A 57,671-nucleotide genomic window follows, 5' to 3' on the forward strand; every position below is an offset into this window, starting at 1 on the left:
TGATCCAGCCGGGCACCGGCAGATAATCGATCACCTCGGCGCCGCTGCTACCGACCGCGCCCATGGCACAGATGAAATTGCGGATCTCCATCGCGCCATTGCCGCCTTCGGCCAGGATCTGCGCGTCATCCAGCGCGATCAGCGCCTCGGCATCGCCACGTGCCACGCAATCCAGCACCATCTGGTCGAAATCAGGGTTGATCCGCCCCATCTCGGCGGTGCCGACCCAATGCGAGATGCCGCCCGATCCGATCACCACCACCCGTTCATCGCCGGGGAAGCACGCCACGGCCCGGCCGATCTGGCGGCCCAGATCGAAGGCGCGGCGCTTGTGGATGAACGGATCGACGCCGCAGGCCAGCATCATGGCGACCGTCTTCACACCCGGATTGGGATCGACCAGCAGCCGGTGCGGGATCGCCACCGAATGATCGACCTGCATCACGCGGCCAACCGTCCAGTCGAAGCCCTCGGCGAAGCCGGCCTCGGCAATGTGGCGGGCAAGCGCCGCGTTGGTGTCGATGGGCTGGCGCTTCAGCCCGGGAAGCTGATCGATCGGGCCATCGACCTCGCCGGTCGCGATCACGTATTGCGGCAGGCAATCGGTGCCGAACAGGATGTAATGATCGCAGCCGATAATGATGGCGGTGGTGGCCTGCATCTCGCCGATCCGCCGCGCGATCGTGGCATAGGCGCCATAGACCGCGGCCGCCTCGGCCGCACTCGCCCCCTTGGGGTTTGCATACATCACAGGGTCGTGGGGGACGACGAAACCGCCGACGATCCGGCTCATGACGAGGTTCCTTCCTGTGCGGGTTCCTGTGCCGGCGTGTTGGCGGGGGTGTTCATCGCCGCCAGATAGTCGCGGTTGCCCCGGCCGGCCTGAAGCCAGAAGCCCCAGGTCAGCATGGTATTGACCCCCAGATCGGCCAGCGCGCGGACGTCATATTCCCGCACCAGCGCGCGTTCGGCGTCGCTCAACCGATAGCGGGCCAGCAGCTTGCAGGCATCGGCCGCAAAGGCGTCGCGGCTCTGGCGGTTGGTCGACAGGTCGTAGAGCAGTTTTTCAAGCACATCGCGGCTCATCGGATCGCCCCTCCCCCGGCCGCTCAATCGCGGGCCATGAATTCGGTCACCAGATCGAGGAACCGGGCCTCGCGCTCGATCTGCACCCAATGGCCGCACTGGCCGAATGAATGCAGTTCCGAATTCGCCACCGCCTGATGCATGTCCAGCGCCCGATCGAAGGGCACCACCCGATCTTCGCGGCCATGCAGGATCAACGCCCGGTGCGGCAGGGTCTTCAGCACCTTCAGCGGAATGCCGCGCACGGTCGGCCGCGCGTCGCCCTGAGGCGCCGGCATCAACTTGCGGAAGGCTTCCAGCGCGCCGGGCTGGGTTGCGGCGGCAAAGCGGCGCTGGATCAGATCGTCGGTGATGATGCTGTCATCATGGGGAAAGAAGCTGACCGCGTGGCGCATGCCTTCCAGCGTGCCGTCGAAATCGAGCTGGGCGCGCAGGCCATCGGTCATCGGAAATTCGCCGCAGGGCGTGCCCAGCAGCACCAGGCGGTCGATCCGGGCCGGATGCGACAGGGCCGTCGCCAGCCCCAGCGCGCCGCCGAAGGAATTGCCGACCACGCCAACCTTGTCCAGCCCCAGCGCATCCAGGATGCCGATGAAATGCGCCACCCACAGCTTGATGTCATAGCGGGCATCGGGCTTCAGCTCGGTCTGGCCGAAGCCGGCGATATCGGGGGCGACGACATGAAAGCGGCGGGCCAGCGCCGGGATCACCGCCTGCCAGTTGGCCGCCGCCGACACCCCGGCGCCCGATCCGTGCAGCAGCACCACCGGCCGGCCCTCGCCGGCTTCCAGCAGATTGGTGCGATGGTCGAAGGCCTGAACGGTGCGGGTGGTGACGGCCGGCAGAGCATGCGCGTTCATGATGGGGAACCTTTCAGATCAAAACAGTACTTAAGGGTATGGCAAAGACAGACGGCGCCGGCGGGGCGCTGCCGCTATCGCATCAATTGCGGCAGGGCCAGCGACAGCCAGGGCACGAACAGGATCAGCAGCAGGCGGACGACATCGGCGGCGATGAACGGCATCACCCCCCGGAACACCGATGCGATCCGCACCTGCGGCAGCACCGCCTGCAACACGAAGACATTCAGGCCGATCGGCGGCGTGATCAGGCTGATTTCGGTGACGACCACGACCACGATGCCGAACCAGATCAGGTCATAGCCCAGGCTTTCGACCAGCGGATAGAACACCGGCACGGTCAGCAGCATCATCGACATCGATTCCAGCACGCAGCCCAGCACCAGATAGACGCCGATGATCGCCGCGATCACCACCAGCGGCGCCAGATCCAGGCTCTCGATCCAGGCCACCAGCGCCTGCGGGACGTTGGCGACGTTGATCAGATTGGCGAACAGGAAGGCGCCGATCAGAATGGCGATCAGGGCGACCGTGGTGGTGGTGGCATCGGCCAGCGCGTCGCGGATCATCGACCAGGTGGCCCGGCCGCGCGCCGCCGTGATCAGCAGCGCGCCGACCGCCCCGATACCGGCACTTTCGGTGGGCGAGAACAGCCCGCCATAAATGCCGCCCATCACGATCAGGAACAGCAGGCCGGTGGCCCAGATGTCGCGCAGCGCCCGCAAGCGCGCGGCCAGCGGCAGCCGGTCGGCCGCGGGCCCCGCCTTGCTGTCCGCCAGCGTGACAGCCACCACGGCACCGGCATAGAGCAGGATGCCGACGACGCCGGGCAGCAGGCCGGCGATGAACAACTGGCCGATATCGGTTTCGGTCAGGATGCCATAGAACACCAGCGCGATGGATGGCGGGATCAGAATCCCCAGCGTACCGCCGGCGGCAATCGACCCCGATGCGAGGGCGTCGCTATAGCCATAGCGCTTCATCGGCGGATAGGCCACCCGCGACATGGTGGCGGCCGTGGCGAGGCTTGATCCGCAGACCGCGCCGAAGCCGCCGCAGGCAACGACCGTGGCGATGGCGAGGCCGCCGCGCCGGTGCCCGATCAGGGCATGGCAGGCGCGATAGAGTTCCTCGGCGATCCCCGACCGGCTGATGAAGGCGCCCATCAGGATGAACAGCGGAATGACCGCGAATTCATAGGTCAGCACGGTTTCGGTGGCGATGATGCCCACCTGCGACAGAGCCGGCCCCAGGCCCTGATAGACCGCCAGCCCGCCGATGCCGACCATGCCGGTCGCCACCGCGATCGGCGTGCGCAGCAGCAGCAGCGCGAACAGGATGAAGAAGGCGATGGCGACGATCATGCGGCATGCTCCACCACAGCCGGCTGTTCACCATGTTCAACCGTCCGGCCCCGGATCTTGAGCGCGCCGGCGGCCAGATGGCCGATCACCGCCACCCAGGCCAGCCCCGCCACCGCGAACAGCGGCACATGGCGGGCGACCGGCAGGAACAGGAAGGTCTCGCCATAGCCCATCGAGGTCGCGGCCTGACGGGTGACACAGGCGGCGATCAGCAGCCAGAACGTCAACTCCACCATCCAGACCAGCGCGAAGCGCCACCGGTCGACGGTCGGCCAGCGACGGAACCGGCCGTCCAGCAGATCGATCGCGATATGGCCACGGTGCACCTGTGCCTGGAACAGCCCGGCATAGGCGGCGATGCCCAGCAGCACACCGACCAGTTCATAAGCAAAGCCCAGCGGTTCGCTGAACAGCACCCGTCCCGCCACGTCGATGAAGGTGACCACGGCCATCAGCATCAACGCCGACATCGCGATCAGGCTGGTCAGGCGGCGGGCCGATGTGATGATGCCCGTCATGATCCCTGCCCTCTCATGGCGCCGCACCCCCGCGATGCCATCACTGGCCGGCGGCGCGGGTGAGTTCCGCGCGATAGAAGCTGATCGCGCCACCACCATCGATCCCAAGCTCGGCGGCCTTTTCCAGCCAGGCGATCTCGGCCGGCTCGAAAGCCGCCTTCAACTCGGTCATGAAGGCGGGTGAGGCATCCTGGTAGGCATCGCCCAGCCGGGCCTTGATCGCCGTGCGGGCGGCCAGATCGTTCTGATGCCACAGGGCACCCATCCGCGCCGACAACGCCTCACCCGAAATCTTCAGAATCGCCGCCTGATCTTCGGCGGAAATCCGGTCCCATTTCGCCTTGTTCATGATCACGAAGGCGCTGTTGGAATACAGGCCACCGGGGATGCGGGTGACATGGGAAATGTACTGCTCGACCTTGAAGCCGGTCACCAGTTCGTCGGAGATCGCCGTGCCATCGATGATGCCGCGCGACAGCATTTCGCGCAGTTCGCTCAACGCACCCGATACCGGCACAGCGCCCAGATCCTTCAACACCCGGCCAACGGTTGGGGTCGGCACCCGGATCTTGGCGCCCTTCAGATCGGCGAGGCTGTCGACGGCGCTGCCACGCATATGGATATTGCCGCCCGAGGTGACATGCATCGCCAGGGTCACGACATCGTCCTGCATGCCGGTCGGCTGAAGCACGGTCTCCCACAACCGCCAATAGGCGACCGAGCTTCGGCCGGCATCCTCGGTGATGAACGGCAACTCGACCATCTCGGTCAGCGGGAACACGCCGGGGGTATAGCCATGCGGCCCCCAGGCCAGATCGGCGACACCATCGACCACCGCCTGATAATTGCGGTTCGGCGGCGCGATCGGCTTGGCCGAGGGTTCGATCTTCACCCGGCCGCCGGTGACGGCTTCGATTTCGGCGAACCAGGGATACAAGCCGTCGGCCTGCGACCAGTGACCGCTGGGAAACCACTGATTATACCGCAGCACCACCGGCTCGGCAGCGGCCGGGGCGGCGACCGCCGCCATGGCGCCCGCTGCCATCACGCCCGCCGCCAGGGCCAGCGTCACCCGCCTGATGATTGTCATCTCCCGTCTCCCCCGTCAGATGATGCCCACAATACTCTAAGGTATGTTCAGGGCCGAAAGGCACAGCCCGAAGCCGGCCTTTGCGTTGATGCCGTGTCAGGCCGCGTCGGCGGCGTCGGCCGCCTGCCGGCGCAAGGCGATACGGTCCAGCTTGCGCGCCGGTGTCAGTGGCAGATCGTCGACCAGCCGGATCTCGGCCGGCACCTTGTAGCCGACCAGCCGCGCCTTGCAATGCGCCAGGATATCGGCCGCGGTCACCCGCGGGCCGTCGCCGGCCTGCTGGTCGACCATCACGAAGGCGATGATCCGCTCGCCGCTGCGCGGGTCGGGCTGGCTGATCACGCCCACGCCGCGCACATCCGCGTGTTCATGGATCACCTCCTCCACCTCGCGCGGAAAAACATTGAACCCTTTGACCAGGATCACGTCTTTCTTGCGGTCGGTGATGGTCAGGAAGCCCTCGGCATCCATGAAGCCGATATCGCCGGTCAGCACCCAGCCATCGCGGATCGCCGATGCGGTCTCATCGGGCCGGTTGCGGTATTCGGTCAGGGCATGGGGGCCGCGGACGCAGACCTCGCCCACCCCGCCCGCCGGCAGGGTCACCGACGCATCGGCCAGATCGGCGATGCGGATCTCGACATCCGGCACCGGCTTGCCCACCGATCCGGCTTTGCGGCCGAAACTGTCGGTGTTGACCGCGATCGGCGCGATCTCGGTCATGCCATAGCCTTCGCAGATCTCGACCCCGGTGCGGTCCTTCCAGCGCTTCAGCACCTCGACCGGGAACGGCGCGCCGCCGCCGCCGCACACCGCCAGCGACGACAGATCGGCGGTGTTGAAGCCGGCGGCCGCCATCAGCCCCTGATAGATCGCGGGCGGGCCGCCGCCGAACACGGTCACCCGGTGATCGGCGATCAGTTGAACGACGTGATCGGGCTGGAAACGGTCGGGGATCACCAGCGTGGCGCAGGCATGAACCGGATTGCCGACCCCGAAAAACCAGCCATAGATATGGAACATCGGCGCCACCGGCAGCCAGACCTCGCCGCTGGCCCGGGTCGGCCAGCCCCAGTCGATGCGCAGAATGCCGTCGACCATCGCCCGGTGGCTGTGAACGATGGCCTTCGAAATCCCGGTGGTGCCGCCGGTGAACATCAGCACCGCCGGCGCATCCGGGGCGACCGAGCGCGGCTGAAAGCGGCCAGGGCCTGCGGCGACCAGTGCCACGACCGTATGACCACCCTCGCCCATCACCACCACGTCATGGCCGAAACGCGGCTGCAAGGCGCGCGCCGCATCGGCGGTCTCCGGCGCCGCCAGCACCAGAACCGGCATCGCATCGGCAAACAGCGGCTCCAGCGCCGGCGCCGGATAGAGCGGGTTCAGCAGCACCGGCACGCCTCCGGCACACAGAACCGCAAAGTATGCGATGTGGTATTCCAGACTGTTCGGAACCAGCACCACCACCGGCCGCCCGGCCGCACCACGGCGCGCCAGATCATCGGCCAGCGCCGCGACCGCGCGGCCCTCATCGGCATAGCTGAGCGCGCGGCCCATATGGATCAAGGCAATGGTATCAGGGTGTTTTTCAATCGCATGATCGAGCATGGCCAGCACCGTCGCAAAGACGGGCCGCGCTTCGCCACGACCATGAATGACCGGAGCCTGCGACGCCATTTCGTCCTCCCTACGTCGCGTTTTCTTGCTCCAGGAAGTACCGCGCCGTGGGAAACGAGTCAATACCTTGTGGTATGGAACAGGTAGAGTTTCGGAACGTGGCGGACAGCGCCTTGATCCAGATCAAGATTTAGACTCATGCGATAGCATGATGTCACAGCCAAGCGCCGGGCAGCCCTCCGCCCTGGCGTCGGGGCCCGGTCAGACCTCACCAGCACCGCCCGCCAGACGGAGACATTTTCTCGGAAAATGACAATAACTGATCACATATATATTCTTTTGATAGGCTGTGAGTGAAATATCCCTACTCATAATTGCATCCGAAGAAAAAGGTGCGCATTATGGGACCTAATATAGGCATGGATGTGTCATGCATGCCCATCTTGATCAGGGATAGGGAGGAAACCACCCATGTCGTCATCAACCGATAGCGCCACGTCGACCACCAGCAGTTCATCGGGCGACATGTCGGGTGGAGCCTCATCAGGCACCGCCTCAGCATCCAGCATGCCCGATGTAACAATACTGCAATCCAACATCGCTCAGCCTTCGGTCTATGCCTACCCGGGTGAAACCTTGGGTCGGGATGAGATGCGCGTGACCATCGCCGGCTCGGGCATGGGAAACCTTGTACGGAGATCACAAGCCGCCTGTTCCATTTTTGTGGAACTTGGGAATGGCGACAGTTTTGTTTTTGATCTCGGGATCGGCTCTTTCGTTAATTACCAATCCATGATGATTCCGATGAGTCGGACATCGAAATTGTTCTTCAGTCACCTGCATATGGATCATATGAATGACCTGCCGGCCATGTACGCCTTCGGCCCCAGTGGAGGACGCTACGCGCCGCTACGCGTATGGGGACCGTCGGGCCAAACGCCTGAACTCGGCATAAAGGCGTCGATCGCGGGGATGAAACAGTTCTGCCATTGGCATACCACCAGCTTCGAAGCGAGCCAGCCGATCGATGGATCTTATGATATCGAGGTCACAGAACTTGATTATCGCTTAAATCCCGGCATCGCCTATGAGGAGAATGGTGTCAAGATCACGCACTGGCCGGCACTCCACGTCATCGACGGCGCGATCAGTTATCGGCTCGACTGGAATGGCCTGTCCTTTGTCTGGTCCGGCGACACCGAGCCCAACCAGTTTTTCGTGGAGAATGCGCAGAACGTGGACCTGATCATGCACGAGACTTTTCCGTCACTCATGCGATTTGAAGAGGTTTATCCCGGCACGGAACAATCCTATGAAGGCAACGTGTCGACATCTCATACCACGGCACTCTGCTATGGCAAGGTCCTGTCGCTGACCAGGCCACGCTATGCGGTGACCAATCATTGTGTCGTCGATGACCAGGAAGTCGCCGCGATCATTTCCGATATCCGCGTCAACTGGAAAGGCCCATACCAGATCGGATCGGACTTTATGGTGTTCACCGTCAGCAAAGATGCCATCACCGCTCGCAGGGCGGCAATCAATGAACAGAGCTGGGGCGCCAATATCGGGACGCCCCGCACAAGCACGGCGCCACTCGATAGCGATGATTTCCGCTCGCCGGAAATTTTCGATCGGGCGATCACCGATTGCGGTCCAGGCTGTTCCACCACATCGTCGGACAGCTCAGACAATGTCTCCACAACATCAACCGTAACGGACTGATCGCCCCAGATGTCACAGTCCCACATGCCCCTGTCGTCGTGCCTGCCTGGGAGCCTGCCATGCTTGACATCTCCTCCTCCCGGATCCCGCTGACCATCATCGGCGGGTTCCTTGGATCAGGTAAGACCACCTTGCTGAACCGCATCATCAGCAGTGCTGATGGCCGGCGGTTTGCGGTCATTGTCAATGATTTCGGCGACATCAACATTGATGCGCGTCTGGTCGTGTCGGTAGAGGGCGAAACGATCGCCTTGTCCAACGGCTGCATCTGTTGCGTTATTCGTGATGATTTGGTAACTGAAGTTCAGAAACTCTGCCGGCTGCCCGATCCACCGGAGCATATCATCATCGAAAGCAGTGGCGTATCGCGACCACTGTCGATCGTGGACTCATTCTTCCGCCCTGAAATCCGCCAACTTGTCGACGTCCAGACCATCATCACCCTGCTTGATGCCGATCTTGTGGTGGATGAGGCGGCGACATATGCGGATATCGCCTATGCTCAGATTGCTGTCGCCGATCTGGTGGTGGTGAACAAGATCGATCTCGTGTCATCCGCCCAGAGAGCAGCGGTGCGGGCGCAGGTGGAACGCATCGTGCCGCGGGCCCGAATCGTGGAAACCACTTTCGGGCGCATTCCTCTCGCTTGGCTGTTCGATCACGATGTCAGCGCCGCCATACCACGGCTGCCCCTGGAGATGGACCCCACGCATCTTCATGTTCACAGCGCCAACGATGACCACGGCCATGATCACAGCGGGGATTTCTCTTCCTGGGGCTACAGAAGCACCGAAAAAGCGTTCTCTTTCAATGCAATACAGCGCATCGTGGAGACACTTCCACGCGGCATCTATCGTGCCAAAGGCCTGATCCGGTTGACCCTTGGCAATGGCGAGCACGGTATTTTCCAGTTGGCAGGACGGCGTAGCTCACTAAAGCTCACGCCCTCGACACCTGGCGTGGCCGTCACGACCGAGATCGTGTTCATCGGCCAACCGGGCACGATCACTGACAATGATCTTCGTGATCTTATCGATGATGCCTGGCGCACAGCCAATGATCCGCTGTCCGGCCCCCACATCGTGACCGACCTGCGCGCATTTCAGGTTGAATTCGTCTAGGCGGAATTCAGATCAAGTATCTAGAATCACTTGGTCTTCACCTGACCGGGATCGGCATCGGGGCCGGCTGCGGCATCGACGCGCCGGCCGCTATCGGGTCGTCTGTCGGGGGATCAGTTCGAAGCCCAGATCGACGCATGGCTCCGCCACCGCGTCATCGGCCAGCCGGGCCAGCAGCATGCCGATTGCGCGCACGCCCATCTGATAGCGATCGACCCGGATGCCGGTGATCGCCGGCACGGCCGACGCCGTCATGTCGAGATCGTTGAAGCCGACGATCCCCATCCGCTCAGGGATCGGGATGGCACGGGCCGTGCACTCGAACATCACGCCCAGCGCGATGTCGTCATTGGCACAGAACGCGGCGTCGACATCGGGTGCGGCCGCCAGCAACTGGCTGCACAACGCCCGCCCGCGCGCGACGCCCGATGGCGCGGGCGTCGATATTTCCAGGGCCGGATCGTACAGCCCCGCCTTTCGAAGCGCGGCGCGATAGCCATCCCGGCGGCGCAGCATGCGCGGGTCCATGCGCGCACCCAGAAAGCCGATCCGCCGATAGCCGCGCGACAGCAGATAATCGACGGCGGCATGGCCCGCATCGGCATGCGAGACGCCGACCAGCATGTCGATGGGCCGCGGCGTGTATTCCATGATCTGCACGACCGGAACCCCGGCTTCGGCCAGCCGGTTGCAGGTGGCCGCCGACTGATCGATGCCGGTCAGCAGCATCGCCGCCGCGCGCTGGCCGGCAAACAGCGCCACCAGCCGGTCTTCCTCGTCCACCGAATAGCGCGTGTTGCCGATCTGGATATGAAAGCCCGAGCCTTCGATCCGATCATAGATGCCCTGAAGCACGTCGCCGAAAACGATGTTGGTCAGGCTGGGCAGAATGACGCCGATGACGTTGCTCCGGCCCGATGCCAGCACCTGGGCCTGGGGATCGGGCACATAATTCAGCCGACGGATCGCCGCCTCGATGCGCTCGCGCAGTTCTGCCGACACCTGGCCGGGGTTCCGGATCGCCCGCGATACGGTGATCGCGCCGACATCGGCTTCCCGCGCGACGTCGGCAATGGTCGGCCGGCCGGACCCTTTGCGTTGCCTCATATGCGCCTTGCGCCTCCAATCACCGGATGGGCTTGTTGACGGGATGATAGCGCTACGGTATAGGTTTTGGTAGCGCTACCATACAAATGAATAGTGCTGCCGATCACCATCGTCAGCGCGTCTCGCAGAATGGCGCAACAAGGGGGGATCATCATGAATTGGCTGAGATCTGGTCTGGCCGCGGGCGTTGTGACGCTGGCCATGTCGTCGCAGGCGTTCGCCGCCGACTACGCGTTCAAATTCCAGTCGAGCGATCCGGCTGGCAATCCGAATTTCGAATTGCAGACCGGCTGGACCAAGGCGCTTGAAGAGAAGACCGGCGGCCGGGTGTCGGTGACATTGCTGCCGGTCGGCGCCATCGTCGAGCATCAGGAGACCCAGGATGCGATCGCGGCAGGGATCCTCGACGGCCATATCACCGACACATCCTATTTCGCCGGCAAGGATCCGGCATTCGGCCTGATCGCCAATCCGGTCGGCGCCTGGTCGGACCCGCAGCAGATGTTCGATTTCATGACCGACGGCGGCGGCAACGCGCTCATGAACGGGCTGCTGGAACCTTATGGCCTGCATTTCATCGGCGCCACCACGCCGGGGCTGGAGGCGCTGGTCTCGAAGGTTCCGATGGATGGCGTCGCCGATCTCAAAGGCGTGAAATTGCGCGCGCCCGAAGGGCTGGTGCAGCAGGTCTTCGCCGCGGCTGGCGCGTCGCCTGTCAATCTGCCGGGGTCGGAAGTGTTCACCGGGCTCGACAAGGGCGTCATCGATGCGGCCGATTACACGGTCTTTTCCACCAATCAGGCGCAGGGACTGAACGATATCGCACCGCATCCGATCTATCCGGGCTTCCATTCGATGCCGCTGGTCGAGGTGTCGATGAACAAGCAGAAGTGGGACGCCCTGCCCGACGATATCAAGCAGGCTTTCGAGACCACGGTGGCCGAATTCGCGCAGCATCAGGTTGCGGAACTGGCCAGGCGCGATCAGGAAGCGGTCGCGGCCGCCAAGGCCGGCGGCAAGATCACGATCCACGACTGGCCCGCGGAAGAGCGCGCCAAATTCCGCAAGATCGCCATCGGCGAATGGGAAAAGGTCGCCGCGAAATCCCCGAATGCCCGGAAGGTCTATGACGTCCTGACGGCCTATCTCACCGAACATGGGCTGGTCGACTAGCGCGTCGGCCTTATTCGACGGGCGGCACCCTTGTCGCCGCCCGCCCGCCCGGACAGGGAGCCCAGCCAGGGAGACCATCATGGCCGACGACAAGGGCGAACGGATAGAGGCGGCACTCGACGCCAGGGGGTCAGGGGCCATTCCCGCCGCCGGGATGCTGGGCCGGCTGATCGATCGTGGGGGGATCGTCTTTGCCGTCGGCATCGTTCTGGCGATGCTGATCCTCATCCAGGAAGTGATCCTGCGCTATGTCTTCAACGCGCCCACGATCTGGGCACACGAGACCACCATCTTTCTGTGTGCGGTGGCCTTCGTCTATGGCGGGCTCTATTGCACGGCCCGCGATTCCCACATCCGGGTGGTGCTGTTCTATGACATCGCCCATGGTCGGATACGCCAGACACTCGACGTCGCGATCTCGCTTGTCTGCATGGCGGCCTCGGGCTTCTTCGCATGGGCCGCGTGGCAGCTCGTCGCCCGCGCGATCTTCAGGCCCGATGGCAGTTTTCGCCTGGAAACCTCCGGCAGTGCCTGGGATCCGGCCTTTCCGGCCTATCTGAAACTGTTCCTGCTGGCGGTGCTGGGTCTGATGACGCTGCAATTCCTGATTCTGGCGATCAACTATGCCCGGTCGTCCGTCATGCGCCGGGGAGACTCCGCGTAATGGATGCATTCGGCGGATTGCTCGACCTCAGCGCGCTCGGCATCGAATATGGCACGCTGCTCATGTTCGGCCTGCTCTTCGCCCTGTTGCTCGCCGGTATTCCTCTCGCCTATGTCACCCTGCTGGTGGCGCTGATCTTCGCCGTGTTCTGGTTCGGCCCGATGTCGGTGCCGCTGATCACCAGCCGGGTCTATTCTTTCGTCTCGTCCTTCGTCTTCGTCTCGGTGCCGATGTTCGTGCTGATGGCGGCGCTGCTCGACCGCTCGGGCATCGCGCGCGATCTGTTCGACACCATGAAGATGGTCGGCGGCCGGCTGCGCGGCGCGGCGGCCGTCCAGACGATTTTCGTGGCGGTCGTGCTGGCGGCGATGAGCGGCATCATCGGCGGCGAAATCGTGCTGCTCGGCCTGCTCGCCCTGCCGCAGATGCTGCGTCTCGGCTATGACCGCAGCCTCGCCATCGGGGTCATCTGCGCCGGCGGCTCTCTGGGAACGATGATCCCGCCCTCGATCGTTCTGATCATCTATGGGCTGACGGCGAACGTCTCCATCGGCGCCCTCTTCACCTCGGCCTTCCTGCCGGGCCTGATGCTGGCGGGCTTCTATGTCATCTACGTGCTGGTCCGCTGCCACTTTCAACCGGAACTGGCGCCATTGCCCGAGCCGGACACCCGGCCGCTTGCCGAGCGGCTGCGGCTTCTGAAGGGGATCGTGCTTCCGGTCTGCGTCGTGGCCTTCGTGCTGGGCTCGATCTATGGCGGCATCGCATCGGTCACCGAAGCCTCGGCGGTCGGGGTGGCCGGGGTGCTGCTGTCGGTGGTGGTGCGCGGCGAATTCAGCTTCGGCATGCTCAAGGCCGCGGCCCTGCAGACGCTGTCGACCTGCGGCATGATCGTCTGGATCGGCATCGGCGCCAGCGCCCTGGTCGGCGTGTTCAATCTGATGGGCGGCATCGATTTCGTGTCCGGCATGCTGACCGGCGTCTCCGACGACCCGCTGGTCGTCATCCTGGTGATGATGGCCATTCTGTTCCTGCTCGGCATGTTCCTGGACTGGGTCGGCATCGCGCTGCTGACCATGCCGATCTTCGTGCCGGTGGTCGTCGATCTGGGCTATGACCCGGTCTGGTTCGGCGTGCTGTTTGCCATGAACATGCAGGTCTCGTTCCTGACGCCCCCGTTCGGCCCGGCGGCCTTCTATCTGAAGAGCGTGGCCCCGCCGGAAATCAGCCTCGCCGACATCTTCCGGGCACTCGTCCCGTTCATATGCCTGCAGGTTCTGGCGGTCGGTCTGTTGATCGCGTTCCCCGTCATTGCCGGCGGCTGAAGCAAGGACAAGCAGAATGACGAGACGTCCCACCCAGCTTCGATCGCGTGCCTGGTTCGACAATCCGGCCAATCCGGATATGACGGCCTTATACCTGGAGCGGTATCTGAATTACGGCCTGACGCGAGAGGAACTGCAATCCGGCAAGCCGATCATCGGCATAGCCCAAACCGGCAGCGATCTGTCGCCCTGCAACCGCCCGCTGGTCGAACTGGCGAAACGGGTGCGCGAGGGTATCCGCGAAGCCGGCGGTGTGGCGATCGAATTTCCGGTTCATCCGATCCAGGAAACCGGCAAGCGGCCGACGGCAGCGCTCGACCGCAACCTCGCCTATCTCGGCCTGGTCGAAATCCTCTATGGCTATCCGTTCGACGGCGTGGTGCTGACCACCGGATGCGACAAGACCGTGCCCGCCTGCCTGATGGCGGCGGCGACCGTCGACATACCGGCCATCGTGCTGACCGGCGGGCCGATGCTGAATGGCTGGCACGACGGCGAACGCGCCGGCAGCGGCGTGATCATCTGGAAGGCCCGCCGGCTGCTGGCCGAAGGCCGGATCGACTATGAAACCTTCATCGCCATGGCGGCGGCGTCGGCGCCCAGTGCCGGCTTCTGCAATACCATGGGCACGGCGGCCACGATGAACGCGCTGGCGGAAACGCTGGGCATGTCGCTGCCCGGCTGCGCGGCGATACCCGCACCCTATCGCGAGCGCGCGCAGATGGCCTATGAGACCGGGCGCCGCGCGGTGGCGCTGGTTCACGAGAATGTGAAGCCGTCCGACATCATGACCCGACAGGCGTTCGAGAACGCCATCGTGGTCACCTCGGCGATCGGCGGCTCGACCAACGCGCCGGTCCACTTGAGCGCGATCGCACGCCATACCGGCGTCGATCTCGACATCCGCGACTGGGAGCGGATCGGCCGCGACATTCCGATGCTGGTCAACCTGCAACCGGCGGGCGCGTATCTGGCCGAGGACTTCCATCGCGCCGGCGGCGTGCCGGCCGTGCTCGGCGAGTTGATCGCCGGCGATCTGATCCATGCCACCGCGATGACCGTGTCGGGGCGAAGCATCGGCGACAATTGCGCGGGGCAGCGGTCCCGGAATGCCGACGTGATCCGCGACCTTGGCAACCCCATGCTGCCGGCCGCCGGATTCAGGATACTCCATGGCAATCTTTTCGACTCGGCGGTGATGAAGACCTCGGTCATCGACGATGATTTCCGCCGGCGCTATCTGTCGCGATCCGACGACCCCGAGGCCTTCGAAGGGCGCGCCATCGTCTTCGACGGGCCCGAGGACTATCATGCCCGGATCGACGATCCGGCCCTCGGCATCGACGAAGACTGCATCCTGTTCATCCGCGGGGTCGGCCCGATCGGCTATCCGGGTGCCGCCGAGGTCGTCAACATGCGCGCCCCCGCCGATCTGATCCGGCGTGGCGTGGAAACCCTGCCCTGCATCGGCGACGGCCGGCAATCGGGAACCTCCGGATCGCCATCGATCCTCAATGCCTCGCCCGAGGCGGCGGCGGGCGGCGGGCTGGCCTTGCTCGAAACCGGCGACCGGGTGCGCGTGGACCTCAGGGCCGGGCGCGTCGACGCCCTGGTGCCGATCGAGACCTGGCAGGAACGGCGGGTCGCGTTGGAGGCGGCCGGCGGCTATCCTGTGCCACCATCCCAGACCCCGTGGCAGGAATTGCAGCGCGGCTGTCTTGAACAATTGTCGGACGGTATGGTTCTGGGTCTGGCGGTCAAATATCAGCGGATCGCCGCAAAAGGGCTGCCGCGCGATAATCACTGAAAAAAACTGGGCATTAGCGGATTGGCAGTGATCCGGCCGCGGCCGGCAAGGGATGTGAGAGAGGCCGATATGAGAGACGTCATCGAAGCACTTGCCGATATGCCGTTGCTGGCCATCCTGCGCGGGATCACGCCCGAAGAGGCGTTGCCGGTGGGTGAGGCGCTGGTGCGGCAGGGCATCCTTATCCTGGAAGTGCCGCTCAATTCCCCGCAGCCGTTTCAGAGCATCCGCATCCTCGCGGATCGCTTCGGCGGTGAAGCGATCATGGGCGGTGGGGCGATCATGGGCGGTGGGGCGATCGTCGGCGCGGGGACGGTGCTGCGGCCCGACGATGTCGCGCGCGTCGCCGATGCCGGCGGGCAGATCGTCGTCTCGCCGAATTTCGAACCGGCTGTGGTCGCGGCGACGCGCCGGGCCGGGCTGATCTCGGTTCCCGGTGTCTTCACCCCGACCGAGGCCTTCGCCGCACTCGATGCCGGCGCGCATGCGCTCAAGATCTTTCCTGGCGACGCGATCACGCCGAAAGTGGTCGGCGCGCTGCGGGCAGTGCTTCCCGGCGGCACCGGTGTCGTCGTCACCGGCGGGGTCACCGTCGACAATCTCGCCGGCTTCATGGATGCCGGCGCCAATGGCGTGGGGATCGGTTCGGCCCTGTACCGGCCCGGCAACACCGTCCAGGACGTCGAGGCGCAGGCCGGGCGCTTCGTCGCCTCGATGCAGCGCTGGAAGGAGATGCGGCGTTGACCACGCTCGATATCCTCTGTCTCGGCGAACCGCTGGTCGAGTTCAGCGACCTGGGCGGCGGCCGATGGCTTGAGGGCATCGGCGGCGATGTCTCGAACGTCGCCATCGCCGCCCGCCGCCAGGGCGCGCGCGCCGGCATCGCCACCCGGATCGGGCGGGACTGTCTGGGCGAGGTGCTGATGCGGCGCTGGGCGGACGAGCAGATCGATACCCAGGCCGTCGCCCATGATGACGACGCGCCGACCGGCCTCTATTTCGTGCGCCACGACGCCGACGGACATCACTTCGAGTACTGCCGGGCCGGATCGGCCGCCAGCCGTCTCGCGCCCGACAGCCTGCCGCGCGACGCCATCCGGTCGGCGGCCCTTCTGCATCTCTCAGGCATCACGCAGGCGATCAGCAGCGGCGCGAAGGATGCCGGGCTTGCCGCCATGGCCGAGGCGCGGGCGGCGGGCGTGAAGATATCCTATGACCCGAACCTGCGGCTGAAGCTCTGGCCGCTGGAGCGGGCGCGGGTGGTGATCCACGAGGCGATGCGCGATATCGACGTGGCCTTGCCGGGGCTCGATGATGCCCGGTTGCTGACCGGATTGACCGACCCGGCCGAGATCGTGGCCTTCTATCGGGATCTCGGGGCGAAGGTGGTGGCGTTGACGCTGGGCGCCGACGGGGCGCTGGTCGCCTATGACGGTGGCATCGAGCGTGTGGCGGCCTTCCCGGCGAGAGCGGTCGACGCGACCGGAGCCGGCGATTGCTTCGACGGGGCGTTCCTGGCGCGCTGGCTGGAAACCGGCGATCCGGTCTCATCCGCCCGCTATGCGGTGGTGGCGGCCGGGTTGTCGGTCGAAAGCTTCGGTGCCGTGGCGCCGATCCCGACCCGGCAGCAGGTCGAGGCGGCGATGGCCGCCCCGGCCGGGATTGATGCCGGGGTGATCGGCGACACCCGCAGCGATCGCGATCCACGGCCGGTCATCGCCCTGGTCGCCCACGACGCCTGCAAAGACCGGATGATCGCCTGGGCCCGCCGCCACCACGACCGGCTTGCGCGATATCAGATCGTCGCGACCGGAACCACCGGCGCCCGCCTGGCCGCCGCCCTGCCGGATCTCGATATCAGGCGGCTGAAAAGCGGCCCGCTCGGCGGCGACCAGCAGATCGGCGCGCTGATCGCCGAAGAGGTGCTCGACGCCCTGGTGTTTTTCGTCGATCCGCTGTCGCCGATGCCGCACGATGTCGACGTGAAGGCGTTGACGCGGCTTGCCACGGTCTATGACCTGCCAATGGCCTGCAGCGAAGCGACCGCCGATCTCGTCATCCGCTATCTGCACCACGCCACGCGTTGAGCCCATGCGGGCGCGGTGCGGCCGGGTGCGAGGGGAAGGGCGCAGGGCGCAGACGCTACAACCCCAGCATCTGCTTGGCGATGATGTTGCGCTGGATTTCGTTGCTGCCGCCATAGATCGACATGCAGCGCCGCCACAGATAGGCGTTGGCGGCCGGGCCTGCATGTTCGGGGCCGACGGGTTCCTCGTTCGAGGTGCCGTCGAGCCGGCCGGGCTGCCAGGGCAGGGCGTAATAGCCGGTGGCTTCCGAGCCGAGCTCGCTGATCTTCTGAGCGATTTCGGTGCCGCGGATCTTCAGCAGCGACGAGGCCGGCCCCGGCGAACCGCCGGCGGCGACCGCCGACAATGTGCGCAGCGCCGCCAGTTCCAGCGACATCAACTGCGCCTCGACCGCCGTCACCCGCGCCGCGAACAGCGGGTCTTCGATCAGCGGCCGGTCGTCGGGGCCCGGTTCGGCGGCGGCGATCTGCTTCAGGCGGCGCAGCGCGGCCTTGGTGACGCCGATCGCGGCATTGTCGACCCGTTCATGTTCCAGCAGGAATTTGGCATAGGTCCAGCCCTTGCCTTCTTCGCCGATCCGGTTGGCCTTGGGCACCTTCACGTCTTCGAAGAACACGGTGTTGAAGGAATGGGTGCCTTCCAGCATCGGGATCGGCTGCACGGTGATGCCGGGGGTCTTCATGTCGATCAGCAGAAAGGAAATCCCCTTCTGCGGCTTGTCTTCCTTCGATGTCCGGACCAGACAGAACATCCAGTCGGCATGATGGGCATAGCTGGTCCAGATCTTCTGGCCGTTGACGATATAGTGATCGCCGGCATCCTCGGCACGGGTGGCGAGCGATGCCAGATCCGACCCGGATTGCGGCTCGGAATAGCCCTGACACCACCAGATGGTGCTGTCGCGAATGCCGGGCAGAAAGCGCTCGCGCTGCTCCGGGGTGCCGAAGCTATAGATCACCGGCCCGGCCATACGCGGCCCGAAGGGCTGGATCAGCGGGCAATCCATCTCGGCGGAAATCACCTCGAACAGATAGCGCTGGGTGATGGTCCAGCCGGGACCGCCATGCTCGGCGGGCCAGGTGAAGGCATGCCAGCCGCGCGCGCCCAGAATCTGTTGCCAGCGCATATGGTCGTCCTTGCCCAGATGCTGATCGCGCCGGACCTTGTCGGCGATATCGGCGGGCAGGTTGTCGCGGATGAACTGGCGAACCTCGTCGGCGAAGGCCTGTTCGTCGGCAGACAGCATGATGTCCATGGCGGAATTCTCCTCGGATCAGGCGACGGCGGGGGTGCCGGCCGCACGGATGCCGGCATCGATGCGGGCAACCCGGCGGGTGTGCCAGTCGATATCGCCGAAGCTGGCGGCGATGGCGGTCAACCGCTTGAAATAATGGCCGATCGCCAGTTCCTCGGTCACGCCCATGGCGCCATGCAACTGCACGGCCTCCTGCCCGACACGGGTGGCGGTGCGGCCGATCTCGATCTTGGTCAGCGACAGCGCGCGGGCGCGGGCGCGGGGATCGTCCACCGCCATCATCAGCGCGCCATGCAGCGCCGCCGACCGGGCCTCTTCGGTCGCAATCACCATATCGACCATGCGGTGCTGCAAGACCTGATTGTCGCCCAGCGGCCGGCCGAACTGGCGGCGGGTTTTCAGGTATTCCAGCGTCTGTTCGCACAGCGCCGCCATCACGCCGACGGCTTCCGAGGCGACCGCGGCAATCGCGAAATCGACCGCCCGTTCCAGATCGCCGGCGCCCTGCCCGGCCCGGCCCAGCAGCGCCGATGCCGGCACCGCCACCTGGCGCAGGCTGATATCTGCCGCCCCGGTGCCGTCATTGGTGCGATAGGCCCGGACCGACAGGCCCGCCGCATCGGCATCGACCAGGAACAGGCTGATACCGTCCGCATCCCGCCGCGCGCCGGCGCTGCGCGCCACCACCACGAAGCCGTCGGCGGCATGGCCACCCAAGACCACCGCCTTGGCGCCATCCAGCACCCAGCCATCGTCCGATGCGGTGGCGCCCGATGCGGTGGCAGTCGTGGCGCAATCGGTCAGGTCATAGCGCGACTGCCGTTCGGCGAAGGCCAGGGCCAGCCGCTTGCGGCCTTCCAGCGCCGGGGTCAGCCAGGATGCCTTCTGGTCGGCGGTGCCCAGCTCGGCCACCAGCCGCGCGGCCAGAACCGTGGGCAGCACCGGCTCGATCGCCAGCCCCCGGCCGATGCCCTCCATCACGATGCCGAAATCGACCGGCCCACCGCCAATGCCGCCATCATCCTCGGTAAACGGCACCGCCAGCCAGCCCAGTTCGGCGAACCGCCGCCAATGGGGGCCGGCATGGGCGGCGCGGGCCTCGGCGGCGCCGGCGCCATCGTTCCAGGCCTGTTTCAACAGCTTCTGACGGGTGGTGAAGGCATAGACGTCGCGCATGAAGCGCTCCACGCTTTCGCGCAGCATGTCCTGCTCGGCGCTGTAATTGAGGTCCATATCCAGGGGTTCTTCCGGTTGCAGCGGATTGATCAGGCGGCGGGGCGCAGATAGAAGCGGACACCGCCGACCACGACATGGTCATCGGCCACGCCAAGGCCACGGGCTGTGGCGCGCCGACGGATGGCGGCGGCGTCGGTGACGGCAAGATCGATCCCGCCCAGCCCCTCGCCCCGGCCATCGCTGTCGGCCACGAAGCGCAGGCTGGCATTGTCGAGATCGAAGGCGAAACCCTCGCCCTCGCCCGCCCCCACGGCGCGAACCTCGCGGCGCAGAATTTCCGCCCAGCGCCGCGCCAGCCGTTCAGGATCGGCGGCCTGAAGCTCGGCCCCCGTCACCGCCGTGACCAGCCCGGTGCGGACATGCCCCCGCCAGTCGGGCCCGGCCGGATGATAGGGGCCGTCGATCGCGCAATTGCCCTCGGTCCAGTTGATTTCGAGCAGGGCACCGCCAGTGTCGCGCGGATGCAGTTGCAGGCCCTGATAGCTGCCGATCGCCAGCGGCGCCGCCACCCGCACGCCGACCGCGTCGATATGCGTGCGCCAGCGGCCAAGATCGTCGGTATCGGTGATCACCATATAGCCGCCATCGCCCTGGCGGCGATCCAGATAGCGTTCGGCCGCGGTGCCGGGCTGTGTGGGGGCCACCACCTCGATGAACGAGGTGCCGATCGGCAGCAAGGCGTTGTGCAGCCCGAACATGCCGACATCGGGGTCGTGATGACAGACCTCGATATCGAAGACGGCGATCAGATCCGCGACCACGGGGTCAAGCTCGCGGGCGACCAGACAGAGTTGCCTGAGCCGATGAAACATTGTTTTAATCCTCCCTGGGGTCCGCTTTTTTATCGCGTGCCGGTTCTTTGACTGACATCGGTTCTTTGATTGGCAACCGTGTCAGATGATGCCCCTGATTTTCAGATCATTCACGCTTTGAGGCGAATAGCCAAGCCACGCGGTGAGAATCTCGTCGCTGTGTTCGCCCACATAGGGCAGCGCGCGGCGGATGGTCAGCGGCGTGTCGGACAGATGCATGGTCACGCCCTGGGCGGTGACGCGGGCGCCGCTCTGATGCGCGATCTCGGTGATCTGGCCGCGATGGCGGAGCTGCTGGTTGGCGATCACCTCATCCATGGTCGCGACCTTGGCCGACGGCACATTGGCCCGATCCATCGCCGCCACCACCTCATCGGCATCGAGGGTCCGGGTCCAGTCGGCAATCAGGGCTTCCAGCGCCTCGACATGGGCCAGCCGCGCCTGAACATCGGCGAAGCGCGGATCTTGCGCCAGCGCCGGCTGGCCCATGGCCGCGGTCATCCGGCCGAACATGGCATCCTCGGCGCAGTTGATCAGCACCCAGCGGTCATCGGCGGTGGGAAAGGTGTTGGTCGGCGCCGAGAACCGGTCGCGATTGCCGCGCAGCGGAATCCGCACACCCCCCATCACCTGATCGGGAATGGCGCTGAGCAGCAGAGAGGTGGCGCTGTCGAGCAGCGACACATCCACAAGCTGGCCACGGCCGGTGGTGTGGCGGGCATTCAGCGCCGCCAGCGCGCCCATGGCGCCATACATGCCGGTGGTATAATCGATGATCGTGGTGCCGGCCAGCGTCGGCGGCCCGCCCGGCTGGCCGGTGATCGCCATGATGCCGCTCATCGCCTGGGCGACGGCATCGAAACATTGCCGGCCGGCCAGCGGCCCATCCTGGCCGAAGCCCGAAATGCGCACCATCACCAGCCGCGGGTTGATCGCCTGCACGGTCGGCCAGTCCAGCCCCATGGCCTCCATCACCCCGGGGCGGAAATTCTCGACCAGCACATCGGCGCGGGCGACCAGATCGCGCAGGATGGCGCGGCCCTGATCGCTGCGGAAATCGATGCTCAACCCCTTCTTGTTGCGGTTGACCACGAAACAGTAATAGCTCTGGCCATCGACGCCCGGTTCAACCCCGCGCGCCACCTCGCCCGCTCCCGGCCGCTCGATCTTCACCACCTCGGCGCCCATGTCGCCCAGCAGCATGGCGCAATAGGGTCCGGCCACGAAGCGCGAAAAATCGAGCACGCGCATGCCGTCGAGCGCACCGCGCGGGGCCTCGTCCGGCGTCTTGTCTTGCATGGTCACAGGCATGGTCACACCGCCAGATAGCGTTTGGCCACATCGGCATTGGCATCGAAACTGGCCCAGTCACCCTTGAACACCACCCGGCCGGTATCGATGATGGTGACGCTGTCGGTGCAGGCGCGGGCGAACCAGATATTCTGTTCGCATAACAGCAGCCCCGATCCGGTCTCGGCACAGACCGCGGCGATCTGATGGGCCATCTGTTCCACGATGATCGGCGCCAGCCCCTCGGTCGGCTCGTCGAGCAGCAGCAGGCGCGGGCTGCCGGCAAGCGCCCGGGCCACCGCCAGCAATTGCTGCTGGCCGCCGCTCAACTGGCCGCCATGGCGGGCGACCAGCGGCTTCAGCATGTCGAAGCGCTCGATGATCGCCTCGGGCGCGATGACCGGCCGGCCGGCGGCGGCATGGCGGGCGATGGCGATGTTCTCAAGCACCGTCAGATGGGTGAAGATCCGCCGGTCCTCGGGCACCAGCGCCAGCCCCAGCCGGGTGCGGCGATGCGATGCCAGCCGGTCGAGCGACCGGCCACCGAAGCTGATCCGGCCCTCGGCGCGCGGCCCGGCATTCATGATGCTTTTCAACAGGGTGGATTTGCCGGCGCCGTTGCGGCCCAGCACCGCCACCCGCTCGCCCTCGCCCACCGCCAGGTCGATGGCGTGCAGGATATGGCTATCGCCATAGAAGGCATTCAGCCCCGCCACATCAAGCATGGGTCATCTCCTTGCCCAGATAGACATCCTGCACGGCCGGATTATGGCGGATCTCATCCACGGTGCCGGTGGCCACGGTCTCGCCGTAATTCAGCACCATGATCTGGTCGGCCAGGGTGAAGACGATGTCCATGTCGTGCTCGGTCATCACCACGGTGATGCCGCGCTGGTCGCGGATGCGGGCGATCAGCCGGGCGATGCCCTGGCGATCGGTCGGCGACATGCCGGCGGTGGGCTCGTCCAGCATCAGCATGCGCGGCTTCAGGGCCAGCGCGATCATGAACTCCAGCCGCTTCTTGTCGCCATGCGACAGGAACCGCGCCTCCACCCCGGCCAGCCGCTCCAGCCCGCCTTCCGCCAGCAGGGCCGCCGCCTCGTCGAGAATGAAGTCCGGCGGGTCGATGGCAAGCACCGGCCCGGTGGCCTCGCCATGGGCGCGGCGGCGGGCTTCCACCGCCGCCACCAGATTGTCGCGCACGGTGAAATCGCTGAACACCCGCGCCACCTGGAAGGTTCGGCCCATGCCCATCCGCACCCGCTGATGCGCCGGCTGGCGGGTGACGTCGGCGCCGTCGAACAGGATGCGGCCGCCATTGCACGGGCTCTCGCCGGTCATCACCTTGAACAGCGTGGTCTTGCCGGCGCCGTTGGGGCCGATGATCGCGAAGATCCGCCCCGGGCCGACGCTGAGGGTGACACCCTTCAGCACCGGCAGGCTGCCATAGCTTTTGGTCACGTCGTGGATGCTGAGAATATCGGTGCCGCTGATTCCGGGTGCCATCAGACCGGCCCTCCGCTGCGGGTGATGTCGACCTTGGCGGCACCTGCCGCCACGCCGCGCCGGCGCCCGACCAGATGGCCGCGGATCTGGCGCCAGAAGCCGATCACGCCATTTGGCGCCACCAGAATGATGAACAGCAGAATCGAGCCCACCATCAGTTCCGACAGGCCCACGAAGGTGCGGGTGGCATAGCTGATCGCCGAGAAGATCGCCGAGCCCAGCAGGGGGCCCCAGAAGGAATGCACCCCGCCCAGCATGGCGTTCAGCACCGGCTGGGTCGATGCCAGGAAGCTGACCTCTTCCAGCGTCACGATCCTGGACCATGGCGCATAGAGCCCGCCGGCAATGGCGGCGACGGCGCCTGAGAGCATGAAGGCGCCAACCCGGGTGCGCACCACATTGATGCCGATGAAGGCGGCGCGCTCCGGATCCTGCTTCACCGACAGCAGCATGCGGCCATAGCGGCCGTGCAGCACCCACCACAGCACGCCCAGCAGCAGCGCCATCATCACCAGCAGGAACCAGTAATAGGCGCCGCTGTCGGTGAGATCGATGGTGGTGACGATCAGGTCGAGCCGCGGGCGCGGAATGCCGACCAGCCCGTCCTCACGGCCCAGAAACGAGCTGTAGCTGATCAACAGCCGGGTCACCTCGCCCAGCGCCACGGTCAGCACCGCCAGGAAGATGCCGGCCAGCCGCCGCAGCGCCAGCGAGCCCACCACCCAGGCCACCACCGCGCCGAAGACGCCGCAACCGGCCAGCGTGACCAGGAACGGCACCCCCGGCAGATCGCGCAGCATGACGCCCGCAAAATAGGCGCCGATGGCGAAGAACGCGGCATGACCGAAGGATGCGAGCCCGGCATAGCCGAACAGGATGTTCCACGACAGCGCGAACAGGCCATAGACCAGCACCGATCCGGCCACGAACAGCAGCCCGCCATTGGCCCAGAATGGCAGGGTGGCGGCGGCGGCGAAGGCCAGAACGCCCACGATCTGCCACAGGCGCCGGTCGGCGCGCGGCCCCGACATCGCCGAGCTTTTCTGATCCGTCGCCGGCGCCGGCGCCGATGCCAGGCTGGGAAACAGGCCTTCGGGGCGCAGGAACAGAAACAGCGCCAGCGCCACATAGATCGCCAGCCCCGGCAGATCGGGCAGCAGCACCGTGTTCAGGCTGTTGACCAGCCCCAGCAGGATCGCGCCCAGAAAGGCGCCGCGGATATTGCCCAGCCCGCCGATGATGACCGCGAAGAAGGCATAGAGCAGATAGCTGTCGCCAAGCCCGGGCGACAGGCTCTGATTGGGCAGCAGCAACCCGCCGGCCAGCCCCGCCAGAAAGAAGCTGAACATCACGCTGAGCGCCAGCCCGAGCGGCACGTTGATGCCGAGCAATCCTGCCATCCAGCTATCGGTGGCCAGCGCCTGCATCAGCTTGCCCAGCCACATCCGGTGAATGGCGAGATCGAGCAGCAGATAGACCACGACGCCGGCGCCGATCACGAACAGGCTGTATTTCGACATGTACAGCCCGGCCAGTTCCAGCGGTTCGTCGATCGCCGGCGGCGGGGTGACCGTGAAGAAATTCACCCCCCAGATCAGCTTGACCATGCCGTTGCAGAACAGCAGCAAGGCGAAGGTGGCGATCAGCACATAGTGATAATCGACATTGCGCAGCCGGTTGAGGATGATCCGGTCGGTCAGCAGCCCAAGCACCGCCACCACGGCGCCGGCGGCGATGCTGACCGCGATGAACATGCCCACCGAGGCGCTGTCCTGGCCCAGCATGGAATAGGCGACATAGGCGCCGATCATGAAGAACGCCCCCTGTGCCATGTTCAGGATCTTCAGAATCCCGAAGATCAGCGTCAGGCCGGCGGCGACCAGAAACACCGCCATCCCGAAGGCGACGGCGTTGAAGGTCGCGAAGGCAAGTTGCGTCAGCACCATGAACCCCACTGTCGCGAAGAGGCGTGCCGCCGGCGCCCGATGACCGGGCCGACCGTCGGCAGCGGCAACAAAAAGGCGCATCCGGCCCCGTTGATCGGGAGGAGGTGACCGGCGGGGCCGGATGCGCGCCGTTCAAAGCGGCCGGATCAGGAGGTGGGCAGCTTGAACGGAGTTCCGGGGGTGGCGGGTTCCATCACCGAGGCGTCTTCCAGGAAGGCCAGTTCATTGGTGCCCCAGAACGGTTCCGCGTCGCGCGGGCCGACCTTGGCATAGACCGAATGGCCATGGCCCTGATGGTCTTCCTTACGGATGGTATAGGGGCCGGCGATGGTGTCGAAGGTCATCCCCTCCATGGCGGCGATCACCGCCTGGGTATCGGTGTCGCCGGCCTTCTCGATGCCATTGAACAGTGCCAGAGACGACCGGTGACTGGAGGTGAGCAGGCCGACCGGATATTTGTCGCCGGTCTTCTCGACATAATCCTTATAGAGCTGCTGGCTCATCGCGTTGCTGGCAAAGGGTTCGTGCTGCGGGTGCCAATAGCTGACCGACCACAGATTGTCTGGCGTCGATTTCTGCATCGCCTTGGCGATCAGAAGATCGGTGCCGGCCTCGCCCATCACCTTCAGCTTGCGGTTCAGGCCAACCGAGCGCGCCTGTTGCAGAAAGCTGATCGCCGGCGCCGCAATGACGCCCAGATACAGCCCCTCGGCCTTCGAGTTCATCAACTGGTTGATCTCGACCCGGAAATCGGTCTTGTTGACCGGCACGTAGATCGGATCCTCGAAGGTGATTTCGCGAGTGCCGGCCGCCTGACGGATGCCATGTTCGAAATAGCGCACGGCATCATGGCCATATTCGCTGTCGAACACGATCGTCGCCCAGTTCGACACCTCCGGGTTCTTCTCGACCAGAATCTGCGCCAGACCGCCATAGAGCATCGAGGCATTGGGGCACAGCCGGAAGAAATTGCGGGTGAAGTTCTCGTGGGTCAGCGACATCGCCGACGGAGTCGGCGCCACGCAGACCGCGTTCATATCGGCCAGAAGCGGCGCCAGCCCCAGAGCCATCGGCGATTGCGAGGCGCCGACCATCAGGTTGATGCCCATGCCGGCCAGTTCACGGCCGGCGGTGACGGCGCCGGCGCTGCTGTATTTGTCGTCGCGCACCACCAGTTCGATCTGACGGCCGAGCACGCCGCCCTTGCGGTTCCACTGGTCGACCGCAAGCTGGGTGCCGAGCAGCCAGGCGGCGCCGGCCTCGGCGCCGATGCCCGACATCGGGAACATGGCGCCGACCCGCAGCGGCGCCTTCTGGGCACGGGCCGGGCGGATGCCCATGGCGGCGGCGGTGCCGAATGCCGCGGCGGCGGCGGTGCCGGCCAGAAAGCCGCGGCGCGTGATGGGATTCCTGGGCGTGGTCATGGGTGTCTTCCTCCCTGGAAGGCCGTGCGCCCCGTCTTCTGGCGGTGGCTGCCGGCCGTCTCGATTTTGAGTCCTCAGCAGGCGTCTTGTGGTCTGCGACGCCATGGCAATCTGGGGGGATCGCATGCCATCGCATTCTGTTCAGAACAGAGAAGGCCGGATCGGGCCGGGTGCGGGCCCGCGTGATGTCAGGCGCTGAGGCGGCCGGAGGCGGCAGCCTCGATCTCGGCAAGAAGCTGTTGGCGCAGCTTGTATTTCTCGATCTTGCCGGTGGGGGTCAGTGGCAGGGCGTCGATGATCCGCAGGTGATGCGGCACCATGTAGCGCGGCATCACCGCCGCACAGTGCGCGCGCAGCGCATCGAGGCTGAGGGTGGCGCCCTCGACCAGTTCGACGAAGACGCCGATATCCTCTTCGCCACCCTCGCGCGCCGGCACCGGCAGAGCGGCGGCAACCCGGATCGACGGGTGGCTGTTGATCAGATCCTCGACCTCAAAGGACGAGACGTTCTCGCCGCGCACGCGGAAGAAGCCGCCCATGCGGTCGACGAAGTAATGGATGCCATCGGCATCGCGGCTGATGGCGTCGCCGGTGTGGAACCACTGATTCCGGAAGGCCTCCAGCGTCTTCTCGGGCTTGTTCAGATAGCCGGTCAGGATGGTGGACGGGAACCGCGAGCGAAACGCCAACTGACCCACCACACCCGGCGGGCAGATGTTGTCCTCAGGGTCGAGCACCGCCGTCTCCAGCAAGGGCGACGGCCGGCCCATCAGACCCTTGGGTGTCGGCGCCGCGCCATCGACCATGTACAGGTTCATGTCCCGCACAGCCGTGCGCAGTGCATCTTTCGACAGGCCGCGATACAGGTCAGGGGGCGTGCCGGCCTCGGCGCCGAACTGATCGATCACCACCAGGAAGCCGGCGCCGCTTTCGGTCTGGCCGAAGCCGGCGGTGGTGAAATCGAAGCCGAAGCGCCGGGCCACCTGATGATGCGCCGTCGGCAGCGGCTGCATATGCACCTTGTTCAGCGTGTTCTCGCGATCGCGGGTGTCGGGCTCGGCGCTCATCAGCCAGGGCACCATCACGTCCAGCAGCACGCAGACCGTGGCGCCGCAGCGGTCGATGCGCCGCCAGAAGCGGTTGGGGCTGAACCGGTCCCACAAACCCACCGTGCAGCCATGCCAGACCGCGCGGACGAATTGCGAGAACGCGCCGCCGACATGATAGAGCGGCAGATCGCAATACAGCACGTCATCGGCATTGTTCAGCGACCGCAGCAGGAAATTATACTGGTTCATCCAGCGGAAGCTCTGCATCACCCCCTTGGATGGCCCGGTGGTCCCCGAGGTATAGACGATGTTGGCAATGTCGCCATAGCGGCGGATCACCACCGGCGGGGCCGCGTCGGTGGCCAGCAGATCGGCCAGATCATGCAGCGGCGCGCCGCCAAGGCCAGCCGTCGGCATGGTGGCGCCCGCGTCATCGTGATCTCCGGGCCTCGGGTGGTGCATCACCACCGGCGGCAGCGCCAGATCATCGGCCAGTTCGGCCAGCACCCCGGCCATATTGATATCGGTGATCAACAACTTCGGGGCCGTGTCCTTGAGCTGATAGCCCAGAAGCTGCCCTTTGAAGTTGAAATTAATCGGCGCATACACGCCGCCGGCCCGCCAGATCGCGAACATCGCCAGCGCCGCCACCAGCGAATTGCGGGTGAACACCGACACCCGGTCGTCGGCGCCGACGCCCAGCCGCGCAAGCCCCGCCGCCAGCCGGTCGGTCGCCTGCCGGAAGGCCGCGAACGACAAGGTGATGTCGTCCTCGCCATAGATGATGAAGGTTTTGTCGGGATGGACCCGGCAGCAGGCATCGAGCCTGTCCAGGACCATATCGCCCTGATCAACCATCAGGGCGAAGGCGTCTTCTGGCCGCACTGGTCTTCTCCGCGTTTTTCTTGTCGGTCGTTTCAGTGACCAGCCTCACTGCAATAATGATGTTACGTGGCAAAGGGGGAGCGCGGTCAAGTGCAATTTTTTATAAAAAATATTCCGTAAAGATTTTCCGCAGTGCACACAGGCGCCAGATCCCCGAACACCGCCGGATGCGCAAATGCCCGCGCCCGGCATCCGGCATCAATCGCCGGATCCGGTTGGGTGCGCTGCAAATAATCGGACGGCCGCGGTGCAATATGACTTGCGGCTGATCAGGTCTCGGTGGCGCCCTGGCGTCCGCGTCACTTCACGGGCCGTGCCGCCGGTCTGGATGGCGGCGCATGGCGCCCGTCAGCCGGCGGCGCGGCCGGCTGAACGGTCAATCCCGCTCTCGGCCTCGTCGATCTCGCCGAAACGCACCAGCAGATAGCGCAGGATCGGCTCGGAACTGGTCGAGATGTCATCCTGGATGCTGGCTTTGGCCAGGGCCGGATCGCGGTTGCGCAAGCCCCGCAGCACGTCCAGATGCGGGTGGCGCCTGCGCGGCGCCGGCGGCGGGAAGTCGACGAAGGCATTCATCATCGGCCCGCATTTCAGCCACAGATTCTCCACCACCCGCGACAGGATCGGCATATCGCTCAACCGGCACAGGGTCTGGTGAAAGCGGACATTCTCCATGATCATCCGCAGGGTGTCGTCGGCATCCCTGGCGTCGCACAGCCGGTCGTGGATCGCGCTCAACCCCTCGATCTGGTCGGGGGTGGCGATGACGGCGGCACGCGCCGCCGCCTCGCCCTCCAGCATGAAGCGCAGGTCGCGGATTTCCTTATAGGCGCCGGCGCGCAGGATCGGCACCCGCACCGATCGCCGGTCGATCTGCGACAGCACCTGTTCCGACACCAGCCGCCCCAGCGCCTCGCGCACCGGGGTGGGGCTGATGCCCAGCTCGTCGGCCACATCCTTGAGCTTGATCTTCTGTCCGGGCGTGTACTGGCCACTCATCAGGGCGCGCCGGAAATGCCTGTAGGCTTGCAGCGCCAGGCTTTCCGTGGTCAGTCCTGTGGTGTCGGTCTCTAGCATCTTGATGAAACGCCCTTCGCGTCTTTCGGTCTGCGGCCAATTCATCACATCCGATCCGTCATGGCCATCCGATATCAGACGCGGGCACAATCAGCCGGAGCTGAGCGCTGCATAACGCGACGGCGCGGTGCGATAGCGGGCCAGATGCTCGCGCGCCCCGCCCCAGCCCAGATCCAGTGCCGCCACCCGCCGGAAATGATGGCTCACCTCGGCCTCGTTGGTGACACCGATGCCACCATGCAATTGCACGGTGTCGGCGGTCACCCGGCGCGCGGCGGCGGTGATCGCCGAACGCGCAGCCGAAACCGCCGCGCGCCGCACCTCCGGCGCCGCCGTCAGCCTGTCGGCCAGCAGCGGCAGCAGCGCGCGGGCATATTCAACCTCGGTCGCCAGCGCCGCCAGCCGGTGCTGGATCACCTGAAACCCGGACAGCGAGCGGCCGAACTGGCTGCGGGTGCGGGCATACTCCACCGTCAACGCCACGGCGGCGGCCATCGATCCCACCGCCTCGGCGGCGGCACCGGCGGCCCCCCAGTCGAGCGCCGCGGCCAGCACGGCATCGCTGCCGGCGCCCGGCCGCGCCAGCAGCGCCTCATCGGCGAGCGCCACGGCGTCGAACACGATATCGGCGGCGCGCTGGCCGTCGATCATCTCATGCCCGGCCAGGGTCATGCCGGCGGCATCGCCCGGCACCGCGAACAGCGCCGTGCCGGCATCGGTCGCCGCCGAGACGATCAGCACCGCCGCCAGCGGCGCCGACAGCACCGCGGATTTGCGCCCCTCCAGCACCCAGCCGCCATCGGGACCACGGCTGGCGGTCACCTGCCGTGGCCGTGGGTCATAGCGCCGGCCCGGTTCGGTCCAGGCCAGGGCCGCCACGGCATCGCCCGCCAGCATCCGGGGCAGCCAGATCGCCGCCGGGCCGGCTTCGCCGCCGCCATGACCGCCACCATTGGCGGTCGCCAGCGCCATCGCCGGCACCACGAAGCCCGACAGCAGCGGTTCCACCACCAGGGCGGCGCCGCAGCGTTCCAGAATCAGCAGCGCGTCATTGGGCGACTGGCCATAGCCGCCGGCGCTTTCCGGCAGACAGGCGGCCATCCAGCCCTGATCGGCCATCACCCGCCAGAAGCCGTGATCGAAGCCGCCGCCGGTTTCGGCGGTGCGGCGGTGGCGGTCGAAGCCGTATTCGCCATCCAGCAGCCGTTCGACACTGGCCACCAGTTGGGTTTCATCCTCGTTCAGCGTCACGCGCATTGGGGCAGGTCTCCGGTCATCACAGCCTGAGGCCGCGTTTGGCGATGATCTCGTGCTGGATCTCGTTGGTGCCGCCATAGATCGACACCGCCCGGCGGATCAGAAACTGCGACATGGCGCCCGGCGCATCCGGTTCACCGAAGCCGGTATTGCTGTCGGGCTTCGGGCCATAGAGCGGCAGGGCGTGGGGGCCCAGCGCCTCGATCCACAGCGCCGATATCCGCTGGCGCAGCTCGGCGCCCCGGATCTTGATCATCGAGGCGGCGGCGGCACTGTCGATGCCGGTCGCGTCCGACAGCACCCGCCAGATCATCATCTCATGGGCGGTCAGGTCGATTTCAGCCCGTGCGATCTCGGCATCGAAGGCCGGATCGTCGATCAGTGGACCATCGCCCTCATCTGCCGCCATCCGGCCGGCGATCGCCTTCAGCCGCTTCAGGTCGCGCTTCGATTGCGGCAGATAGGCGCTGGCGGTGCGCTCGTTCTCAAGCAGGAACTTGGCATAGGTCCAGCCCTTGTTCTCGTCGCCCACCCGGTTCTCCACCGGCACGCGCACGTCTTCGAAGAACACCTCGTTCACATAGCGCGCCATGTCCTGGGTGATGATCGGGCGCACGGTGATGCCGGGGGTGTTCATATCGATCAGCAGCATGGTGATGCCGGCCTGCGCCTTGGCGCCGGTATCGGTGCGCACCAGACAGAAGATCATGTCGGCGTAATGGGCCTCGCTGGTCCAGATCTTCTGGCCGTTGACCACGTAATGGTCGCCGTCGCGGACCGCGCGGGTGCGCAGCGATGCCAGATCAGAGCCGGCATTGGGTTCGGAATAGCCCTGGCACCAGAAGGTCGACCCGTCGAGGATGCCGGGCAGATAGCGGCGCTTCTGGTCCTCGCTGCCGAAGCGGTGCAGCACGGGGCCGATCAGGAACAGGCCGAAGGGGCTGAGTTCCGGCGCGTCGCAATCGGCCATGTCGATATCGAAGACCATGCGTTGCAGGGCCGACCATCCGGTGCCGCCATGCTCCACCGGCCAATGCGGCGCCGACCAGCCGCGACCATGCAGGATGCGGTTCCAGTCGGCCATGTCCTGCTTGGTGGCATGAAAGCCCTGACGGACGCGGTCGCGCATCTCGGGCGTCAGGTTCGCCTGAGCGAAATCCCGGACCTCGCGGCGGAAGGCCGCGAGGTCGCTTGCATTGATGTCATCCATGACCCGTCTCCAGACACAGGGTGCCTCAGGCCTCGCCGCCGATGGTGGCGCCGCCATCGACCACGATGGTGGTGCCGGTGATGAAGCGGCCGGCATCCGAGGCCAGCAGCAGCGCGGCACCGGCGATGTCGCGCGGTTCGCCGATCATGTTCAGCGGGCTGCTGGCCAGCGCCTTTTCCAGCGTTTCCGGATTATCCCACAGCGCCTTGGCGAAATCGGTCTTCACCAGACCGGGGGCGATGCAATTCACCCGGATGCTCTTCTTGCCCCATTCCAGCGCCAGATTGCGGGCGAGCTGGATATCGGCCGCCTTGGAAATCGCATAGGCGCCCAGCATGCGCGAGCCGGTCAGCCCGGCGATCGACGAGATGATCACGATCGCCCCGCCACCACGTTCCGCCATCTGCGGCGCCACCCGGTTGACCAGCCAGACATTGGAGCGGATGTTGACATCCAGCGTCTTGGCGAAGGCATCGTCGGGGATGGCCGACATCGGGCCATAGAACGGGTTGACGGCGGCATTGCACACCAGCACGTCGACCGGCCCGTAGGCCGCCTCGGCCTGATCGACCAGCCGGCCGATCTGGTCCTTGTCGGAAATGTTGCAGCCGATCGCCACCGCCTCGCCGCCCTTGGCGCGGATCTCGTCCACCACCGCGTTGCAGGCATCCACCTTGCGGCTGGACACCACCACCCGCGCGCCGGCCTCGGCGAACATCACCGCGATCGCCCGGCCGATGCCGCGCGACGAACCGGTGATCAAGGCGGTCTTACCCTTCAGATCGAACGGAGTCATGACGTTTCCACCCATAGCTTTGTTTTTGAGCACGCCGTCCCGGCGCCGGATTCAAGACAGGCGGGGTCACAGAAAGGCCGCGGCCCGGCCCTGCGCGATATCCCAGCCGATTTCGGCGAACAGCTTGTACAGCGCGCCGCGTTCCAGCGCCTGGGCATCGGCGGCATTGCCGTCCAGGCCGCGACGATAGACCCCGGCGCCGATCGCGGCACCCCGGAAGAACGAGAATGCCAGAAACACCGGCCAGTCGGCGATGCCGTCGCGGCCCGTCCGCCTGCAATAGGCCGCCAGATAATCCGCTTCCGACGGCATGCCGGCCAGATCGGCCCGCGCCATGGCCGGGCCGGGATAGCGCGCGCCCAGATGATAGATCTGGCAGTTATAGGCCAGATCGGCCAGCGGATGGCCCAAGGTCGACAATTCCCAGTCCAGCACGCCGATGATCCGCGCTTCGGTGGGATGGATCAGCAGATTGCCCGGCCGGTAATCGCCATGGGCAATGGCGGTTTCATCGGCCACATCCGGCGCCCGCTCGGCCAGCCAGTCCATCAGGCTGTTCATCGCCGGCACGTCATCGACGGCGGATGCGCGGTATTGCTGCGACCAGCGGCTGATCTGGCGCGCCATATAACCATGCGGCCGGCCGAAGCCTTCCAGACCCACCTCTGCCGGGTCGATGGCATGCAGCGCCGCCAGCACCCGGTTCATGTCGTCATAGATCCGCGCCCGATCGGCGGCCGTGCAGCCGGGCAGGCGCGGATCCTCGAAGATCCGACCCTCGACGAAATCCATCACATAGAAGGCCTGGCCGATGACGTCCGTGTCTTCGCACAGCACCCGCACCGCCGGCACCGGCACGTCCGACCCGGCCAGCGCCCGCATCACCCGGAATTCCCGATCGACCGCATGGGCCGATGCCAGCAGCGTGCCCGGCGGCTTCTTGCGCAGCACATAACGGCCGGCGGGCGTGGTCAGGCAATAGGTCGGGTTCGACTGGCCGCCCTGGAACTGCTCAATCCTGAACCCGCCCTCGAAGCCGGGCAGCAACGGGCGCAGATAGCCGGCCAGCGCCGGTTCATCGATGCGATGCGCCGCGCGCACCGGCACCAGATGCACGCCTGTGGCGGCGGTCATCGATTGGTGAACACCGGCGCGCGCTTCTCGACGAAGGCGCTGGCGGCTTCGGCATGATCGGCGGTCAGCCCGCAGCGGATATGGCGCCAGGCCTCGCAATCCAGCGCCTCGGGCAATGTGGCACCCTGTTCGGCGGTGTTGAGATTGGCCTTGATATGGCCCATGGCGAGGCCGGGGCCGGCGGCAAGCTGGGCCGCGATCGCGGTGGTCGCCGCCTCAAGCTCGCCATCCGGCACCACCCGGTTGACCAGACCCAGCGACAGGGCTTCATCGGCGGTCAGTTTGGGCGACAGCAATGCCAGTTCACGCGCCTTATGGCCGATACGCTGGGTGAGGAAATAGGTGCTGCCGAAATCGCCCGACAACCCGACCTTCACGAAAGCCGAGGTCATCTTCAGCGTGTCGGAGGCGATCAGCAGATCGCAGGCCAGGGCCAGCGACAACCCGGCGCCGGCGACCGCGCCACGCGCCATGGCGATGGTCGGCTTGGGCATGTCGTGCAGCAGGCGGGCGCTGTCCATATGCCGGCGCAGGCGCGCCGAGCGCTGTTCAAGGGTTTCCTCGCGCCCCTCGCCGGTGGCCATCGCCTTCACATCGCCACCGGCGCAGAAGCCGCGCCCGGCGCCGGTCAACACGATGACCTTCACATCATCGCGCTCGGCCGCGTCGGCCAGCACCACCGACAGGCGTTCGATCATCGTGCCGGTCAGCGCGTTCAGGCTGTCGGGGCGGTTCATGGTGATCCACAGCACACCGGCTTGGGTGCGCTCCAGAAGCTCCTGGGTCGCGGTATCAGGGTTGGTCAAGGCGGTCACTCCCTAGGGATCTTCTTTTTTGTCGCGGCTCTGGTGGTCATGGCCCCGCCGCTGCTTGTCCCAAAAGTTTTATAAAAAATAAAGTTCGCGTCAATGATCTTGCGCGATCGGCCGCCAGATGGCGCCGAAACGCATGAAGCCCCCCAAACGCATGAAGGCCCGGCCATTACCCGGCCGGGCCTTCATGTCTGGTGACCGCCCGGCCGAGGCCGGGCCGGCATCAACCAAGGCGCGCGTTACCGCGGTGCGGGTGAGCAGAACATCTGGCCGGGCATGGTCGCGGCACCGGCCGACAGCCCTTCATCACCGGACGTGGCCGGCATCACTGCCTCGTCGGCCGGGGCCCCACAGCCCCAGACGGCGCTGCTGTTGGTGCCCGCGCTGGCAGACAGCATCTCGTCCCCCGAGATACGGATCGCAAGCCGGTCCGAACCGGCGGCCTGCACACCGCCACTCTGGAGCCAGTTGGCCATCATGTCGGAAACGGGGGTCGTCGTCGTGGTCTGCATCATGATCAATTCTCCGGAGTGTGGTGTCGGGTATCGATGCCGTGGACCTATATCTCAGGCTCCGGCCGGGGCCTGAACCATCAACCGCCACGGCGTTGGTTGATAAGAGCAGAACGAGTCACAATCATCCCGGTCACGTCATCTGATCATCACCAAGAGGCATGCGATACGCGGATTGCCGCGCCGGCCGAAAGCGGCTCCGTCCATGTGCAGCCCACCGGCATTGGCAGGGTCAGCCCGGCAGCCACCAGCGGCTGATCATCAGTAGCGCATATCGGGGGCTGCCGGGACAAGCCGCCCGATGCGGGCATTTCGTCGGTCATGGCGGCATCGGTCCGCGCCCCGCCACTCTGGCACCAGACCGCCATCATATCGGAAACAAGTGTCTTTGTGGTGATATTCATCAGCATTATTCCACTCATCGTTGCGCCATAACAAGAAATTCACGGTCACGGCGCGCCATCTGATCAGGCGCGCGGCCCGGCCGGACGGTCCGTTGATCACCGCTCCCGTCCCTCGGTTGACCAACAGGACCGGGGATATGCGATCCGGGGCCAGCCCTGCGTCAACCCCGGCCGAAGCCGGGCCGGCATCAACAGAGGCGCGCGTTATCGCGGTGCGGGTGAGCAGAACATCTGGCCGGGCATGGTCGCGGCACCGGCCGACAGCCCTTCATCACCGGACGCGGCCGACATCACCACCTCCTCGGCACCACCGGTGCAGCCCCAGGTGCTGCTGTTGTTGCTGACCGCGCTGGCCGACAGCATCTCGTCCGCGCCGGTCAGGCAACTGAAGCTGTTATTGGTGCTGATGGCGCTGGTCGACAGCACCTCGTCGCCCGACGCGCACAGCGCGGCATGGGCTGCGGCGACGCCACCGCTCATCTGCCAGACGGCCATCATGCTGGTGGTGTCATTGGTCATGGTCTGCATCTTTGTCACTCCGGATCGGTTGATCAACAGGAAGGAACGTCCACGTTCAGAGCCTGTCGGCAGGTCCATGTGCGGGCCGGCCTGTCTGCCCTTTATGACCGGTCCTGACGCTCAATGGAGCAGCAGGACCGGGGAAACGGTGTCGGGGGCCAGCCGTTCCAGCAGCACCTGGCCCACCCCGGCCAGCCCCTGCATCAGCCCAGGCCGAAGACCGGTATCGACCCCCGGCAGGCAATAGCCCGCCGGGCCGCCGGCGCGTGCCAGCCACGCCGCCAGACGCGCATCCGCCTGTGCCGCCAGCCCGGCATCGCCCAGCCGCCGCGCGGCATGGCACAGCATCGACATCCGGCCGGCATGGCCACAGCACAGATTGTCGCGCCCGCCATCGGCCGCGCACAGCGTGCAGGTGATCGCGGCATCGACATCGGCGCGGATGCCGGCGTCGTCCATCACCGGCAGCGCCGCCAGCCGGCCGAAGCCGATGCCGGTGGCGCCATGGCACCACTGCGCGGGAAAACCCTGCCGATCATCCAGCCGCAGATCCGGCCAGTTGCCACATGCCGGATCGAACAAGGCCTGCTCGAAATCGACCCCGCGCCGGGCCTTGTCCAGAAATCCGGCCTGTCCGGTCGCATCATGCAGCCCCAGCAGCGCATGGACGATGCCGGCGGCGCCATGCGAGAAGCCGGTCAGCGGCCGTGCCGCGACACCAGCCCAACCCCGGCCGTTCTGGTCCGCCTCGGGCCGATCGGGAATGTGCCGACCGCAGGCGACAGCCCGCTCCAGCACCCACGGCGTGCCGGCGGCGCGATACAGCGCCAGCAGCCCGCAAGCCGCCCCCGCGACGCCGCTCACGATATCCAGCGACCGGTCGGCGGCGATGGCATCGGGCGTGATCCGGGCCGCCGCATGGTGCGCGTCGTCGAGCAGGTCCGGCATGTCCAGCAGGTTCGCGACCCGGGTCAGGGCATAGGTGATCCCGCCCCAGCCGGCGAAACCACCGATCGACACCATGTCGCCCACAGCCGGACCGCCCTTGTGCAGGTCGTGGCGCAGGCCGTGACGCAGGCCGTGACGCACTGGCGCCAGCGCCGCCAGCGCCAGATCGCGCAACCGGCCATCCCCGCCCAGCCGGGCACATCCTGCCAGGAACAGGGCGATGCCGGCGCGGCCGCCATACAGCGTGTCGTCCACCACCTGCGGCGCCAGGGATTTGCCGTCATCGGCCACCCCGGCCCCAATCCAGGCGGCGGCGCCATCGGCACGGATCGCCTGACCGGCCAGCAGGTCGGCGATCTGAAAGGCAGCCGCCCTGACCTGCGCCAGATCCAGCGCCGGCGGACCGTCGGGCCAGGGGCGGGGCGGCGGCAGTTGCGGGATCGCGGCCCCCAGGATCGCCTGTCGCGCGATCGCCACCTGGGCGTCCAGATCGGCCACCATCGCGTCCAGCCGCCGGGCCAGTTGCGGCCACACCGCCGGCTCCAGCAGCGCCGGCGCCACCGGCACATCATCGGCCATGCAACCATCATCACCGCCGGTGCCGGTGAACAGCGGAATGTCGTCGCGGGTCAGCGCCGCACGTTCCGCCGCCAGCAGCGGCCAGCCGGCATCATCCCCCGGCGCGTCGCCCAGATCCCAGCGCGCCACCCGCGCCGGCCGTTCGAAATGCCGGCTCCAGGCGATGCCGTCGGCCTGATTGGCGGGGATGCGGGCCTCGGCGCGCAGGCTGTGATAATAGCCGGTGGAGCGCAGCACGTGGCGGATGCGGGCGGTGCGGAAGCCGGCGACCGGTCCGTCAGGCGCCAGCAGGCCGGCGCGGTTGCGATCGAGGAATCCGACCATCGCACGCAGGCCGTCGATCACCGCCGCGCCATGATCGGATATCCGCGCCGGCGTGCCATCGATCCGCACCTCAAGCCCGGCAACCGGCTGGTCGACGGTGATGGTCTGTTCGTCCATGGCGTCGCGATTGATCGCCACGAAGCGCCGCCCGGCCACCGGGCTGGTCGTAAAAGGGGCAAGCCCGCCGATCTCGGTCCAGTGCCCGGCGATCCGCCGCCGGCGCGGCAGCAGCCCCACCGCCAGAACCGAGCCGTCCAGCCGCCGCTGCGCCGCCTGATCTGCCCGGCGCAGCGGCTCGGCATCGGCAACCAGATTGAGTTGGGGTTGCAGCACCGCTTCCAGGTCGATCGGCACCGGCAGGCCCTGCCAGTGGCGCAGGTTTTCATGATGCAGATCGCTGCCGCGCAACCAGTGCATCACCGCCAGCAGCCCGCCGGCATTGTGATAGAAGCCGGCGGCGGCATCGGCCGCCAGATCGGCGTCGTGATCGATATAGGCCATCCAGCCATAGCCCGGCCGCTGCCAGACCGGCGCGGACCCCAGCCGCACGGGCGCATCATGCGCCGCACACCAGCGGGCCAGGTCGTGCCATGCCGCCTCGGCCATCAGCGGCCGTGGCTTATAGACCAGCCGGGTGCCATTGCCCATGCGCAGCACGATCACCTGCCGGCCATGATCATGCGGGTCCGAGATATCCAGTGTCAGCTCGACAACCGGCCCAAGGGGCGCCGCGGCACCACCCGCCGCCAGCATCACCAGCAGCCGGTCATGGTCGGTCGCCAGCCGGCGCAGGAATTCGGCCGTGCCGGCGATCCACTGGCCGGTCACCACCGCCGCCAGCCGGATCATCACCGGCCGCGCCGCGATCAGGTTCAGCAGCGGCCCGTCCCGGAGGGCGGCGACGAAGCCGTGATAGAGCGCCGTGCCGTCGGGCACGCCCTCGGCCGGCCCGCCACCCGCGCGGCGATAGAAACTGAAGCTTTCGAACAGGCTGCCGCCGCACAGATCCGACAGCCGCCGCAACAGCGCCGCATCCAGCATATTCAGCGCTGCCGGAGTGATCACATCCGGGTCGGCCTCGCCACGTCGCGCCCGCGCCGCCACCACCGCCGGCCACAGCAGATCGGCGAAGGCCACCGTTTCACCCAGTGCCGCCGGTGGCGCGTCACCACCGGCCATGATCGCGTCCAGCATCCAGGCGGCGGTGTCGGCCCAGGCGGGCAAGGCGGCATCGGGCGCCAGCCGCACCGGCCCCAGCACCGGCAGCACCGTGTCCAGATGAAGACCGCGGCGGCGAAGATAGCGGGCGAACAGGGCGTCATCGCCGGCGGTCGCGGCATCGATCCACAGCCGCAGGCCCGCCTGTGCCTGATCCTGCCAGCCGGCCTCCCCGGTCGGCACGACCCGGCCGGACAGGCGTTCGTCGATGGTCGACGCCCGTGCCGCGATCTCGCGCCAATCCAGATCAACAGCCATCGAACCGCCACTTCCCCTGCGTGGTATCTCTGTCACTGAGGCTATATAACAGCAGCATCAGACAGATCGCAGCAGGACATCTCGGATGACGGCGACAGCGGTTTACTCAAGTCCAGATCTGGTCCCGGTGGGAGCAGACAATATCGACACCTATGTTTCTTTTCTGTTGGCCAATTCCGATGCGGAGGCCCGCGACTACATGTCGCGAATCGACATGCGCAGTATGATTCTGGACCGTGAACAGTCGGAACACAGCAGCTTCGGCGACTATCTGTGGTGTCAGGACGGCGTGCCCCTGGCATCGGCAAACTTCAGCCGCCGCCGTCATGCCGGCGGTCATGATCTGATCATGCTGTATGTGACGTCGCGCCCCGACGTGCCCCAGGCCGCCGACATGGCGCTGCGCCAGCTACTTGCCAGCACCTTCGCCAGGCCCGCCGCCGTCGCGCGCCGGTTCCATCTGCCGCCGTCGATCCATCGGCCGGCCCCCACCGATGAACTCGCGGCCTGGGGTTTTGTCCGCCAGCCAGGCACCTGCAAATACAGCCGCGACGCCGCGCCGCCCAGACCGGGAGAGTTCCCGATGACCGATCGGGCGGTGGCGCGCGGCTATACCGTGGCGGTCTTCGAGCCCACCGGTGACGCGGGCGGCGCCGATGCGGCGGTCCATGTCGCGGTCGCCGACGTCCACAACCGCGCCTTCGGCGCGCGCGCGGCCGGCAGCCACTGGACGGCCGCGAACGTCGCCCGCCGGCTTGCCGCCCCCGATACCGAGCTGATCCTGGCGTGGCTGGGCCCGGAGATCACCGGCCATATCGTGCTGACGCGGGTCGCCGACGCCGTGCTGGTGGTGGAATGCGCCAGCCTCCGCCGCCATTGGGGCAGCGGATCGGTGGATGCCATGAGCCGGGCGATGGCCGATCTGGTCTGGACCCGCTGGCGATTGCCGGTCATTGGCTATGCCGATGCGGGCAATGCGGCGTCGTGGCGGGTGATGGAACGCTCCGGCATGACCCGTGTCGCCGATTATCCGGTCTGGGCGCTGACCGTGCCGGCCGGCGCCACCCCGACGCGGCGCTGAAGCGGCGCCAGGTCGGGATCGGGCCACCCGATCAATCCTTCCAGGCGCCCCAGCCGATGGCACGGCTGGCCGGCCAGGGCTTATAGCCATGAACGCCCGTCGCCACGGCATCGACGGCGGGCGAATAGTACAGGCCGATGATCGGCAGTTGATCGCGCATCAGATCATGCATGCGGCGGAAGATGGCGGCGCGTTCGGTGGCATCGGTGGTGGCCGATGCCCGGGTCAGCATCTCGCGCGCCTGCGGGTCGCCCCACTGCGCCCATTTCGCCGTCGCCTTGTCGGCGGTGAAGGCCGCATACATCAGCGCCGGATCGAACCGCGCCGAATAGCTGAATGAACTCAACTGAAACGCGCCCTTGACGTAATTGTCGAGCTGCGCCGCCCAGTCCAGCACCTCCAGTTCCACGTTCAGCCCGGCCATCGACAGCATGGCCTGCATCATCACCGCATTGTCATACATGCCGACATAGCGGCGATTGGTCTGAATCTTGATCACCTCGCCCTTGTAACCCGCTTCCTTCAGCAGCGCGCCGGCGGCCTGTGGATCATAGGCCGGCCAGTCGAGGAAGGCCGGGGTGAAGGCGCGCATGGATTCAGCCACCGCCGATGGATTGGCCTTGGCCAGCCCGTTGGTGCGCACCGCCGCGATCTGGCCGGCATCGATGGCATGGGCGATCGCCCGGCGCAGTTTCGGGTTCGACAGCAGCGGATCGTCGGTCTGGATCAGCAGCGCCGACCAGGACAGGCCGGGGGCCGCCATCACCTTCAGGCCGGCGGCCTTCAGATCGGCGATCTTGACCGTGTCGAGTTCGGGCAGAATATCGACCGCGCCGGTCTTCAACGCCGCCGCCGCCGCATCGACATCGGGCACGATCTGGAAGCGCACGGCATCGACATGGGCGACCCGCGCGCCGGCATAGCCGCTGCCGGGTTCCGACGACGGCACATAGCCGTCATAGCGCTCAAGGGTCAGGGCCTCGCCGCGCTTCCAGTCGCCCAGCTTGAACGGGCCGGTACCGATCGGCGTCCAGCCGCCATCGGCGCCGACACTGGCCGGGCTCGCCACCAGAACGCCGCACTGGATATTGGCAAGCTGGGTCAGGAACAGGCCCGAGGGCTCCGCCAGCCGGAAGACGACGGTATCGTCATCGGGGGCCTCCACCGCCTCGACCTTCAGCCCCGACGCGCCATTGAAGAACCGGGCGCAGAGCCAGCCCTCCTGGCTCTGCTTGCGGTCCCAGCTCCATTTGACATCGGCCGCGGTCAGCGGCTTACCGTCATGGAAGGTGACGCCATCACGCAGATCGAAGGTATAGACCCGGCCATCTTCCGACATCGTCCAGCGGTCGGCCAGCGCCGGGCCGACCGACAGATCGGCGCGATAGCCGACCAGTCCTTCGAACAGATGATTGACCACCGTGTCGGAATTGGCGTCGCGGTTGATGCCGGGTTCCAGGCTGCGGGCGTCGGCGTTCAGCGCCACCACCAGCGTTCCGCCGCGTTTGGGGCTGTCCGCTGCAAGCGACGGTCCGGCGGTGGCGGCCGACCCGGCGGCGATCAGGCCGCAGAGCGCCATCAGGGCGCGTGACTTCATGACCTTGTTCCCTATCGGATTGGTGGCCACTCATTTTTTTTCGGTGGCCGTGGTGGCACCTGCCCCGCCGCCCGTATCCGGCGCATCTCCCTGCGCCAGCCGGTTCGACAGGAATGTCTTCACCACCGGCAGCAGGGGCTCCTGCCGGTGGCCGGTTCCCGGGACCATGTCGTGGGTGACGGCAATGCCCCGGGCTTCCAGACTGGCCCTCAGGGCCAGAACGCGATCGATACGGGTGGCGCCATGACCGTCGAAGGCCGGCTGCCACCACGGGTTGTCGGGTGTGATGGTGATTTCCCAGGTCGCGGTGTCCTCGGCGCCCACCACCGTCTGCACCGCCACCCGGCGCATCGCCGCGATATCCAGCGGCCGGCCGAACACCGCCTCGAAATTCCGCACGCCGGCCACGTAATCCACGTCCTCGTCCAGCAGCGTCACGATGCCGGGCGCGCCGATCGATACCGCCCGCAACCGCTCCGGGTGGGCATAAAGGAAACGATGGGCGAAATGGCCGCCGCCGGAAAAGCCGAACAGGCAGAACCGTTCGGCATCGATCCGATAAACCGCGGCCAGCTCGTCGATCATCTTAAGCAGGATCAGGTCATAGCATGGCGACCCGGCGCCGGCGCCGCCCAGCGGCCCGCGCAGCCGCTTATAGCTCGACAATTCGCGCGGGCCGGTGATCCCGCCCGGAAACAGCGGCGCCAGCACGATGAGCTGGTGACGTTCCGCCAGATCGATGAAGGCGTCGCGGCAGGCGGCATTGTCGCGCATGGTGCCATGCACAACCACCATCAGCCCATAGGTCTGGCTGCCGTGCTCGTCATAGCTTTCCGGCACATAGGCGCAATACGAGAAGCGCGGATCATGGCCGAGGCACTGAACCGTGGTGCGGCCGAAATCGTAATAGGACAGGACATCGCCGTGGCCGGGGGTGCTGCGCATGGGCCTTGCGTCCTTAAAAAACCGGGTCGATCGGGGTGAATGGGGCATGCGCCGCCTCGACCAGCCGGCCGGCCGCGAAGCACAGATCCTCGCGATCGGGGCCGGCGACGATCTGCACGCCGGTCGGCAGGCGCTGGCCCGCACCCTCGGCATCGGGCATGCTCACCAGCCCGGTCGGCACCGACAGGCCCGGCAGGCCCAGCACCGAAATCACCATCATCGGCGCCTGCGCCCGCAGCACCCGCGCGGTCATCTCCTTCGACTGGACATCGGCCAGACGCGGGAAGGCCGGCTCCAGCGAGGTCGGCATCACCACCACCGGCCAGTCTTCCAGAAAGCGCTGCCACAAGCGCAGCAGCCCGTGACGGCGGGCCAGCGCCGCGAAGCCGTCGGCGGGGGTATAGGCCCACCAGCAACTGCGCCACAGATCGACCGCGGTCTTGATGTTCGCGTCGCCGCTGGCGGCAATCGCGGGGTCGAGCAGCGCCAGGATGTCGGGCACGGCGATCTCGGCCCACATATCGGCCAGATCCTCCAGCGCCGGCGGCACCACCGCCTCGACCTCATAGCCGGCGGCGGCAAGCGCACGCCCGGCACTGGCCACGGCTTCGGCCACAGCCGGATGGCAGTCCGGCCAGGCGTTCATCGCCACCAGCGCCGCCCGCTTCGGCGCCGGCGGCATCTGCGACGGCACCAGCCGGGCGCGCGGATCATCGACATGCGGCACCGCCATGGCGGTGAAGGCCAGTTCGGCATCGGCGACACTGCGCGTGATCGGCCCCTGCACCGCCATCAACTGCGCCGCGATCGACCCGCCGCCCTTGGCCGTGGCATTGAACGACGGCACCCGGCCATAAGATGGCTTCAGCCCGACCAGCCCGCAGCAATAGGCCGGATAGCGCACCGAGCCCGCGATATCATTGCCATGGGCGATCGGCACCATACCGGTCGCAACCGATGCCGCCGCCCCGCCGCTGGACCCGCCGACGGTATGCGCCGCCGACCAGGGGTTCAGGGTGGCGCCATGCAGGCTGTTATCGGTGAACCAGCGCATCGAATAGACCGGCGCGTTGGTGCGGCCGATGATGATGCAGCCGGCATCGCGCAGATTGGCGATCACCGGATTGTCGGCGCCGGCGATCAGGTCGCGATAGGCGGCAACCCCGTTATCGGTGGGCAGGCCGCGCTGGTCGATATTGATCTTGGTGGTCACCGGCACGCCGTGCAGCGGCCCCAAAGGCCGGCCTTCCGCCACCGCCCGATCAGCTTCGGCGGCCTCGCGCAGGGCGTCGTCGGCCAGAACCCGCACGACGGCGTTCACCGCCGGGTTCACCGCCGCCACCCGGTCCAGCGCCGCCTGCACCACCGCCGTCGCCGTGGTCTCGCCGGTGGCGATCATCCGGGCCAGCCGGCCTGCATCCAGCCGGCACAGCGCCGCGCCCACATCGATGGTGGCGGCATCGATGGTGGCGGCATCGATGGTGGCGGCAGGCGCCGCTGATCGCGGCACTTGATCCGATGGCATCGGTTCGGCAAAGCTGGCGTCAAGCCCGTTGGCCATGATTGTCTCCGCAGGCGAGTCCGAGGTGATAGAGTGGCGGCACGTCGTCTTTTGTATTTTGAGATGCTATGAGACAAAAAAACGGAACGCAAGAGTCTATCGGTGCCGCAGATCCCGATGGCCCAAGCCGGCTGCAGCGCGACCTTCTGCCCCGGGTGCTGGACTATATCCGCAGCCATGGTCTGGAACCGGGCGCGCGGGTGACCGAGCTGTCGCTGGCCGATCATCTTCAGGTCTCGCGCACGCCGGTTCGCGCGGTGCTTGAGGAACTGGCCCGTCAGGGGGTTCTGGAGCGCCAGCCCCGCAAGGGCTATAGCCTGCGCCGGCTGCCCGACCCGCAGGCGACCGAGACGGCGCCGCCCGGCGAGGTCGACCAGTTATGCATCCGGCTTGCCGGCGACCGCCAGCGCGGCCGGCTGCCGGCCGAGATATCGGAAGCCGATCTGATGCGCCGCTATGGCATCAGCCGGCCGCTGCTGTTGCGGGTTCTGGCGCAGTTGTCGGAAGTGGGCATGATCGAACGCAAGCCCGGCCATGGCTGGGCATTCCTGCCGGTTCTGGATGATGACGCACGGCGCGAGAGCTATGAATTCCGCCTGTTGATCGAGCCGGCCTGCATTCTGGCCCAGGGCTTCCGGCTGGAGCCGGGCTGGATCGACGAGATGCGCCGCCGCCATCAGAGCTTTCTGCAGACCCCCTGGAACGAGACATCCAGCATCGCGCTGTTCGAGATGAACGCCGCCTTCCATGAAGGGCTGGCCCAGGCATCGGGCAACCGCTTTCTGCTGAACGCCATCCGCCAGCAAAGCCGCATGCGGCGGTTTTCCAATTACGACTGGGTCTATGGCATCGACCGCGTGCGGGTGTCGTGCGTCGAACATCTGGACATCCTGGATCGGCTGGAGCGTGGCGAACGCGAGGTCGCGGCCGCGATGATCCGCCGCCATCTGGAACAGGCCGCCAGCCTGACCCGCCCGACAGCGATCGCCGGGTGAGCGGCTGGCGGTATCGAGCCGCGCTTGCATTTTGTTTTTTGTAGCATCATAGTTCCGTCATCAATGACCGATGCGGAGTGATGCGGCATGACCGTCCAGTTTTCCGACCCCCGGCCGGGCAGTCTTGAGCCCTATTGGATGCCGTTCACCGCCAACCGGGCCTTCAAGGCCGGGCCGCGCATGTTCGTGGCGGCCGATGGCATGCATTACACCACGGCGGATGGCCGGCAGGTGCTGGATGCGATGGCCGGGCTGTGGTGTGTGAATGCCGGCCACAATGCGCCGCGCATCGTCGAGGCGATCCGCACCCAGGCCGGGCGGATGGACTACGTCTCGTCGTTCCAGATGAGCCACCCGCTGGCCTTCGTGCTGGCCGAACGCATCGCCGAACACGCCCCCGCCGGGCTGGACCGGGTGTTCTTCACCAATTCCGGGTCCGAGGCGGTGGATACGGCGCTGAAAATCGCCCGCGCCTATCACAAGGTGTCAGGCCAGGCCAACCGGGTGAAGCTGATCGGCCGCGCCAAGGGCTATCACGGCATGGGCTTCGGCGGGCTGTCGGTTGCCGGCATCGCGCGCCATCGCCGCGATTTCGGGCCGCTGCTGGGCGATGTCGACCACCTGCCCCACACCCATGACCTTGCCCACAACGCCTTCTCGCGCGGTCAGCCGGCCTGGGGCGCGCATCTGGCCGACGAGCTTGAAGCCATCGTCCAGATCCATGATGCCTCCACCATCGCCGCGGTGATCGTGGAGCCGGTCACCGGATCGGGCGGCGTGCTGCCGCCGCCGGTCGGCTATCTTGAGCGGCTGCGCGAGATCTGCACCCGCCACGGCATTCTGCTGATCTTCGACGAGGTCATCACCGGCTTCGGCCGGCTGGGCGGCCCGTTCGGATCGGGCGTGCTGGGGGTGACACCCGATCTGATCACCTGCGCCAAGGGCATGACCAATGGCGCCGTGCCGATGGGCGGGGTGATCGCGTCGCGCGCGGTGTATGACGCCTTCATGTCGGGCCCCGACGCCGCCGTGGAACTGATGCACGGCTATACCTATTCCGGCCATCCGCTGGCCTGTGCCGCCGGTATCGGCGCGCTCGACACCTATGAACAAGAGGGTCTGTTCGCGCGGGGCCCTGAGATCTGCACCGCATGGGAAGCCGCCGTCCATCAGTTGAAGGGCGCGCGCCATGTCCGCGACATCCGCAATATCGGCCTGCTGGCCGCGGTGGAGCTGGACAGCCGCGAGGGTGCCCCCGGCGCCCGCGCCGGCGAGGTGATCGACCGCTGCTTCGAGGCCGGCGTGCTGGTGCGGGTGGCGGGCGACAATCTGGTGCTGTCGCCGCCGCTGATCATCACCCCGGAACAGATGGCGCAGGTGGTCGAGACCATCGATGCCGCGCTGAAGGCGGTCAACTGACCGCCGTCGCCGATTTCAGGACCGGGCGGTCAACTGACCGCCGCCGCCGATTTCAGAACCGGGCGGTCAGCAGGCCGCCCGCCATTCAGGCTTTATACCGAGACCCGATGACGATGACCGCACACACGCCCCTTCAGTTCCCCTTCGTGTCGGTTTCGGGCACGCCCTATGAACGCGGCCGCCAATATGGCGCGGCGGTGCCCGACCGCGTCGCCCGCAGCGCCGCCCTCTATGCCCGCGCGCTCGACGGCATGGGGGCCGGCGCCCCGATGCGCGCGGCGCTGATCCGCGACTTCGCCGAGCGGATCGAGGCATTCGGCGCCCATTATCTCGACGAGATGCGCGGCATCGCCGATGGCGCGGCCGTGCCGCTCGACGACGTGATCATGATCAATGCCCGCACCGAGGTGGTGGCCAAGGCGCGCCGGCTGACGGCCGCCGCCACAGCCAGCCCGGCCGCCGCCGAGCCGATGGAGCCCGAGGATGGCTGCACCGGCGCGATCATCCTGCCGGGCCGCAGCCGCAACGGCCGGCTGCTGCATGGCCAGAACTGGGACTGGCGGTCGGAATGCGCGGAAACCGGCATCGTGCTGCGCATCCACAGCGACGACGGCCCCGATATACTCACCTTCGTCGAGGCCGGCGGGCTCGCCCGATCGGGGCTGAACGGCGCCGGGATCGCGATCACCGCCAATTACCTGGAATGCGAGCGCGATTTCCGCACCACGGGCGTGCCGCTGGCGCTGATCCGCCGCAAGGTGCTGGAACAGGCGCATTTCGCCGAGGCGATCCGGGCGGTGGCGACCACGCCCAAATCCTGTTCCAACAACATCATGATCAGCACCGCCGAAGGCTTCGCGATCAATTTCGAATGCGCCCCCGACGAGGCGTTTCCGGTGCTGCCGGAGGCCGAGATGATCGTGCATGCCAATCACTGGATCAGCCCGGAGGCCCGGGCCAAGCTGCGCGATGGCGGCGCCGTCAACATGCCCGACAGCTTCTATCGCGACTGGCGGGTCCGCCGGCTGCTGGATGCGGCCGGCGCGGCCCTGACGCTCGATGACATGAAGCGCGCCTTCTTCGATGATTTCGGCACGCCCTACGCGGTCTGCCGGCCGCCACGACAGAACTTCGCCGGCAATCTGTCGGCGACCGTCGCCATGGTCGCGATGGAGCCGGCATCGGGCTTCATGGATGTTCTGCCATTGCCGGCGGTGCAGCGCGGCTTCACACGCTATGATCTGTCGGCCGATCCGGTGATGCTCGCCGCGTGACCGATGAGGCGCGGATCAGCCCGCCGAACCAGAAGCCGGGGAGACCAGGATGGGGCGTTTCATCCTAACACGCATCGCCATGGGGGTGCCGACGCTGCTGATCGTGGCGGCGACGGTGTTCTTTCTGATCCGCCTGATTCCGGGCGATCCGGCCTCGCTGATGCTGGGCGACATGGCCACACCTGAAACCCTGGCGGCGCTGCGCGCCGATCTGGGGCTGGACAAGCCCTTGCCGGTGCAGTTCGTGCTGTGGCTGGGGCAGATCCTGACCGGCGATTTCGGCCGGTCGATCACCACCGGTCAGCCGGTGCTGCCGCAGATCCTCGACCGGTTCGCGATCAGCGGCACCATCGTCGGCATTGCCGTGCTGCTGGCGACGCTGGCGGCGGTGCCGGCCGGGATGATCGCCGCCTGGCGCCAGGACAGCGCGCTCGATATCGGGTTGATCGCCGTCGCCACCCTGCTGCTGTCGATCCCCACCTTCTGGCTGGGGCTGCTGCTGCTGCTGTTCTTCGGCCTGCATCTGGGCTGGCTGCCGGTGATCGGCTATGTCGGGCTGACGGAAGATTTTCAGGCCGGGCTGTTGTATCTGGCCCTGCCGGTGCTGACCCTGTTCCTGCACGAAACCGGGGTGATCATCCGTATGGCACGCGCCAGCATGCTGGAGGTGCAGCGCCTGGATTACATCACCCATGCCCGCGCCAAGGGGCTGTCGGAACCGGTGGTGCTGTGGCGCCATGCCTTCAAGAACGCCTTCGCACCCACCTGGACCCTGATCGGGCTGATCATGGGCAATCTGCTGGGCGGCATCGCGGTGGTGGAAACGGTGTTCACCATTCCGGGGCTGGGCCGGTTCATGGTCGACGGCATCTTCGCCCGCGATTACCCGGTCATCCAGGGCTGCCTGCTGTTCATCGCCGCCGCTTATGTGGTGGTCAACCTGATCGTCGATCTGTGCTACCCGATCTTCGATCCCCGTGTGACCCTGGAATGAGGCCCGCGCGATGACGATTTTCCGCTCGCTTCGCGGCGTTGTCGGCGGCCTGCTGGTGGGTATCAGCCTGGCTGCCGCCGCCATCAGCCTGGTGTGGACGCCGCACAATCCGCTGGCGCTGAACCTGATGGCGCGGCTGGCGCCACCCGGCGGCAGCTTCCTGCTCGGCACCGATGAATTCGGCCGCGACGTGCTCAGCCGGCTGATGACCGGCGCCGGCGCCAGCATCTCGATCAGCATCGCCACGGTCATCTTCGCCGTCACCATCGGCACCGTCATCGGCGTGCTGACCGGCTTCTTCCGGGGCTGGACCGACCGGATCGTGATGACCTTCAACGATGCCCTGCTGGCCTTTCCCGGCATCCTGCTGGCGCTGGGGCTGCTGGTGGTGCTGGGCGCCAGCCGCCCGGGCATCATTCTGGCACTGGGCCTTGCCTATACGCCGTCGGTTGCGCGCGTGGTGCGCGGCACGGTGCTGTCCCTGCGCGAAAATGCCTTCATCGAGGCCTCGCGGGTGATGGGCCATGGCGAGGTCTACACCATGCTGCGCCATATTCTGCCCAACTGCATCGCGCCGCTCACCGTGCTCGCCACATCGATGTTCGGCTGGGTGCTGCTGTCGGAAAGCGCGCTCAGCTTTCTGGGGCTGGGGGCGCCGCCGCCATCACCGAGCTGGGGCAACATGCTCTCAGGCGGGCGGGCCTTCATGTCGCAGGCACCCTGGCTCGGCATCTTTCCGGGCCTGTGCATCTCGCTCACCCTGCTTGGCATCAACCTGCTGGGCGATGCGCTGCGCGACCGTCTGGACCCGCGGATGAGGAACATCGCATGACGACGCCCCCGGCACCGCCATCCGCAGGCACAACACCACCGCTGGTCGATATTCGCGATTTAACACTCGGTATCGGCGAAGCCGGCCGGATCGTGGTCGACCGGGTCAGCTTCACGGTCGACCCGGGCGAGATCGTCGCCATCGTCGGCGAAAGCGGCAGCGGCAAGACCCTGGCCGCGCGCAGCGTGCTGGGCCTGGCGCCGCCGGCGGTGCGCCAGCGCGGCGGCACGGTGCGGGTCGACGGCCAGGATCTGGCCGGGCTGACGCCCCGCCAGATGCGGCGCTTGCGCGGCGGGCGGGTCGGCATGGTGTTTCAGGAGCCGATGACCTCGCTGAACCCCTCGCTGACCATCGGCCGGCAGTTGGAAGAGGCACTGGTTCTGCACACCGGCCTGGATGCCGCCGGCCGACGGCAGGCGATCCTGGCGATGCTCGACCGGGTGGGGCTCAGCGATCCGGAACGGGTGTTGCGGTCGTGGCCGCATGAATTTTCCGGCGGCATGCGCCAGCGGATCATGCTGGCATCGGTGATGCTGCCATCGCCGGCGCTGCTGGTGGCGGATGAACCCACCACGGCGCTGGATGCCGTGGTTCAGCGCGACGTGCTGGACCTGATGGTGGCGCTGACCGCCGAAAAAGGCACCGCCGTGCTGATGATCAGCCATGATCTGGCGATGGTGGCGCGCTATTCCGCCCGGGTGATCGTGATGTGCCAGGGCCGGATCGTGGAACAGGGGCCGACCGCCGATATCCTGCGCGCGCCCAGCCATCCCTATACCCGCAAGCTGTTACAGGCCATGCCCCGCCGCCAGACCGTGCCGCCGGTCGAGGCCGGCGCCGCCCCCTTCGTGGAGGTGCGCGATCTGGTGGTGGATTTCGGCGGCCGTGGCGGGCTGTTCCGCAAGGCGGCGGCCCCCAAACGCGCGCTGGACGGCATCAACCTTGCCATCCGCCCGCGAGAGGTGGTGGCGGTGGTCGGCAGTTCCGGATCGGGCAAGACCACCTTGGGCCGGGTGATCGCCCGGCTGACCCGGCCGAGCAGCGGCCAGATCCTGTTCGACGGGCAGCCGGTCGACGATGCACGCGGTGCGGTGTGGACCGAATACCGGCGCAATTGCCAGATGGTGTTCCAGGATCCCTATTCCTCATTGGACCCGCGCATGACCGTGGGCCAGCTCGTGGCCGAGGCGCTGCGTGGATCGGGCATGGACCGGGCCGCCATCCGCGCCCGCGTGGCCGAGGTTCTGGGCGAGGTCGGCCTGGGTGAGAAGAGCCAGGGTGAGAAGAGCCAGGGCGAGGGGGGCGCGGGTCGAACCGCATCGGGGCCGGATTATGCCAGCCGCTATCCGCATGAATTGTCGGGCGGGCAGCGCCAGCGGGTGGCGATCGCGCGCGCGGTGGTCCGCCGGCCCCGGCTGGTGATCGCGGATGAGCCGGTCTCGGCGCTGGATACCACCGTGCGCGCCCAGATCCTGGATCTGTTCGCCGATCTGCAACGCCGCCACGGCTTCGCCTGCCTGTTCATCAGCCATGATCTGGCGGTGGTGGAACAACTGGCCAACCGGGTGGTGGTGATGAACCAGGGCCGGATCGTCGAGGAAGGCAGCCGCGACCAGATCTTCGACCATCCGGCCGATCCCTATACCCGCCTGCTGCTGCAGGCGATCCCGGCGCTGGATGCCACTGATGACGGCGGGGTGCGGCTGCGCTGGCGCCATGACGATACGCCCTCGCCCCAAGGAGCGACCTGACCCATGTACCCTGATACCCGCCTCCACATCGACGGCGCCTGGACCGCCGGCAGCACCGGCTTTGACGAAGCGGTTCTGAACCCGGCGACGGCCGCGGAGATCGGCCGCGTCGCCCATGCGACCACCGCCGATCTGGACCGGGCGCTGGAGGCCGCCGACCGCGCGTTCAAGACCTGGCGCAAGGTTCCGGCCTATGACCGGTCGAAGCTGATGCGCAAGGCGGCCGGCCTGCTGCGTGAGCGCGCCGACAACATCGCCCGGATCATGACCCTGGAACAGGGCAAGCCCCTGGCCGAGGCCCGGGCCGAAACCATGGCCGCCGCCGACATCATCGAGTGGTTCGCCGAGGAAGCCCGCCGCGCCTATGGCCGGATCGTGCCGCCCCGTTTCGCCGGCACCCAGCAATTGGTGACGCGGGAGCCGGTGGGGCCGGTCGCCGCCTTCACGCCGTGGAATTTCCCGATCAATCAGGTGGTGCGCAAGGTTTCGGCGGCGCTGGCCGCCGGCTGCACCATCATCGTCAAGGGCCCGGAGGAAACCCCGGCCAGTTGCGCCGAACTGGTCCGCGCCTATGTCGATGCCGGCCTGCCCGCCGGCGTGGTCAATCTGGTCTATGGCGTGCCGGCCGAGATTTCGGCCTATCTGATCCCGCATCCGGTGATCCGCAAGATCTCGTTCACCGGCTCGACCGCGGTCGGCAAGCAGTTGGCGGCGCTGGCCGGCCAGCATATGAAGCTGGCCACCATGGAGCTGGGCGGTCATGCCCCGGCGATCGTGTTCGACGACGTCGATGCCGGCCGCGTCGCCAAAGCGCTGGCCGCGCAGAAATTCCGCAATGCCGGTCAGGTCTGCGTGTCGCCGACCCGCTTCCTGGTCCACGAGGCGGTGGCCGACCGTTTCGTCGACGATTTCACCCAGGCCGCCGCCGCACTCCAGGTCGGCAACGGCCTGGACGACGGCGTGCAGATGGGCCCCCTGGCCAACAGCCGCCGGGTCGACGCCATGGAGGCGCTGGTCGCCGACGCGCTGGCCAATGGCGCCACGCTGCGCACCGGCGGCGAGCGCATCGGCAATACCGGCTATTTCTTCAAGCCCACCGTGCTGACCGGGGTGCCGCTCTCGGCCCGGATCATGAGCGAGGAACCCTTCGGCCCGGTGGTGCCGGTTGCAACCTTCAGCGATTACGACGCGCTGATCGCCGAGGCCAACCGCCTGCCCTATGGCCTCGCCGCCTATGCCTATACCAGCTCGGCGCGCACCGCCGCCAATCTGTCGGCCGATATCGAAAGCGGGATGATTTCGATCAATCAGGGGGCGCTGGCGCTGCCGGAAGTGCCGTTCGGCGGCATCAAGGAAAGTGGTCACGGGTCTGAAGGTGGCAGCGAGGCGATCGAGGCTTATCTGAACACCAAGTTCGTGGCCCACAACACCGCGTTCTAAGCCGCCCCCTGCCCTAAGCTCTTCATCTGTCTGGAAAATGGCCTTCACCTGGTTGGCAAAGGGCCGGCATCAGAGGCGCGCCGCGTTGCCTGATCACCGATCGGGCACAGCGGTCGCGCCTTTCGTGTCAAAGCCCGATAATCGTTGCCGCTTGCGGCCGCGCCGCGATCAGGTCGCGATCGATGCTATTGGTCGATGCTATTGGTCGATGAAAGGGTTCACCTTCGCGAACGCCCGCAGATCATCGACATCGGTGATGGTGATCATATTGCCCGACACATCAACGCCATAGGCCTTGAGGGTCGCGAAGCCGCGCGAGAGGTTTTCCGGCGTCATGCCAAGGATCGAGGCCAGCGTCTTCTTGTCGTAAGGCAGCATGAAGCTGCCGGCGGCCGCGGTCTGATCGTGAAGACGCAACAGCCGGTTGGCCAGCCGCTCGATCCCCGGCCGCAATTTCAGATTCTTGTATTCCTTGATCATCACCCGGAAGTCGAGCGCCAGTTCGCGCACGATGGCGCGGGCGAAGGCGCCATCCTTCTCGAAGATCGCCCGGATATTCTCGGACGGGATCATCAGGATGCGAGAGGCTTCCGTGGTCCGGCCCGACATCAGATACGCCGCGTCGCGGATCACCGCCGCCAGAATGAACGAACTCACCGGCACCACCATTCCCAGGGTCGTCTCGCGCCCCGCATGGCGGCTGAACAGCTCGACGCAGCCCTCGATCACCACATACAGGAAATCAGCCGGTTCCCCCTCGAAGATCAGATCAACCTGACGGGGAAATTTCTGAAGATAGGCGGCATTCATCAGCTCGGCGAAGCTGGCTTCGTCCATGCTGCGGAACAGGGGCAGGTCCCGGATGTCAGGCAGGTCATTTGGGCGCATGTGGCTTCCCTTGATATTTATCAAGGTTGAGTTTGATGAACATATATCCTCTGCCTCTGCGAATGTAAATCACGACGACAGATAACGTATTTTTATACAATGCGAACATCATATCGAGATTTGTTTCGTCATCCTGCCCGCCATTCTTGATCTGGATCAACATCTACGGCGCCTCATCAAAATAACGTCTGGTCACCCACAAATGCGAGTCCTCCGTCAGGGCCGCCAAGGCAGGTGGATACCATGCAGGTACAGACCAGCGCCGCACCCCCGCAAGCCGGCAAGATACTCGGTATGAGTACCTTTGCCTTCACCATCTCTTTTGCCGTCTGGACAATCTTTTCGATCATCGGCATCCGCATTCAGCAGGATCTGGGGTTGAGCGATACCCAGTTCGGCCTTCTCGTCGGCACGCCGATCCTGACCGGCTCTCTGGTCCGGATCGTGCTGGGGGTCTGGGCCGACCAGTATGGCGGGCGTCCGGTCTTCGCGCTGACCATGCTGGCCGCGGCGGCCGCGACCGCGCTGCTGGCCTTTGCCGAAACCTACACCATGATGCTGGTCGCGGCACTGGGCGTGGGGCTTGCCGGCGGCACATTCGCGGTCGGCGTGGCCTATGTGTCGAAATGGTATCCGCGTGAACGCCAGGGCACGGCGCTGGGCATTTTCGGCGCCGGCAATGTCGGCGCCGCGGTCACCAAGCTGCTGGCGCCGCTGATCATGGTCGCCTTCGGCTGGACCACGGTCGCCCTGATCTGGGCCGCGGTTCTGGCGGTCACGGCGATCATCTTCTGGCTGGTCACCGCCGACGATCCGCAGACCATCGCCCGGCGTGCCAGCGGCAGCCGTCCGCGCAGCGCCTTTCTGGAGCTTGAGCCCCTGAAGCGGCTGCAGGTGTGGCGGTTCGCGCTCTATTACTTCTTCGTCTTCGGTGCCTTCGTGTCGCTGGCGCTGTGGCTGCCGCATTATCTGGTCGGCGTCTATGGCCTCGACATCAAGACCGCCGGCCTGCTCGCCGCGTTCTATTCGGTGCCGGCCAGTATCTTTCGTGCGTATGGCGGACATCTGTCAGACCGTAAGGGCGCGCGGACGATCATGTACTGGACCTTCGGCGTCTCGGCGATCGCCACCTTCATGCTGTCCTACCCCGCGACCGATTATGTCATCCATGGCATCCGCGGGCCGATCAGCTTCACGACCAGCATGGGCCTTGTGCCGTTCGTGATCCTGATCTTCGTCCTGGGCTTCTTCATGTCGCTGGGCAAGGCCGCGGTCTACAAGCATATCCCGGTCTATTATCCCGATCATGTCGGCGCCGTCGGCGGTCTGGTCGGGTTGATCGGCGGGCTTGGCGGCTTCGTCCTGCCGCTGATCTTCGGCGTCATGCTCGACCTGACCGGCATCTGGACAAGCTGCTTCATGCTGCTGTTCGCGATCGTGTCGGTGGCCTTCATCTGGATGCATGTATCGATCCGGCAGATGGAACGCCAGCACCTGTCGACCGAACTCGACGCCCTGCCCGAGCTGCCCGAGATGCGGGAAATCCACGGGCCGGCACAGACCGCCGCCATGGGCCGGGTGATCGAGGACTGGCGGCCCGAAGATCCGGGTTTCTGGCAGACCACCGGCCGGCGCATCGCGCGGCGCAATCTGTGGATCTCGATCCCCTGCCTGCTGCTCGCCTTCTCGGTCTGGATGGTGTGGAGCATGGTGATCGCCAAGCTGCCGGCGATCGGCTTCACCTACACCACCGACCAGTTGTTCTGGCTGGCCGCCCTTCCCGGCCTGTCGGGCGCCACGCTGCGCATCTTCTATTCCTTCATGGTGCCGATCTTCGGCGGCCGGCTGTGGACCACCCTGACCACCGCATCCCTGCTGATCCCCGCCTTCGGCATCGGCTATGCGGTCCAGAACCCCGACACGCCTTATGTGATCTTCCTGGTGCTGGCGCTGCTCTGCGGCCTGGGTGGCGGCAACTTCGCCTCGTCGATGGCCAATATCAGCTTCTTCTTTCCCAAGGCCGAGAAGGGCAACGCCCTGGCCCTGAATGCCGGCCTCGGCAATCTGGGCGTCAGCGTCATGCAGTTCCTGGTGCCGCTGGTCATCACCATGAGCGTGTTCGGCGCGATGGGCGGCAGCGGGCGGGCCACGAGCGCCGGCGACCTGCTGTGGGTGCAGAATGCCGGCTTCATCTGGGTGCCGTTCCTGATCCTGGCCACCATCGCCGCCTGGTTCGGCATGAACGACATCGCCTCGGCCCGGGCCTCGTTCCGGGAACAGTCGGTCATCTTCAGCCGCAGCCACAACTGGATCATGTGCTGGCTGTATACCGGCACCTTCGGATCGTTCATCGGCTATGCCGCCGCCTTCCCGCTGCTGGCCAAGACCCAGTTCCCTGAGGTCGACTCGCTGCAATTCGTGTTCCTGGGGCCGCTGGTCGGCGCCCTGTCGCGGGCCGGCACCGGCTGGATTTCCGACCGCTTCGGCGGCGGGCGCGTCACCTTCTGGACCTTCCTGCTGATGATCGCCGGCGTGCTGGGCGTGCTCTACTTCCTGGGCATCAAAGACCAGCCCGGCGCGTTCTGGGGCTTCTTCGCCATGTTCATGGTGCTGTTCCTGGCCACCGGCATCGGCAACGCCTCCACCTTCCAGATGATCCCGGTGATCATGCGCACCGTCGTCGACCGGACCAGCCCGGGCATGGCGCCGCCGGAACGGCTCCGCCAGGCGGAACGCGAATCGGCCGCGATCATCGGCTTCACCTCGGCCCTCGCCGCCTATGGCGCCTTCTTCATCCCCAAGGCCTATGGCAGCTCGATCGCCGCCACCGGCGGCCCGGAAGCGGCCCTGATCGGCTTCCTCGTCTTCTATGTCACCTGTGTGGCCGTCACCTGGT

At 66.4% G+C, this 57,671-nt stretch carries 49 protein-coding genes (2 of these 49 cut by a window edge); 17 read left to right on the forward strand and 32 right to left on the reverse strand.

Features of this window, described 5'->3' with window-relative positions; all coding sequences use genetic code 11:
- The 7 genes from WG924_RS10150 to WG924_RS10180 all read right to left on the reverse strand — a co-directional run.
- On the reverse strand, positions 1-793 hold the 5' portion of the coding sequence (locus tag WG924_RS10150; protein WP_345932912.1) for a DODA-type extradiol aromatic ring-opening family dioxygenase. 35 nt of this gene lie to the left of the window's left edge; 793 of the gene's 828 nt are visible here — the first part of the coding sequence; it begins with the start codon at positions 791-793; its stop codon lies off the left edge, out of view.
- On the reverse strand, positions 790-1,086 hold the full coding sequence (locus tag WG924_RS10155) for a hypothetical protein (RefSeq protein ID WP_345932913.1): 297 nt from the start codon (positions 1,084-1,086) through the stop codon (positions 790-792). The genes WG924_RS10150 and WG924_RS10155 overlap by 4 nt, the downstream gene beginning before the upstream one ends.
- 23 nt (positions 1,087-1,109) lie before the next feature.
- Complete coding sequence (locus WG924_RS10160) at positions 1,110-1,946, reverse strand: alpha/beta fold hydrolase (protein ID WP_345932914.1); 837 nt, start codon at positions 1,944-1,946, stop codon at positions 1,110-1,112.
- A gap of 74 nt (positions 1,947-2,020) precedes the next feature.
- Positions 2,021-3,310 carry a TRAP transporter large permease gene (locus tag WG924_RS10165; RefSeq protein ID WP_345932915.1) on the reverse strand — a complete coding sequence of 430 codons (1,290 nt, stop codon included), beginning with the start codon at positions 3,308-3,310 and terminating at the stop codon, positions 2,021-2,023.
- Positions 3,307-3,828 carry a TRAP transporter small permease gene (locus WG924_RS10170; RefSeq protein ID WP_345932916.1) on the reverse strand — a complete coding sequence of 174 codons (522 nt, stop codon included), beginning with the start codon at positions 3,826-3,828 and terminating at the stop codon, positions 3,307-3,309. The genes WG924_RS10165 and WG924_RS10170 overlap by 4 nt, the downstream gene beginning before the upstream one ends.
- Before the next feature lie 40 nt (positions 3,829-3,868).
- Entirely contained in the window at positions 3,869-4,918 is a 1,050-nt protein-coding gene (locus WG924_RS10175; protein WP_345932917.1) for a TRAP transporter substrate-binding protein, read from the reverse strand.
- A 96-nt stretch (positions 4,919-5,014) separates the two neighbouring features.
- Positions 5,015-6,598: a class I adenylate-forming enzyme family protein gene (locus tag WG924_RS10180; protein ID WP_345932918.1), complete on the reverse strand. Its 1,584-nt coding sequence runs from the start codon at positions 6,596-6,598 to the stop codon at positions 5,015-5,017.
- A gap of 411 nt (positions 6,599-7,009) precedes the next feature.
- On the opposite strand from WG924_RS10180, the gene gntH reads away from it, so the two are divergent.
- Positions 7,010-8,263: a guanitoxin biosynthesis MBL fold metallo-hydrolase GntH gene (gene gntH / locus WG924_RS10185; RefSeq protein WP_345932919.1), complete on the forward strand. Its 1,254-nt coding sequence runs from the start codon at positions 7,010-7,012 to the stop codon at positions 8,261-8,263.
- Positions 8,264-8,322: 59 nt separating this feature from the next.
- Positions 8,323-9,384, forward strand: a complete 1,062-nt coding sequence (locus tag WG924_RS10190) for a CobW family GTP-binding protein (RefSeq protein ID WP_345932920.1) — start codon at positions 8,323-8,325, stop codon at positions 9,382-9,384.
- A gap of 90 nt (positions 9,385-9,474) precedes the next feature.
- Here WG924_RS10190 and gntR read toward each other — a convergent pair whose 3' ends face one another.
- A complete protein-coding gene (gene gntR, locus WG924_RS10195; RefSeq protein WP_345932921.1) occupies positions 9,475-10,491 on the reverse strand; it encodes an HTH-type transcriptional regulator GntR in 1,017 nt (338 codons plus the stop codon).
- 201 nt (positions 10,492-10,692) lie between these two features.
- On the opposite strand from gntR, the gene WG924_RS10200 reads away from it, so the two are divergent.
- The 6 genes from WG924_RS10200 to WG924_RS10225 all read left to right on the forward strand — a co-directional run bounded on the left by WG924_RS10200 (position 10,693) and on the right by WG924_RS10225 (position 17,547).
- Complete coding sequence (locus WG924_RS10200; RefSeq protein WP_372044701.1) at positions 10,693-11,664, forward strand: TRAP transporter substrate-binding protein; 972 nt, start codon at positions 10,693-10,695, stop codon at positions 11,662-11,664.
- A gap of 79 nt (positions 11,665-11,743) precedes the next feature.
- Positions 11,744-12,328, forward strand: a complete 585-nt coding sequence (locus WG924_RS10205; protein WP_345932923.1) for a TRAP transporter small permease subunit — start codon at positions 11,744-11,746, stop codon at positions 12,326-12,328.
- Positions 12,328-13,653, forward strand: coding sequence for a TRAP transporter large permease (locus WG924_RS10210; RefSeq protein WP_345932924.1), 1,326 nt, complete (start codon positions 12,328-12,330; stop codon positions 13,651-13,653). The genes WG924_RS10205 and WG924_RS10210 overlap by 1 nt, the downstream gene beginning before the upstream one ends.
- Positions 13,654-13,669: 16 nt before the next feature.
- The gene (locus WG924_RS10215) at positions 13,670-15,460 is read left to right on the forward strand and encodes an IlvD/Edd family dehydratase (RefSeq protein WP_345932925.1); all 1,791 of its coding nucleotides are present in this window, start codon (positions 13,670-13,672) and stop codon (positions 15,458-15,460) included.
- 69 nt (positions 15,461-15,529) lie between these two features.
- The gene (locus tag WG924_RS10220; RefSeq protein ID WP_345932926.1) at positions 15,530-16,204 is read left to right on the forward strand and encodes a 2-dehydro-3-deoxy-6-phosphogalactonate aldolase; all 675 of its coding nucleotides are present in this window, start codon (positions 15,530-15,532) and stop codon (positions 16,202-16,204) included.
- The gene (locus tag WG924_RS10225) at positions 16,201-17,547 is read left to right on the forward strand and encodes a methylglyoxal synthase (protein ID WP_345932927.1); all 1,347 of its coding nucleotides are present in this window, start codon (positions 16,201-16,203) and stop codon (positions 17,545-17,547) included. The genes WG924_RS10220 and WG924_RS10225 overlap by 4 nt, the downstream gene beginning before the upstream one ends.
- A gap of 55 nt (positions 17,548-17,602) precedes the next feature.
- Here WG924_RS10225 and WG924_RS10230 read toward each other — a convergent pair whose 3' ends face one another.
- The 19 genes from WG924_RS10230 to lanM form a co-directional block, all read right to left on the reverse strand.
- Positions 17,603-18,802, reverse strand: coding sequence for an acyl-CoA dehydrogenase family protein (locus WG924_RS10230; protein WP_345932928.1), 1,200 nt, complete (start codon positions 18,800-18,802; stop codon positions 17,603-17,605).
- An 18-nt stretch (positions 18,803-18,820) separates the two neighbouring features.
- A complete protein-coding gene (locus tag WG924_RS10235; RefSeq protein WP_345932929.1) occupies positions 18,821-20,035 on the reverse strand; it encodes an acyl-CoA dehydrogenase family protein in 1,215 nt (404 codons plus the stop codon).
- 32 nt (positions 20,036-20,067) lie between these two features.
- Positions 20,068-20,850 (reverse strand): VOC family protein, encoded by a 783-nt coding sequence (locus tag WG924_RS10240; RefSeq protein ID WP_345932930.1) that lies wholly within the window; start codon positions 20,848-20,850, stop codon positions 20,068-20,070.
- Between the two features lie 81 nt (positions 20,851-20,931).
- Positions 20,932-22,161, reverse strand: coding sequence for a CaiB/BaiF CoA transferase family protein (locus WG924_RS10245; RefSeq protein ID WP_345932931.1), 1,230 nt, complete (start codon positions 22,159-22,161; stop codon positions 20,932-20,934).
- 2 nt (positions 22,162-22,163) lie between these two features.
- Positions 22,164-22,865, reverse strand: coding sequence for an ABC transporter ATP-binding protein (locus WG924_RS10250; RefSeq protein ID WP_345932932.1), 702 nt, complete (start codon positions 22,863-22,865; stop codon positions 22,164-22,166).
- Positions 22,858-23,646 (reverse strand): ABC transporter ATP-binding protein, encoded by a 789-nt coding sequence (locus WG924_RS10255; protein ID WP_345932933.1) that lies wholly within the window; start codon positions 23,644-23,646, stop codon positions 22,858-22,860. The genes WG924_RS10250 and WG924_RS10255 overlap by 8 nt, the downstream gene beginning before the upstream one ends.
- On the reverse strand, positions 23,646-25,592 hold the full coding sequence (locus WG924_RS10260) for an ABC transporter permease (RefSeq protein WP_345932934.1): 1,947 nt from the start codon (positions 25,590-25,592) through the stop codon (positions 23,646-23,648). The genes WG924_RS10255 and WG924_RS10260 overlap by 1 nt, the downstream gene beginning before the upstream one ends.
- A 146-nt stretch (positions 25,593-25,738) precedes the next feature.
- Positions 25,739-27,016: an ABC transporter substrate-binding protein gene (locus WG924_RS10265; RefSeq protein ID WP_345932935.1), complete on the reverse strand. Its 1,278-nt coding sequence runs from the start codon at positions 27,014-27,016 to the stop codon at positions 25,739-25,741.
- A gap of 188 nt (positions 27,017-27,204) precedes the next feature.
- Positions 27,205-28,950, reverse strand: coding sequence for a class I adenylate-forming enzyme family protein (locus tag WG924_RS10270; RefSeq protein ID WP_345932936.1), 1,746 nt, complete (start codon positions 28,948-28,950; stop codon positions 27,205-27,207).
- A gap of 348 nt (positions 28,951-29,298) precedes the next feature.
- Positions 29,299-30,027, reverse strand: a complete 729-nt coding sequence (locus WG924_RS10275; protein WP_345932937.1) for a GntR family transcriptional regulator — start codon at positions 30,025-30,027, stop codon at positions 29,299-29,301.
- Between the two features lie 90 nt (positions 30,028-30,117).
- Positions 30,118-31,284 carry an acyl-CoA dehydrogenase family protein gene (locus WG924_RS10280; protein WP_345932938.1) on the reverse strand — a complete coding sequence of 389 codons (1,167 nt, stop codon included), beginning with the start codon at positions 31,282-31,284 and terminating at the stop codon, positions 30,118-30,120.
- 19 nt (positions 31,285-31,303) lie between these two features.
- Positions 31,304-32,494, reverse strand: coding sequence for an acyl-CoA dehydrogenase family protein (locus WG924_RS10285; protein WP_345932939.1), 1,191 nt, complete (start codon positions 32,492-32,494; stop codon positions 31,304-31,306).
- A gap of 25 nt (positions 32,495-32,519) precedes the next feature.
- A complete protein-coding gene (locus WG924_RS10290) occupies positions 32,520-33,290 on the reverse strand; it encodes an SDR family NAD(P)-dependent oxidoreductase (protein WP_345932940.1) in 771 nt (256 codons plus the stop codon).
- A 66-nt stretch (positions 33,291-33,356) separates the two neighbouring features.
- Complete coding sequence (locus WG924_RS10295) at positions 33,357-34,424, reverse strand: phosphotransferase (protein WP_345932941.1); 1,068 nt, start codon at positions 34,422-34,424, stop codon at positions 33,357-33,359.
- The gene (locus tag WG924_RS10300; RefSeq protein WP_345933241.1) at positions 34,421-35,161 is read right to left on the reverse strand and encodes an enoyl-CoA hydratase; all 741 of its coding nucleotides are present in this window, start codon (positions 35,159-35,161) and stop codon (positions 34,421-34,423) included. Before WG924_RS10300 ends, WG924_RS10295 begins: the two co-directional genes overlap by 4 nt.
- Positions 35,162-35,475: 314 nt before the next feature.
- Positions 35,476-35,751, reverse strand: coding sequence for a hypothetical protein (locus WG924_RS10305; protein WP_345932942.1), 276 nt, complete (start codon positions 35,749-35,751; stop codon positions 35,476-35,478).
- Between the two features lie 146 nt (positions 35,752-35,897).
- Entirely contained in the window at positions 35,898-36,158 is a 261-nt protein-coding gene (locus WG924_RS10310; RefSeq protein ID WP_345932943.1) for a hypothetical protein, read from the reverse strand.
- A 198-nt stretch (positions 36,159-36,356) separates the two neighbouring features.
- Positions 36,357-36,671 carry a hypothetical protein gene (locus WG924_RS10315; RefSeq protein WP_345932944.1) on the reverse strand — a complete coding sequence of 105 codons (315 nt, stop codon included), beginning with the start codon at positions 36,669-36,671 and terminating at the stop codon, positions 36,357-36,359.
- A gap of 120 nt (positions 36,672-36,791) precedes the next feature.
- The gene (gene lanM, locus WG924_RS10320; protein WP_345932945.1) at positions 36,792-39,998 is read right to left on the reverse strand and encodes a type 2 lanthipeptide synthetase LanM; all 3,207 of its coding nucleotides are present in this window, start codon (positions 39,996-39,998) and stop codon (positions 36,792-36,794) included.
- A 199-nt stretch (positions 39,999-40,197) separates the two neighbouring features.
- Here lanM and WG924_RS10325 point away from each other — a divergent pair, with 199 nt between their 5' ends.
- Positions 40,198-41,079: a GNAT family N-acetyltransferase gene (locus WG924_RS10325; RefSeq protein ID WP_345932946.1), complete on the forward strand. Its 882-nt coding sequence runs from the start codon at positions 40,198-40,200 to the stop codon at positions 41,077-41,079.
- 31 nt (positions 41,080-41,110) lie between these two features.
- Here the strand turns inward: WG924_RS10325 and WG924_RS10330 are convergent, their stop codons facing one another.
- The 3 genes from WG924_RS10330 to WG924_RS10340 are packed head-to-tail and all read right to left on the reverse strand — an operon-like array spanning position 41,111 to position 45,182.
- Complete coding sequence (locus tag WG924_RS10330; protein ID WP_345932948.1) at positions 41,111-42,676, reverse strand: ABC transporter substrate-binding protein; 1,566 nt, start codon at positions 42,674-42,676, stop codon at positions 41,111-41,113.
- 30 nt (positions 42,677-42,706) lie between these two features.
- Positions 42,707-43,621, reverse strand: a complete 915-nt coding sequence (locus WG924_RS10335) for an alpha/beta hydrolase family protein (protein ID WP_345932950.1) — start codon at positions 43,619-43,621, stop codon at positions 42,707-42,709.
- A gap of 13 nt (positions 43,622-43,634) precedes the next feature.
- Positions 43,635-45,182 carry an amidase gene (locus tag WG924_RS10340; RefSeq protein WP_345932951.1) on the reverse strand — a complete coding sequence of 516 codons (1,548 nt, stop codon included), beginning with the start codon at positions 45,180-45,182 and terminating at the stop codon, positions 43,635-43,637.
- A gap of 68 nt (positions 45,183-45,250) precedes the next feature.
- On the opposite strand from WG924_RS10340, the gene WG924_RS10345 reads away from it, so the two are divergent.
- From WG924_RS10345 to WG924_RS10375, 7 genes are all read left to right on the forward strand, one after another.
- Positions 45,251-46,177 carry a GntR family transcriptional regulator gene (locus WG924_RS10345; protein ID WP_345932952.1) on the forward strand — a complete coding sequence of 309 codons (927 nt, stop codon included), beginning with the start codon at positions 45,251-45,253 and terminating at the stop codon, positions 46,175-46,177.
- A gap of 87 nt (positions 46,178-46,264) precedes the next feature.
- The gene (aptA, locus tag WG924_RS10350) at positions 46,265-47,596 is read left to right on the forward strand and encodes an omega-aminotransferase AptA (protein ID WP_345932953.1); all 1,332 of its coding nucleotides are present in this window, start codon (positions 46,265-46,267) and stop codon (positions 47,594-47,596) included.
- 107 nt (positions 47,597-47,703) lie between these two features.
- Positions 47,704-48,870, forward strand: a complete 1,167-nt coding sequence (locus WG924_RS10355; protein ID WP_372044699.1) for a C45 family autoproteolytic acyltransferase/hydrolase — start codon at positions 47,704-47,706, stop codon at positions 48,868-48,870.
- A 49-nt stretch (positions 48,871-48,919) separates the two neighbouring features.
- Positions 48,920-49,864: an ABC transporter permease gene (locus WG924_RS10360; protein ID WP_345932954.1), complete on the forward strand. Its 945-nt coding sequence runs from the start codon at positions 48,920-48,922 to the stop codon at positions 49,862-49,864.
- 10 nt (positions 49,865-49,874) lie between these two features.
- Complete coding sequence (locus WG924_RS10365) at positions 49,875-50,696, forward strand: ABC transporter permease (protein ID WP_345932955.1); 822 nt, start codon at positions 49,875-49,877, stop codon at positions 50,694-50,696.
- On the forward strand, positions 50,693-52,447 hold the full coding sequence (locus WG924_RS10370) for an ABC transporter ATP-binding protein (RefSeq protein ID WP_345932956.1): 1,755 nt from the start codon (positions 50,693-50,695) through the stop codon (positions 52,445-52,447). The genes WG924_RS10365 and WG924_RS10370 overlap by 4 nt, the downstream gene beginning before the upstream one ends.
- 3 nt (positions 52,448-52,450) lie before the next feature.
- A complete protein-coding gene (locus WG924_RS10375) occupies positions 52,451-53,887 on the forward strand; it encodes an NAD-dependent succinate-semialdehyde dehydrogenase (protein ID WP_345932957.1) in 1,437 nt (478 codons plus the stop codon).
- 198 nt (positions 53,888-54,085) lie between these two features.
- On the opposite strand, the gene WG924_RS10380 is transcribed toward WG924_RS10375, so the two are convergent.
- Together WG924_RS10380 and WG924_RS10385 are read right to left on the reverse strand one after the other, a co-directional pair.
- Complete coding sequence (locus WG924_RS10380) at positions 54,086-54,775, reverse strand: cyclic nucleotide-binding domain-containing protein (protein ID WP_345932958.1); 690 nt, start codon at positions 54,773-54,775, stop codon at positions 54,086-54,088.
- The gene (locus WG924_RS10385) at positions 54,762-54,938 is read right to left on the reverse strand and encodes a hypothetical protein (protein ID WP_345932959.1); all 177 of its coding nucleotides are present in this window, start codon (positions 54,936-54,938) and stop codon (positions 54,762-54,764) included. Before WG924_RS10385 ends, WG924_RS10380 begins: the two co-directional genes overlap by 14 nt.
- Positions 54,939-55,018: 80 nt before the next feature.
- Here WG924_RS10385 and WG924_RS10390 point away from each other — a divergent pair, with 80 nt between their 5' ends.
- Positions 55,019-57,671: the 5' portion of a nitrate/nitrite transporter gene (locus tag WG924_RS10390; protein WP_372044698.1), read on the forward strand. It continues 38 nt past the right edge of the window; the window shows 2,653 of its 2,691 coding nt (coding positions 1-2,653); it begins with the start codon at positions 55,019-55,021; the stop codon falls past the right edge of the window.

The organism is Tistrella arctica, from assembly GCF_039630945.1.
Lineage (GTDB): Bacteria > Pseudomonadota > Alphaproteobacteria > Tistrellales > Tistrellaceae > Tistrella > Tistrella bauzanensis.

Excerpts from the sequence above, each read along its gene's own strand:
- WG924_RS10155 (WP_345932913.1), bottom strand. The coding sequence starts at position 1,086 with ATGAGCCGCGATGTGCTTGAAAAACTGCTCTACGACCTGTCGACCAAC.
- WG924_RS10160 (WP_345932914.1), bottom strand. The coding sequence starts at position 1,946 with ATGAACGCGCATGCTCTGCCGGCCGTCACCACCCGCACCGTTCAGGCC.
- WG924_RS10165 (WP_345932915.1), bottom strand. The coding sequence starts at position 3,310 with ATGATCGTCGCCATCGCCTTCTTCATCCTGTTCGCGCTGCTGCTGCTG.
- WG924_RS10170 (WP_345932916.1), bottom strand. The coding sequence starts at position 3,828 with ATGACGGGCATCATCACATCGGCCCGCCGCCTGACCAGCCTGATCGCG.
- WG924_RS10175 (WP_345932917.1), bottom strand. The coding sequence starts at position 4,918 with ATGACAATCATCAGGCGGGTGACGCTGGCCCTGGCGGCGGGCGTGATG.
- WG924_RS10180 (WP_345932918.1), bottom strand. The coding sequence starts at position 6,598 with ATGGCGTCGCAGGCTCCGGTCATTCATGGTCGTGGCGAAGCGCGGCCC.
- gntH (WP_345932919.1), top strand. The coding sequence starts at position 7,010 with ATGTCGTCATCAACCGATAGCGCCACGTCGACCACCAGCAGTTCATCG.
- WG924_RS10190 (WP_345932920.1), top strand. The coding sequence starts at position 8,323 with ATGCTTGACATCTCCTCCTCCCGGATCCCGCTGACCATCATCGGCGGG.
- gntR (WP_345932921.1), bottom strand. The coding sequence starts at position 10,491 with ATGAGGCAACGCAAAGGGTCCGGCCGGCCGACCATTGCCGACGTCGCG.
- WG924_RS10200 (WP_372044701.1), top strand. The coding sequence starts at position 10,693 with ATGTCGTCGCAGGCGTTCGCCGCCGACTACGCGTTCAAATTCCAGTCG.
- WG924_RS10205 (WP_345932923.1), top strand. The coding sequence starts at position 11,744 with ATGGCCGACGACAAGGGCGAACGGATAGAGGCGGCACTCGACGCCAGG.
- WG924_RS10210 (WP_345932924.1), top strand. The coding sequence starts at position 12,328 with ATGGATGCATTCGGCGGATTGCTCGACCTCAGCGCGCTCGGCATCGAA.
- WG924_RS10215 (WP_345932925.1), top strand. The coding sequence starts at position 13,670 with ATGACGAGACGTCCCACCCAGCTTCGATCGCGTGCCTGGTTCGACAAT.
- WG924_RS10220 (WP_345932926.1), top strand. The coding sequence starts at position 15,530 with ATGAGAGACGTCATCGAAGCACTTGCCGATATGCCGTTGCTGGCCATC.
- WG924_RS10230 (WP_345932928.1), bottom strand. The coding sequence starts at position 18,802 with ATGGACATCATGCTGTCTGCCGACGAACAGGCCTTCGCCGACGAGGTT.
- WG924_RS10235 (WP_345932929.1), bottom strand. The coding sequence starts at position 20,035 with ATGGACCTCAATTACAGCGCCGAGCAGGACATGCTGCGCGAAAGCGTG.
- WG924_RS10240 (WP_345932930.1), bottom strand. The coding sequence starts at position 20,850 with ATGTTTCATCGGCTCAGGCAACTCTGTCTGGTCGCCCGCGAGCTTGAC.
- WG924_RS10245 (WP_345932931.1), bottom strand. The coding sequence starts at position 22,161 with ATGCCTGTGACCATGCAAGACAAGACGCCGGACGAGGCCCCGCGCGGT.
- WG924_RS10250 (WP_345932932.1), bottom strand. The coding sequence starts at position 22,865 with ATGCTTGATGTGGCGGGGCTGAATGCCTTCTATGGCGATAGCCATATC.
- WG924_RS10255 (WP_345932933.1), bottom strand. The coding sequence starts at position 23,646 with ATGGCACCCGGAATCAGCGGCACCGATATTCTCAGCATCCACGACGTG.
- WG924_RS10260 (WP_345932934.1), bottom strand. The coding sequence starts at position 25,592 with ATGGTGCTGACGCAACTTGCCTTCGCGACCTTCAACGCCGTCGCCTTC.
- WG924_RS10265 (WP_345932935.1), bottom strand. The coding sequence starts at position 27,016 with ATGACCACGCCCAGGAATCCCATCACGCGCCGCGGCTTTCTGGCCGGC.
- WG924_RS10275 (WP_345932937.1), bottom strand. The coding sequence starts at position 30,027 with ATGCTAGAGACCGACACCACAGGACTGACCACGGAAAGCCTGGCGCTG.
- WG924_RS10280 (WP_345932938.1), bottom strand. The coding sequence starts at position 31,284 with ATGCGCGTGACGCTGAACGAGGATGAAACCCAACTGGTGGCCAGTGTC.
- WG924_RS10285 (WP_345932939.1), bottom strand. The coding sequence starts at position 32,494 with ATGGATGACATCAATGCAAGCGACCTCGCGGCCTTCCGCCGCGAGGTC.
- WG924_RS10290 (WP_345932940.1), bottom strand. The coding sequence starts at position 33,290 with ATGACTCCGTTCGATCTGAAGGGTAAGACCGCCTTGATCACCGGTTCG.
- WG924_RS10295 (WP_345932941.1), bottom strand. The coding sequence starts at position 34,424 with ATGACCGCCGCCACAGGCGTGCATCTGGTGCCGGTGCGCGCGGCGCAT.
- WG924_RS10300 (WP_345933241.1), bottom strand. The coding sequence starts at position 35,161 with ATGAACCGCCCCGACAGCCTGAACGCGCTGACCGGCACGATGATCGAA.
- WG924_RS10305 (WP_345932942.1), bottom strand. The coding sequence starts at position 35,751 with ATGATGCAGACCACGACGACGACCCCCGTTTCCGACATGATGGCCAAC.
- WG924_RS10310 (WP_345932943.1), bottom strand. The coding sequence starts at position 36,158 with ATGCTGATGAATATCACCACAAAGACACTTGTTTCCGATATGATGGCG.
- WG924_RS10315 (WP_345932944.1), bottom strand. The coding sequence starts at position 36,671 with ATGACCAATGACACCACCAGCATGATGGCCGTCTGGCAGATGAGCGGT.
- lanM (WP_345932945.1), bottom strand. The coding sequence starts at position 39,998 with ATGGCTGTTGATCTGGATTGGCGCGAGATCGCGGCACGGGCGTCGACC.
- WG924_RS10325 (WP_345932946.1), top strand. The coding sequence starts at position 40,198 with ATGTCGCGAATCGACATGCGCAGTATGATTCTGGACCGTGAACAGTCG.
- WG924_RS10330 (WP_345932948.1), bottom strand. The coding sequence starts at position 42,676 with ATGAAGTCACGCGCCCTGATGGCGCTCTGCGGCCTGATCGCCGCCGGG.
- WG924_RS10335 (WP_345932950.1), bottom strand. The coding sequence starts at position 43,621 with ATGCGCAGCACCCCCGGCCACGGCGATGTCCTGTCCTATTACGATTTC.
- WG924_RS10340 (WP_345932951.1), bottom strand. The coding sequence starts at position 45,182 with ATGGCCAACGGGCTTGACGCCAGCTTTGCCGAACCGATGCCATCGGAT.
- WG924_RS10345 (WP_345932952.1), top strand. The coding sequence starts at position 45,251 with ATGAGACAAAAAAACGGAACGCAAGAGTCTATCGGTGCCGCAGATCCC.
- aptA (WP_345932953.1), top strand. The coding sequence starts at position 46,265 with ATGACCGTCCAGTTTTCCGACCCCCGGCCGGGCAGTCTTGAGCCCTAT.
- WG924_RS10355 (WP_372044699.1), top strand. The coding sequence starts at position 47,704 with ATGACGATGACCGCACACACGCCCCTTCAGTTCCCCTTCGTGTCGGTT.
- WG924_RS10360 (WP_345932954.1), top strand. The coding sequence starts at position 48,920 with ATGGGGCGTTTCATCCTAACACGCATCGCCATGGGGGTGCCGACGCTG.
- WG924_RS10365 (WP_345932955.1), top strand. The coding sequence starts at position 49,875 with ATGACGATTTTCCGCTCGCTTCGCGGCGTTGTCGGCGGCCTGCTGGTG.
- WG924_RS10370 (WP_345932956.1), top strand. The coding sequence starts at position 50,693 with ATGACGACGCCCCCGGCACCGCCATCCGCAGGCACAACACCACCGCTG.
- WG924_RS10375 (WP_345932957.1), top strand. The coding sequence starts at position 52,451 with ATGTACCCTGATACCCGCCTCCACATCGACGGCGCCTGGACCGCCGGC.
- WG924_RS10380 (WP_345932958.1), bottom strand. The coding sequence starts at position 54,775 with ATGCGCCCAAATGACCTGCCTGACATCCGGGACCTGCCCCTGTTCCGC.
- WG924_RS10385 (WP_345932959.1), bottom strand. The coding sequence starts at position 54,938 with ATGTTGATCCAGATCAAGAATGGCGGGCAGGATGACGAAACAAATCTC.